55 protein-coding genes and 1 pseudogene (1 of these 56 only partly in view) are annotated in these 55707 nt (G+C 66.6%); 29 read left to right on the top strand and 27 right to left on the bottom strand.

Annotated elements, in window-relative coordinates:
- The 5 genes from AC1ROK_RS25300 to AC1ROK_RS25280 form a co-directional block, all read right to left on the bottom strand.
- Positions 1-914: the 5' portion of a terminase large subunit domain-containing protein gene (locus AC1ROK_RS25300; RefSeq protein WP_492852108.1), read on the bottom strand. 622 nt of this gene lie to the left of the window's left edge; the window shows 914 of its 1536 coding nt (coding positions 1-914); its start codon is at positions 912-914; the stop codon falls past the left edge of the window.
- Positions 892-1179 (bottom strand): hypothetical protein, encoded by a 288-nt coding sequence (locus AC1ROK_RS25295; protein WP_492852106.1) that lies wholly within the window; start codon positions 1177-1179, stop codon positions 892-894. The genes AC1ROK_RS25300 and AC1ROK_RS25295 overlap by 23 nt, the downstream gene beginning before the upstream one ends.
- 457 nt (positions 1180-1636) lie before the next feature.
- Positions 1637-2230: a hypothetical protein gene (locus tag AC1ROK_RS25290; protein ID WP_492852104.1), complete on the bottom strand. Its 594-nt coding sequence runs from the start codon at positions 2228-2230 to the stop codon at positions 1637-1639.
- Between the two features lie 505 nt (positions 2231-2735).
- Positions 2736-3461: a helix-turn-helix transcriptional regulator gene (locus tag AC1ROK_RS25285; RefSeq protein WP_492852102.1), complete on the bottom strand. Its 726-nt coding sequence runs from the start codon at positions 3459-3461 to the stop codon at positions 2736-2738.
- A gap of 210 nt (positions 3462-3671) precedes the next feature.
- The gene (locus tag AC1ROK_RS25280; protein ID WP_492852100.1) at positions 3672-5237 is read right to left on the bottom strand and encodes a methyl-accepting chemotaxis protein; all 1566 of its coding nucleotides are present in this window, start codon (positions 5235-5237) and stop codon (positions 3672-3674) included.
- A gap of 339 nt (positions 5238-5576) precedes the next feature.
- On the opposite strand from AC1ROK_RS25280, the gene AC1ROK_RS25275 reads away from it, so the two are divergent.
- The gene (locus tag AC1ROK_RS25275) at positions 5577-6248 is read left to right on the top strand and encodes a hypothetical protein (protein WP_492852098.1); all 672 of its coding nucleotides are present in this window, start codon (positions 5577-5579) and stop codon (positions 6246-6248) included.
- Positions 6249-6288: 40 nt separating this feature from the next.
- Here the strand turns inward: AC1ROK_RS25275 and AC1ROK_RS25270 are convergent, their stop codons facing one another.
- Together AC1ROK_RS25270 and AC1ROK_RS25265 are read right to left on the bottom strand one after the other, a co-directional pair.
- Positions 6289-6585 (bottom strand): hypothetical protein, encoded by a 297-nt coding sequence (locus AC1ROK_RS25270; protein ID WP_492852096.1) that lies wholly within the window; start codon positions 6583-6585, stop codon positions 6289-6291.
- 264 nt (positions 6586-6849) lie between these two features.
- On the bottom strand, positions 6850-10293 hold the full coding sequence (locus AC1ROK_RS25265) for an autotransporter domain-containing protein (protein ID WP_492852094.1): 3444 nt from the start codon (positions 10291-10293) through the stop codon (positions 6850-6852).
- A gap of 281 nt (positions 10294-10574) precedes the next feature.
- Here AC1ROK_RS25265 and AC1ROK_RS25260 point away from each other — a divergent pair, with 281 nt between their 5' ends.
- Both AC1ROK_RS25260 and AC1ROK_RS25255 read left to right on the top strand, forming a co-directional pair.
- Positions 10575-11219: a response regulator gene (locus AC1ROK_RS25260; protein ID WP_492852092.1), complete on the top strand. Its 645-nt coding sequence runs from the start codon at positions 10575-10577 to the stop codon at positions 11217-11219.
- Positions 11206-13131 carry a sensor histidine kinase gene (locus tag AC1ROK_RS25255; RefSeq protein WP_492852090.1) on the top strand — a complete coding sequence of 642 codons (1926 nt, stop codon included), beginning with the start codon at positions 11206-11208 and terminating at the stop codon, positions 13129-13131. The genes AC1ROK_RS25260 and AC1ROK_RS25255 overlap by 14 nt, the downstream gene beginning before the upstream one ends.
- 37 nt (positions 13132-13168) lie before the next feature.
- On the opposite strand, the gene AC1ROK_RS25250 is transcribed toward AC1ROK_RS25255, so the two are convergent.
- From AC1ROK_RS25250 to AC1ROK_RS25235, 4 genes are read right to left on the bottom strand one after another with little or no spacing between them, the layout of a single operon-like run.
- Positions 13169-13486 (bottom strand): hypothetical protein, encoded by a 318-nt coding sequence (locus tag AC1ROK_RS25250; protein WP_492852088.1) that lies wholly within the window; start codon positions 13484-13486, stop codon positions 13169-13171.
- 60 nt (positions 13487-13546) lie between these two features.
- Complete coding sequence (locus AC1ROK_RS25245; RefSeq protein WP_326867226.1) at positions 13547-13717, bottom strand: hypothetical protein; 171 nt, start codon at positions 13715-13717, stop codon at positions 13547-13549.
- A 48-nt stretch (positions 13718-13765) separates the two neighbouring features.
- The gene (locus AC1ROK_RS25240; protein ID WP_492852086.1) at positions 13766-14149 is read right to left on the bottom strand and encodes a response regulator; all 384 of its coding nucleotides are present in this window, start codon (positions 14147-14149) and stop codon (positions 13766-13768) included.
- 55 nt (positions 14150-14204) lie between these two features.
- Positions 14205-14441, bottom strand: coding sequence for a hypothetical protein (locus AC1ROK_RS25235; RefSeq protein ID WP_326867228.1), 237 nt, complete (start codon positions 14439-14441; stop codon positions 14205-14207).
- Positions 14442-14861: 420 nt separating this feature from the next.
- Here AC1ROK_RS25235 and AC1ROK_RS25230 point away from each other — a divergent pair, with 420 nt between their 5' ends.
- The 7 genes from AC1ROK_RS25230 (at position 14862) to AC1ROK_RS25200 (ending at position 20737) form a co-directional block, all read left to right on the top strand.
- Complete coding sequence (locus tag AC1ROK_RS25230; protein WP_492852084.1) at positions 14862-15197, top strand: hypothetical protein; 336 nt, start codon at positions 14862-14864, stop codon at positions 15195-15197.
- Between the two features lie 57 nt (positions 15198-15254).
- A complete protein-coding gene (locus AC1ROK_RS25225) occupies positions 15255-15395 on the top strand; it encodes a hypothetical protein (protein ID WP_326867230.1) in 141 nt (46 codons plus the stop codon).
- 53 nt (positions 15396-15448) lie between these two features.
- Positions 15449-16414 (top strand): class I mannose-6-phosphate isomerase, encoded by a 966-nt coding sequence (locus AC1ROK_RS25220; protein ID WP_492852081.1) that lies wholly within the window; start codon positions 15449-15451, stop codon positions 16412-16414.
- Entirely contained in the window at positions 16411-18783 is a 2373-nt protein-coding gene (locus AC1ROK_RS25215) for a glycosyltransferase family 4 protein (RefSeq protein ID WP_492852079.1), read from the top strand. The genes AC1ROK_RS25220 and AC1ROK_RS25215 overlap by 4 nt, the downstream gene beginning before the upstream one ends.
- Positions 18734-20035, top strand: a complete 1302-nt coding sequence (locus AC1ROK_RS25210) for a glycoside hydrolase family 130 protein (protein WP_492852077.1) — start codon at positions 18734-18736, stop codon at positions 20033-20035. Before AC1ROK_RS25215 ends, AC1ROK_RS25210 begins: the two co-directional genes overlap by 50 nt.
- Position 20036: 1 nt before the next feature.
- The gene (locus AC1ROK_RS25205; RefSeq protein WP_492852075.1) at positions 20037-20273 is read left to right on the top strand and encodes a hypothetical protein; all 237 of its coding nucleotides are present in this window, start codon (positions 20037-20039) and stop codon (positions 20271-20273) included.
- A gap of 116 nt (positions 20274-20389) precedes the next feature.
- Positions 20390-20737, top strand: coding sequence for a hypothetical protein (locus AC1ROK_RS25200; RefSeq protein ID WP_492852073.1), 348 nt, complete (start codon positions 20390-20392; stop codon positions 20735-20737).
- Between the two features lie 56 nt (positions 20738-20793).
- On the opposite strand, the gene AC1ROK_RS25195 is transcribed toward AC1ROK_RS25200, so the two are convergent.
- Positions 20794-21846 (bottom strand): LacI family DNA-binding transcriptional regulator, encoded by a 1053-nt coding sequence (locus tag AC1ROK_RS25195; protein ID WP_492852071.1) that lies wholly within the window; start codon positions 21844-21846, stop codon positions 20794-20796.
- A 140-nt stretch (positions 21847-21986) separates the two neighbouring features.
- Entirely contained in the window at positions 21987-23630 is a 1644-nt protein-coding gene (locus AC1ROK_RS25190; RefSeq protein ID WP_492852069.1) for a GMC oxidoreductase, read from the bottom strand.
- 510 nt (positions 23631-24140) lie between these two features.
- On the opposite strand from AC1ROK_RS25190, the gene AC1ROK_RS25185 reads away from it, so the two are divergent.
- From AC1ROK_RS25185 to AC1ROK_RS25165, 5 genes are all read left to right on the top strand, one after another.
- On the top strand, positions 24141-25412 hold the full coding sequence (locus tag AC1ROK_RS25185; protein ID WP_492852067.1) for a sugar ABC transporter substrate-binding protein: 1272 nt from the start codon (positions 24141-24143) through the stop codon (positions 25410-25412).
- Positions 25413-25623: 211 nt separating this feature from the next.
- Positions 25624-26511, top strand: a complete 888-nt coding sequence (locus AC1ROK_RS25180; RefSeq protein WP_492852366.1) for a carbohydrate ABC transporter permease — start codon at positions 25624-25626, stop codon at positions 26509-26511.
- Entirely contained in the window at positions 26508-27338 is an 831-nt protein-coding gene (locus AC1ROK_RS25175) for a carbohydrate ABC transporter permease (RefSeq protein WP_492852066.1), read from the top strand. Before AC1ROK_RS25180 ends, AC1ROK_RS25175 begins: the two co-directional genes overlap by 4 nt.
- A gap of 168 nt (positions 27339-27506) precedes the next feature.
- Entirely contained in the window at positions 27507-28430 is a 924-nt protein-coding gene (locus AC1ROK_RS25170) for a sugar phosphate isomerase/epimerase family protein (protein ID WP_492852064.1), read from the top strand.
- Positions 28427-29218 (top strand): TIM barrel protein, encoded by a 792-nt coding sequence (locus tag AC1ROK_RS25165; protein ID WP_492852062.1) that lies wholly within the window; start codon positions 28427-28429, stop codon positions 29216-29218. Before AC1ROK_RS25170 ends, AC1ROK_RS25165 begins: the two co-directional genes overlap by 4 nt.
- An 18-nt stretch (positions 29219-29236) precedes the next feature.
- On the opposite strand, the gene AC1ROK_RS25160 is transcribed toward AC1ROK_RS25165, so the two are convergent.
- Positions 29237-29827 carry a hypothetical protein gene (locus AC1ROK_RS25160; RefSeq protein WP_492852060.1) on the bottom strand — a complete coding sequence of 197 codons (591 nt, stop codon included), beginning with the start codon at positions 29825-29827 and terminating at the stop codon, positions 29237-29239.
- Between the two features lie 145 nt (positions 29828-29972).
- Here AC1ROK_RS25160 and AC1ROK_RS25155 point away from each other — a divergent pair, with 145 nt between their 5' ends.
- Positions 29973-30293, top strand: a complete 321-nt coding sequence (locus tag AC1ROK_RS25155) for a hypothetical protein (protein ID WP_492852058.1) — start codon at positions 29973-29975, stop codon at positions 30291-30293.
- Here AC1ROK_RS25155 and AC1ROK_RS25150 read toward each other — a convergent pair.
- Complete coding sequence (locus AC1ROK_RS25150) at positions 30290-30832, bottom strand: DEAD/DEAH box helicase family protein (protein WP_492852056.1); 543 nt, start codon at positions 30830-30832, stop codon at positions 30290-30292. The two genes, AC1ROK_RS25155 and AC1ROK_RS25150, sit on opposite strands and share 4 nt — an antisense overlap.
- A gap of 361 nt (positions 30833-31193) precedes the next feature.
- Between AC1ROK_RS25150 and AC1ROK_RS25145 the strand changes: the two genes are divergently transcribed.
- Entirely contained in the window at positions 31194-32180 is a 987-nt protein-coding gene (locus AC1ROK_RS25145; RefSeq protein ID WP_492852054.1) for a phosphoribosylaminoimidazolesuccinocarboxamide synthase, read from the top strand.
- A 174-nt stretch (positions 32181-32354) separates the two neighbouring features.
- Here the strand turns inward: AC1ROK_RS25145 and AC1ROK_RS25140 are convergent.
- Positions 32355-32513, bottom strand: a pseudogene (locus AC1ROK_RS25140) (response regulator); the annotation flags it as partial.
- A 33-nt stretch (positions 32514-32546) separates the two neighbouring features.
- Positions 32547-33116, bottom strand: coding sequence for an alpha-ketoglutarate-dependent dioxygenase AlkB (locus AC1ROK_RS25135; RefSeq protein WP_492852052.1), 570 nt, complete (start codon positions 33114-33116; stop codon positions 32547-32549).
- Between the two features lie 543 nt (positions 33117-33659).
- On the opposite strand from AC1ROK_RS25135, the gene AC1ROK_RS25130 reads away from it, so the two are divergent.
- Positions 33660-34100 (top strand): hypothetical protein, encoded by a 441-nt coding sequence (locus AC1ROK_RS25130; RefSeq protein ID WP_492852050.1) that lies wholly within the window; start codon positions 33660-33662, stop codon positions 34098-34100.
- 199 nt (positions 34101-34299) lie between these two features.
- Here the strand turns inward: AC1ROK_RS25130 and AC1ROK_RS25125 are convergent, their stop codons facing one another.
- From AC1ROK_RS25125 to AC1ROK_RS25115, 3 genes are all read right to left on the bottom strand, one after another.
- Positions 34300-34569 carry a DUF6894 family protein gene (locus AC1ROK_RS25125; protein ID WP_492852048.1) on the bottom strand — a complete coding sequence of 90 codons (270 nt, stop codon included), beginning with the start codon at positions 34567-34569 and terminating at the stop codon, positions 34300-34302.
- A gap of 290 nt (positions 34570-34859) precedes the next feature.
- Entirely contained in the window at positions 34860-35195 is a 336-nt protein-coding gene (locus AC1ROK_RS25120; protein ID WP_492852046.1) for a hypothetical protein, read from the bottom strand.
- Positions 35196-35283: 88 nt separating this feature from the next.
- Positions 35284-35634, bottom strand: coding sequence for a hypothetical protein (locus AC1ROK_RS25115; RefSeq protein WP_492852044.1), 351 nt, complete (start codon positions 35632-35634; stop codon positions 35284-35286).
- Between the two features lie 334 nt (positions 35635-35968).
- On the opposite strand from AC1ROK_RS25115, the gene AC1ROK_RS25110 reads away from it, so the two are divergent.
- A complete protein-coding gene (locus AC1ROK_RS25110) occupies positions 35969-36193 on the top strand; it encodes a hypothetical protein (protein ID WP_492852042.1) in 225 nt (74 codons plus the stop codon).
- Here the strand turns inward: AC1ROK_RS25110 and AC1ROK_RS25105 are convergent.
- The 3 genes from AC1ROK_RS25105 to AC1ROK_RS25095 form a co-directional block, all read right to left on the bottom strand.
- Positions 36190-36999: an SOS response-associated peptidase family protein gene (locus AC1ROK_RS25105; RefSeq protein ID WP_492852040.1), complete on the bottom strand. Its 810-nt coding sequence runs from the start codon at positions 36997-36999 to the stop codon at positions 36190-36192. The genes AC1ROK_RS25110 and AC1ROK_RS25105 overlap by 4 nt on opposite strands.
- 140 nt (positions 37000-37139) lie before the next feature.
- Positions 37140-38519: an MFS transporter gene (locus tag AC1ROK_RS25100; protein WP_492852038.1), complete on the bottom strand. Its 1380-nt coding sequence runs from the start codon at positions 38517-38519 to the stop codon at positions 37140-37142.
- A gap of 3 nt (positions 38520-38522) precedes the next feature.
- Positions 38523-38762 (bottom strand): DUF2798 domain-containing protein, encoded by a 240-nt coding sequence (locus AC1ROK_RS25095; protein WP_492852036.1) that lies wholly within the window; start codon positions 38760-38762, stop codon positions 38523-38525.
- Between the two features lie 113 nt (positions 38763-38875).
- Between AC1ROK_RS25095 and AC1ROK_RS25090 the strand changes: the two genes are divergently transcribed.
- Positions 38876-39787 (top strand): LysR family transcriptional regulator, encoded by a 912-nt coding sequence (locus tag AC1ROK_RS25090; RefSeq protein WP_492852034.1) that lies wholly within the window; start codon positions 38876-38878, stop codon positions 39785-39787.
- A gap of 254 nt (positions 39788-40041) precedes the next feature.
- The gene (locus AC1ROK_RS25085) at positions 40042-40773 is read left to right on the top strand and encodes a GntR family transcriptional regulator (protein ID WP_492852032.1); all 732 of its coding nucleotides are present in this window, start codon (positions 40042-40044) and stop codon (positions 40771-40773) included.
- 102 nt (positions 40774-40875) lie between these two features.
- Here AC1ROK_RS25085 and AC1ROK_RS25080 read toward each other — a convergent pair whose 3' ends face one another.
- Positions 40876-41814 carry a dihydrodipicolinate synthase family protein gene (locus AC1ROK_RS25080; RefSeq protein ID WP_492852030.1) on the bottom strand — a complete coding sequence of 313 codons (939 nt, stop codon included), beginning with the start codon at positions 41812-41814 and terminating at the stop codon, positions 40876-40878.
- Positions 41815-41965: 151 nt separating this feature from the next.
- On the opposite strand from AC1ROK_RS25080, the gene AC1ROK_RS25075 reads away from it, so the two are divergent.
- From AC1ROK_RS25075 to AC1ROK_RS25045, 7 genes are all read left to right on the top strand, one after another.
- On the top strand, positions 41966-43237 hold the full coding sequence (locus AC1ROK_RS25075; protein ID WP_492852028.1) for an ArgE/DapE family deacylase: 1272 nt from the start codon (positions 41966-41968) through the stop codon (positions 43235-43237).
- Between the two features lie 266 nt (positions 43238-43503).
- On the top strand, positions 43504-44049 hold the full coding sequence (locus AC1ROK_RS25070) for a hypothetical protein (protein WP_492852026.1): 546 nt from the start codon (positions 43504-43506) through the stop codon (positions 44047-44049).
- Between the two features lie 90 nt (positions 44050-44139).
- A complete protein-coding gene (locus AC1ROK_RS25065) occupies positions 44140-45132 on the top strand; it encodes a sugar ABC transporter substrate-binding protein (RefSeq protein WP_492852024.1) in 993 nt (330 codons plus the stop codon).
- Between the two features lie 73 nt (positions 45133-45205).
- Positions 45206-46741 (top strand): sugar ABC transporter ATP-binding protein, encoded by a 1536-nt coding sequence (locus tag AC1ROK_RS25060; protein WP_492852022.1) that lies wholly within the window; start codon positions 45206-45208, stop codon positions 46739-46741.
- Entirely contained in the window at positions 46741-47712 is a 972-nt protein-coding gene (locus AC1ROK_RS25055; RefSeq protein ID WP_492852020.1) for an ABC transporter permease, read from the top strand. The genes AC1ROK_RS25060 and AC1ROK_RS25055 overlap by 1 nt, the downstream gene beginning before the upstream one ends.
- Before the next feature lie 66 nt (positions 47713-47778).
- A complete protein-coding gene (locus tag AC1ROK_RS25050; RefSeq protein ID WP_492852018.1) occupies positions 47779-49848 on the top strand; it encodes a hydantoinase/oxoprolinase family protein in 2070 nt (689 codons plus the stop codon).
- A 6-nt stretch (positions 49849-49854) separates the two neighbouring features.
- On the top strand, positions 49855-51519 hold the full coding sequence (locus AC1ROK_RS25045; protein WP_492852016.1) for a hydantoinase B/oxoprolinase family protein: 1665 nt from the start codon (positions 49855-49857) through the stop codon (positions 51517-51519).
- Between the two features lie 402 nt (positions 51520-51921).
- Here AC1ROK_RS25045 and nusG read toward each other — a convergent pair whose 3' ends face one another.
- From nusG to AC1ROK_RS25030, 3 genes are all read right to left on the bottom strand, one after another.
- Positions 51922-52479, bottom strand: coding sequence for a transcription termination/antitermination protein NusG (gene nusG / locus AC1ROK_RS25040; protein WP_492852014.1), 558 nt, complete (start codon positions 52477-52479; stop codon positions 51922-51924).
- Positions 52480-52856: 377 nt separating this feature from the next.
- Positions 52857-53759, bottom strand: a complete 903-nt coding sequence (locus tag AC1ROK_RS25035) for an LvrA C-terminal domain-related protein (RefSeq protein ID WP_492852012.1) — start codon at positions 53757-53759, stop codon at positions 52857-52859.
- Positions 53756-54340, bottom strand: a complete 585-nt coding sequence (locus AC1ROK_RS25030) for a helix-turn-helix domain-containing protein (protein WP_492852010.1) — start codon at positions 54338-54340, stop codon at positions 53756-53758. Before AC1ROK_RS25030 ends, AC1ROK_RS25035 begins: the two co-directional genes overlap by 4 nt.
- Before the next feature lie 475 nt (positions 54341-54815).
- Here AC1ROK_RS25030 and AC1ROK_RS25025 point away from each other — a divergent pair, with 475 nt between their 5' ends.
- Positions 54816-55538: a S24 family peptidase gene (locus AC1ROK_RS25025; protein WP_492852008.1), complete on the top strand. Its 723-nt coding sequence runs from the start codon at positions 54816-54818 to the stop codon at positions 55536-55538.
- Positions 55539-55707: the final 169 nt, after the last annotated feature.

Below are 55707 nucleotides of genomic sequence, written 5' to 3'. Positions count from 1 at the left end.
TCGTCGCCGACAATCGCCCACCAGCCGAACGAGAACGGTCGGGCGCTGCCCCAGTCGCCGGAGCGGAATTTCGCCCAGTCCTCGGGGATGGCGAAGGGCTCGATGACATGCAGCCGCGTCTGCCAGCAATCGAAGAAGGCGCCATCGACAATGTCCCAGTCGCCATGCCGCATAGCGCGGATCAAGGCGGCGCTGCCCAGCCCCTCGAGCCGCGCCTCATAGGCCGGGTCTTCGGTGGTGAGCGTCGGGTTGTCCTCGAGCCGCGCCGGGATGAACTGGCGCAGCATGCCGCCTTCCGCTGCCTCGGTGCGGTGGATGGCGAGCGGCGCGGCGGCATCGATAAAGGTCACTTTGACGAACTGGTGCCCGACCCCGCCGGGGTTGGCGCCGCAGAGAATGCGCGGGAACCGCCCGCGATATTTCTCGGGCACCGCAATGCCGGTCATCCGCACGCGATTGCGCAGGAACCGATAGATCACCTCGGTGAAATGGGTCAGCTCGTCGATCAACAGCACGTGGATCTCGGCGCCCTGGTACTTGAAGCGGTCCTTTTCGTCCTTGCAGTGGCAGAGATAGATCTTCGAGCCGTTCCAGAAGCGGATCTCGTCCTCGACGATCACCACAAACCCGCATTCCACCCAGCCGGCGAGCAGCGCGCGAAAGCCCGATGGGCCTTCCATATGGTTCTTGCTCAGGTCCTCGCGGATGCGGCGAAACAGATAGACCTGCAGGCCCGCGATCTCGGCACACCAGCTGATCGCCGCCTGCCGCATCAGATGCGATTTGCCACCGCCCGCCGCCCCGCCATAAAGCACCTCGGTCGCCGCCGAGCCGAACGCCACCCACTGCTTGGGATGGAGCGCTATGCGCAACGCCTCGGGGCGCTTCGCGCTACTGGTCGCTCCCTTTGGCATTCTTGGGCATCCCCTCGAAGATAATGGTCGGCCGCATGCTGCCATCGGATGAACGATGGTCGACGGTGGCATGCTTGGAATGGAGGTACGGCGCCGCCTTGTTGGCCGCATCGACGCGCTCGCTGCGCGGAATTTCGGGGTTGCGCATGATGGCGAGCAGGAAATCGAGCGGGGTCTGGACAGGATCATCCGGCGCGTTGCGCGGCCAGGTTGTGTCCGTCTCAGAAGGCGGAATGGCGCTGGATTTGCTACCGGCGCGGGGCATGGCATTTCCTCAAAGTCTACGGGCGCGCCGCCCTACTGATAGAGACGGCCCCCTCCCGGCCTCCCCCATGAAGGGGGAGGTGAAGAAACGCGGCTCCATCTTCGATCGTGCCAAACCCACCAGCAGGGCACCTCCCCCTTTATGGGGGAGGCCGGGAGGGGGCCGTCTGCCAGTAGTTAACCGCCTAGAAGCGACCACCGGCCGGCGCGGCGGGCAGCGAAGCTGGTGAAAGGAGACGAGCAAACCACACGCGGTGAACGGGTAACGCCTATCGGCTCTCCCGTCACCGTGGACCCGGAGGCAACCCGCCGAAGCGTCCCCTCACAGTCAGCCCACATAGAGGCGGCGAAAGCTCGCTGCCTGATGCTGAAACTAGGGTGATTGCGTCGGGGGTGCAACCGCCCGGTTTGCGCTCACCACAGGCTGGGGTTCGGCTGTGGTGACAGTTGCCGGTGGTCTACTTTCCACGCCCCGCATACCACGCCCGAAACGCCGACACGTCCCGCACCCCATGATCCATCACCGCCTCATACACCAGCGCGCTCGGGAGCTTCGGCTCCGTCGTATCGGCAGCGAGCACGTGCTTGATGGTGAGGATCACCACCCGGTCGGCGTCGGTCAGCCGTGGCAGCAGGGTACGCAGATGCGTTAAGTCAGGCTGCCGTTCGGGCTGGTCGACCAGCCAGATGTCAAACGTCCAGTTGGCGCCGGTGGCGGTGCGGACGGTCAGCCCAAGATAGAGCCCATCGGGGTAGTTCTGCGGCTCGGCGTTCCAGCTTCCGGCGTCGTTGCGGAAGCGCACGCCGACCACGAGGTCGGTGCGCTGCATCAGCCGGGCGCCCAGTTGCGCGAAGGCGGCGAGCGTCGCGGCGTCGAGTTTCGGGCAGCTCACCGTGATGTCGATGTCGCGGCGGACCATCAGGCCCAGCGCCGAGCTGCCGACTCGGGTGGGTTGGCCGAGCTCGCCGAGCTGCTCGACGAGACCGAGGGCTGCTACCAGCGCATCAGCCTCGGCCTGCAACTGCTTCTGGGCAACCAGCAGATCATCCATCGCGATGTCCCTCCTAGCTCTCGAAACCGCTGCTGCTACAGCAACTCGGGCAGGAAGCCCAGCGCCGTCCCGCCGGATCCGGCCACCGGCGATCCAGGTCCGAAGTATTAGCGGAAGAGGGCGTCGATATGCTTGATGCACGACTATTGCGTTCCCCGATATGTTGGTTGTCAGCAGTTGTTTGGGGCTGCTCCGCTATGTTCCGTCGCCCAGTCTGATGATGCGGGGGTTCAACTCCCGGCTCTGCCGGCCTTGGTGCGGTTATGCTGAACTAAGCGTGCCGTTCTCAGAATGTTCCTGTCCGGAAAGTCGTATTACGTCAGGCCATTCCCGGTATGTTCCCGGTACCAATTGTGCCGGTAGCGGCGTTTAACTTTCGCGGCGCAGTTACACGTTCCCGCAGGCATAGGAGGGAACCTTGAGGCCGCCGCCTGCTCAAGCTGGCGCGCCGGATGCGCAAGCTGCGGCCCGATAGCTGGTAGGCGTCCTGCGGCGGGCCGCCGCCTCAGCGCCCGGTTCGCGCCAACAGCGCGATGGCCTGACCGCGGCCGGAGACGCCAAGTTTCCGCAGGATTTCGCTCATGTGGTAGCTGACGCTACGCGTCGATTGGCCGGTGATGATGGCGATGTCGGCGTTGGATTTGCCCTTGGCCGCCCAGGTCAGCACCTCGAGCTGCACCCCGGTGAGGTTGGCGGCCAGCAGCCGCTTGTCGCCGCCGCCGTCGGACAGGGTCGGCAGTTGCGCCCGCATCTGCGCCACCCGGGCGATGATCCCGGCGCAGTCGATCGCCAGTTCATCAAGCGGGTGCCCGGCGGTGACGATCGCCACGCTTTTCAGCCCCGGCGCGCCTGGCAGCGGCAGCACCGTGCCGAACACCGGCGGGGCGGTGAGCACGAGTTCGCTCCAGCGCCGGTCGACCGCGCCGCTCGTGCCCTCAGCCAGCTCGTGGGTGTTGAAACTGAAGTCGGTGTCGCCGCCCAGAATGCGGCGCACGATCGGGTCGTCGCCGGCGAGGTTCAGTTCCCGCAGGCGCTCGACATAGCCGGGCAGCAGCTTGAACGGCGTCGCCAGCATTTCGTCGGCGCTGCTGAAATCCAGCGCCAACAGGAAGCCGTCGATGCCGAAGGTGCCCAGCCCATCGGAGAGGGCGAGCATCAGCGCGCCGAAATCCGTCGCCGAATGGATCCGCGTGATCGTCGATTGAAGTTTGTTCGCAAGTACCCGCGGCATGTGTGCCCCGTCGCACTTCTGGAGCGCTTTCAGGAAAAAGCTGCAGGCTTTTCCGGTTCGAAAGCGCGACAAGATCGATGACCTGGAGCGCTGCTCCAGTCCGAAGCTACGATCACGCCCCGGCCGTCGCAAGGCGGGCCCGGCAATATGCCGGGGATCAATCCGCAACCGATCCCCTGCATTGACGATCGTCTTGCCGAGCCCCGCCGCTCAGCTGGCCCGTGCCAGGCGGGGCGGTCTGTGCTGCCTGAGGTCGCCGAAGCCGGTCGGCTCCTCGGCAACGACGAACACATCGACGATCCGGTCGAGTTGCTGCGCCTGGCCCTCGGTCTGCTCGATCGCCGCGTTGGTTTCTTCCACCAGCGCCGCATTGTGCTGCGTCATCTCGTCGATCTGCCGCACCGCGGTGGTCACCTCGCTGATGGTGCCCGATTGCTGCTGGGTGGCATGGGCGATGCCCTCGATCAGCGAGCTGTTCTCGCGGATGCCCGAGAGCATCAGCTCGAGCTTGGCGCCGGCTTCCGAGACCAGCTTCGAGCCGCCCGACACCTCGGTAGTCGATTGCTCGATCAGCAGCTTCACCTCGGCCGAGGCGTTGGCCGCCGATTGGGCGAGCCGCCGCACCTCCACCGCTACCACGGCAAACCCCTTGCCGGCATCGCCGGCCCGCGCTGCTTCGACCGAGGCGTTGAGCGCGAGAAGGTTGGTCTGGAAGGCGATGTCGTCGATCAGCCCGATGATGTTGGAGATCTTGGCCGAGGATGACGAAATGCGCTCCATCGCCTCGTTGGCCAGCGTCATCACCGAGCCGGCCTCCTCGGCGTTCTGCGCCACGGTGCGGGTCTTGGTGTTGGCCGCGTCGGCGCGCCGCGCGTTCTCGGCCACGGTCTCGGCCAACTGGTCCATCGCCGACGAGGTCTGCGCCACCACGGCCGCCTGCTTGCTGGTGCGCTCGGCGAGGTCGTTGGCGCCGGAGAGGATTTCGCCGGTCGCGGTCTTCAGCGCGCCCGAGGTGCCGCGCAACTGCGACACGATCTCGGTCAGGCGTTCGGCGACATTGTTGGTGTCGTCCTTCAATGGCTGCAGCGCCGTATCGAACTGGGCAGTGATGCGTTCGCGCAGGTCGCCGGCGCTCAGCTTCTTGAGCGCGCTGCCGGTGGCCGTCACGGCCTGCATCACCTTGTCGGCGTTTGATTGCGCCAGGTCGGCGGCCTCCTCGGTGACCTTCTCGAAATAGATGCTCACGGCATGGTCGATATCGACCAGCACTGCCTTGAGGATATCCGACAGCGCCGCCGCCAGCCGGTCGGCATCTTCCAGCACGCGGGCGGACTCGTTGCGCTTGAGGCCCATCAGGCCGGTCGGGTGGAGTTTCAGCGCATCCACCATGAAATCGTGCACCACGCCCTTCACCAGTTGCTCGACGATCACCCCATAACCGCCGATATACCAGCGCGGCTCGAGCCCGATCTTGGCGTGCCTGAGGCCGATGCGCTGCGTGGCGCGCACATAATCCTCGTCGAACCGGCCGGCCGCGATCTTCTTCCAGTGGTCGATCTGGCTGCCCTGGGCGCGCTTGACCTGGCTGTCGTCGGCAAAAAAGCGGCTGACCTCCGGCACGCAGGCGATCTTTTCGTAAAAGCCGCGCAGCGCCACCGGCAGGTGCTTGTCGACATAGGGCTGAACCTGGGCGATGCGCGCCAACGCGTCGGCATCAAGCCCAATGAAATCGAGTCGGGCTTGCAGCGTGGTGGATAGATCGGTCGATCCGGACAAAATGTACCTCCATGTCCTGGTGCCCGCCCCCCAGGCCGGCAACCGCGGCACGAAGAATCCCACGGCTTTCGCGTGCGTCGCCACTGTATTGGTAACCAGTTCTCAACCATCGCAAATCACCTTAAGGGTGCGCTCGAGTGCTTCGCGTCTGGGTGTGTTGCTGAAGCAATGTCCGGGTTATTCCAAATAATATTGCGCAAAAATACTGTGATGTGGGTGAGCGTTTCTACGTAGCCGCCCGCGGACACTCGCTTCTCGAGCACGTCGATGGGGGAGGAAGGCTTGACCTTCCTCCAGCAGCTCCTAGCTAGACAGAGGGGTCGATCTAGCGAGGCGAGCATGGCAACCGGCAGGACCACCAGAAAAGCCAGCGACACCACCGGCCTCAGGCAGTTGCTCAGCCTCGAGCAGCAGCGCGACTGGCGCGACGGCGGGGTCGCGCTCGAAGATGCCGACGAGCGCCCCGACTCGGTGGAGCTCAGGTTCAAGTATCTGCCGCGCTACCGGAAGTTGTTGGCGCGGCCGCAGGCGGCAGAGGTTTTCGGGCTTCTAGGGCTCTATAGCCGGCACTGCATCCCGATGCCGCGCCGCACCGAGCGCTACTGGTGGTCGGTGTCGTGCCTGCCATCGACCTCCGACAAGCCGCTGGTGCGCGTCAATGCGAGCTGGATGGAACTGTTCACCCTCTACGCCGATGGCGAGGGCGTGCGCGGTCGGTTCATCCTGCACCTCTCCGATTTCACCAGCGACGGCTCGGTGACGCCGGAGCAGCTCGACGAGAGCCTGGTGGAGCAGGGCGCCCTCGTGCCGGAAGATGTCGCCTGGTTCTTCCCCAATGGCGCCGACATGTTCGGCATCAAGGTGCGCGGCGCCGCCTCGCTGCACAAGATGCTCGCCAGCCCTCACATGCTCCGCGCCATCCGCCGTTTCAACCTCACCCACATGAACCGCGGCCGCAACGCCTACCAGGCCAGCCACAGCTACAGCGTGGCGGATCACATGGTGGGGTGAGGGTAGCTGACCGATCCGCCCGCCTTGGCGGCGCGACGTGCTACTCCGACCCCACCTTGGGACGACCAGGCGCCTTCATCCAGCGGCGCAACAGCCTCAGGATGAAGTAGGCAATGAGCGCGGCGGCGCCATAGACCAGCCAGGTGACCAGCGGTTCCTGCCTGTTCGCGCCGCTGCCCAGGGCGACGCCGATCGGCAGCAGCAGGACGCCGATACCGTCGGCAATGGCATAGTCGAGCCGCGTCGCCTTGTGGATCGCCCAACCAAGCAGGCCGCCGACGATCAGTGCACCAATCGTCGCGCCGACGACGAGGCCGCCCAGATATGCTGGATTCATGATTTCCCCCTCCCAATACAGTATTGGTAGCGCCGGATCGGGGCGCTGTCATGCCATGTGCGGGCAGTGACTTCGGCGCTCGGCTAGCCAAGCCGGCCCACCGTAATCCCACACGCACAGTGTCACCCCGACGCAGGCCGGGGGCCATCCTGAGCTGGTGCGATCCCGCGTCGAAGCCGAACGATCTGAAGATGAATCCCGGCCCGCACCGGCATGACAACCGATGCTCGGGGGCGGCTCCGTGCCCTGCGCCGACCGCGCCCCCTAGAAACTCCCACCAAGGGACGCGCTCGCCTGGTGCGATTGGCCGTTGGCCGAGTACCGCCCGTCATAGCTCGCCCCGACCGCCAGGCCATTGGACAGCTCGAACGCCAACCCACCGCCAACCCGCACCCAGCTGGCATCCTCAAGGGCGCCGCTGATGGTGAAGGGGGTGGTGCCGCCCGCGAAGCTGAAGGCCGCTGTCTGGTCGGCGCCGGCAAGACTCTGCTCATACAAAGCCCGCCCCTCGAGCGACAGCGTACCGCCTTCCAGCGCCACCTCCCGGCCTACCGATAGCCCGACTCCCGCCGCGGCAGAAAGGTTGCCGCTGGCTTCTGCAGTGAGGTTGAAGGCGCCGGCGCCGGTTTCGGTGAAGCCGGGATGGCTGAGCCAGCCGACGGCCAGCGTGCCGAGCGGCGCGATGCTGAGGCCATGGCCCAGCTCGAAAGCGTAGGAGGCCTCGAGCGCGAGGTTAGCCGATTGCGCCCAGTAATCGGCATGGGCGACCTGCGTGCTGTTGCCGACCGCAATCGTCCGGTCGGTGGCCACGTGGCCGGCGCCGACCGAGAGCGAACCGAGCAGCGTCGAAGCGCCGTCGCTCCAACCGCCATAGGCGGCGGCCGTCAGGCTGTCGGACTGGCTCTCGGAATTACGGGCGGTGACGATGCCCTGGCCGTGCTGATAGCCGAGCGCCACGCCGCCAAAGCCGGTGCCCCAGCCGAGGTCGACTTCGTTCTCGTAACCCAAAGCCAGCCCGCCGGTGCCCCAGCCGATCTCGGCGGCGTTGCCGTCGCCGCGCAACTGGCCGGTGCTGCCGAGCGCGCCGATCCACGGACGGGCCGTGCCCTTGGTCGTCGCGTCGTCGATGGCGCGGACGCCGATATTGCCGGGCTCCGCGGCGTAGCCCATCGGGCCAGCCGCTGCACCGGCGCCCGAAAGTCCCGCTGCGGTGCGGCGGTTGACGGTCTGGCCGAGCGCGGCAAAGCTCTGCTCCAGCACTTGCTGCATCGACGCATGCGCCTCGCCCGAGATGGCGTCGAGCGCGGCCGGCGCATCCGCCTCGCTCAACCCCTGGAACAGGTCGAACCCGGCATTGCCGGCGCCGAGCGCGAACAGCGCGTCGCCGACGGCGCACTGGTTGGCGGTGCTGGCTTCGAGGCAGAAGCTCACCGCCTCCATGCTGGAGGTGAGGCGGAAATACTGCCCGTCATGGGAGCCGGTGAAGTTGAGATAGGCAAAGTTGTCGATGATCTCGGGCGCTTCGGCGACCGAGAGGTTGCCCGGCGCCGTGGTGTCGATGATGGTGTAAACGAGGCCCGGCGTGTAGGTGCTGCCATCGTCGGTACCGTTGCCGGCCAGCACCTTGATCTGCGCCCCGGCGGCGATGGTCGCGGTGCCGGTGACATGGGTGATGTCGTTGTGGGTGCCTGCGGTATTGCCGCCATCGCTCAGTTCGACCTCGTAGATCGAACCCGCGTTGAGCGTGAGCCCGCCCGTAGTCACGGCTCCGATCGAATTGCCAGGCGCCAGCACGGCGCCATCGCCCACGCTGATCGCGCCATAGGTGCCGTTGCCGCCAAGCCGGGCGCCGCTCTGCGCTTCGACGCTCGAAAGGAGCGTGCCGAGCACGTTGAGCCCGCCGCCGCTGACGGTGGTCGTGCCGGTAAAGCTGTTGATACCGCTGAGCGTCAGCGTGCCTGTGCCGGTCTTGATCAGCTGGCCCTTCCCGGCGAGCACGCCGCTGAAGGTGGTCGAGGCATTGTTCCCGCCCAGCGTCAGCTGCGCGCTGCCGTTCGGCAGGTTGCCGTTCGGCGGGTTGCCGAGCTGCACGGTGCCGGCGCCGGCGAGGCTGCCGATGGTCTGGGTCTTGTTACTGTCGATCCTGAGCGTCGCGCCCGAGGCAACCTCATAGGCGCTGGCGGCCGAGAGCACGCCAATTTCGCGCGCCCGGAGCGTCCCGGCGCTGATCAGCGTCGGGCCCTCATAGGTGCTGGCGCCATAGAGGTTGAGCGTGCCGGTGCCCTTCTTGGTGAAACCGCCCTCGCCGACGAGGCCCGGGTCCATGTGAACACTGTAGGTGCCGGTGTCGATGGTACCGCCGCCATCCTCGAGGGTGATATCGCCGGTCTGAAACCCGGAGAACAGAAATGACTGGTTGGCGGTAAGCTTCAGCGTGCCGCCATCGAAGGCCACCGTGCCGGCGCCGTCGTAGCGCTGCACCTGCTTGGCGCTGAGCTGGCCGCCGCTCTCGAGCCTGAGGCTGGCGGTGGAGCCCACCGCCTCGGCCATCATCACATAGTCGGTCACCACCTGGCCGCCATCCGAGATGCTCAGCGTGCCCGACGCGCCCTCGCGCATGCCGAGATAGATCTGGCCCGCTTCGACGCGCCCACCATCGGTCACCAGCAGCGCGCCGCCGCCTTCGAGACCGATGGTCAGGCCATCGACGCCCATCATCCAGCTGGAGCCGGCGCCGGTGACTTTCGCGGTCGCAGTGCCCTCGATGCCGAGACCAGTGTCGATGTAGCCGGTGCTGCTTTCGACCGTGGCGCCGCCGCTGACCACGAAACCGTCCTCGCCCGGGCTGGTGACGACAACGCCGCCATAGGCCTTGAGCTTGGTATCCGCCCCGTCCACGGTGACGGTGCCACGGTTGACATAGAGCGAGTTGAAGATCTCGACATAGGCGCCGTCGTTGATCTCCACCGTACCGCTGCCTTCGCGGCCGACATGCATGTCGCCTTCGTCGATGTAGCTCGAGTCCGCGCCGGTGACGACGAGCTTGCCGTCGGAACCGGGCCAATAGCCCAACCAGGTGGTGTTGGTGTTGACCGAGCCGCCGTTCTGGACGGTGAGCGTGCCCTTGCCGCCATAGCCGATGAACATGCCCGCGCTCGGGATCCGGGTGCTCCAGTTCGAACCGGCGCCGTCAATGGTCACGATCCCCTCCGAGCCCGCGGAATCCCCGATCAGGCCCTGGTTGCTGGTCACCGTGCCGCCCTCGAGGATTTCGAGTTCGCCATTGCCGTCCATGCCCAGGCTGAGCGTGGTCATCGAGTCAAAGCTCGAACTCGGGCCCACCACCGACAGCTTGCCGGTGCCGCCATCCATGCCAATGTTGGTGTGGTAGGCTTGGAGCGAACCTTCGGTGATGCTCAGGGCGCCCTCGGCGCCTTCGCCGATCCTGAGGTTGCCGGCTGCCGCGGCGCCGCCGCCGGCGATTTCCGCAGCGGTCGCGCCGTTGACGACGACGTCGCGCGTGTTGTCCGGGTCGGCGCCGGTCCAGTTGCCGCTGGTGAACCAGTCCGACGAGACACCGCCGGTCCAGTTGGCGGTCTGCGCCAGCGCTGGGGCCATGCCGAGCGCGCTCAGCGCCGTCGCCGTCAACAGGGTGGCGACCAGCGGAGCGAGGCGCGACGCGCGGTTGCGTTCGGTGCGGCAGTGCATGGATATTCCCCCGTCCAAATGCCCACGCGCGCGGGCTCGAAGCCGGCGCGGGGCAGGGGGCACTATTGAGCGGATGCGGAAGCTCACATATCGCTAGAAATAGCGACAAGCACGTAGTGGACGCCGTGCTAGCTTCGGCCGCTAGATCGTTTCACGATCTAGCTTGTTGGTTTGCCGCGTCTTCGAGCAGGAAAAGTCGCACAGCTTTCCTGAAAACGCTCGAGGCCGGGGCAAGATGTCCGACCGGCCGGGGCAGGGGGATTTCTGTGGCGACAGGGTCGATGCCCCTCAAGGTGACGATCGTCGAAGATGATGCGTCGTTCCAGGCAAGCTTCGTTGCCGCGGTCGACGCGGCCGAGGATATGCTGCTGCATGGCGTGGCGCAGAACGTCGCCCAGGCGATGCGGCTGCTCGAGGGCCCGCCGGCCGATATCCTGGTGGTCGATCTGGGGTTGCCCGATGGTTCGGGCATCGAGGTGATCCGCGCCGCCCACAGCGCCTGGCCGGAATGCGGCATCATGGTATCGACCACCTTCGCCGACGATCGGCACGTCATCCCCTCGATCGAGGCGGGCGCTGCCGGCTATCTGCTGAAGGACAGTTCCGAGAGCCGGATGACCGACGATATCCGCACGCTCCATTCCGGCGGCAGCCCGATCAGCCCGCGCATCGCCCGCAAGATCCTGCAGCGGATGATGGTCGAGCCGCCCCGGCCCGCGACCGAGCCGGCACAGCCTCTATTATCGCCGCGAGAGCAGCAGGCGCTCGAGCTGATCACCAGGGGGTTCAGCTACGACGAGATCGCCGAGCTGATGGGGGTGACGCGCAACACGGTGATGACGTTCGTCCGCCGGATCTACCAGAAGCTCGAAGTGAGCTCGAAGGCCGAGGCGATCTTCGAGGCGCGCAGCCATGGCCTTCTTTAAGCTCATCGCGCGCTACCTTGCCGCGCTGGGCATCATCATTGCCGCGGCGGTGCTGCTGCACCTCGTCGCCCAGCCCGGCGGCATCCACCTCGATAAGGCCGAACTCGCGCTCGAAAGCACGGTCGGCTATCGGCCGCCACCGGCGACGCTCGACCCCGGGGCGATGCCCGGCCCCTGGATGCCGGTGGCGCTACCCAATGCCGCCATGCCGAAGCTGGCGCTGTCGCAGCAGGGCAATGGCGGCGAGCCCGACACCCAGATCACCTGGTATCGCACCACGCTGCCCCAGGCGGTGTCGCCCGCCGACAAGGGCTATCTCTATATTCCGCGCTGGAAATCCGACGGCACTATCGGCGTCTATGTCAACGGCGCCTTGCAGTACCAATCGCATGCGAACCTGCAATGGAACGGCTCGAACCGGCCGCTGCGCATCGCCTTCGATGTCACCGAGGGGGCGCCGCCGATCAGCTCGATCGTCATTCGCCTGCAGCACCTCAGGGGGATCGGCGGGGCGCTTTCGAGCCTCTGGGTCGGCAATTTCGAGGAGGTCGGGCCGGCCTACATGGTGCGCAACCTGTTCCAGGCCGAGCTCTCCTACCTCACCAGCGCGGCGTTCCTCGCCAGCGGGGTGTTCTCGCTCCTGGTCTGGTTCCGGCGGCGGCAGGAGCGGCTGTACCTGTTATTCTTCCTGATGTCGGCGGCGACCTTCATTCGCGGCCTCCACAACCATCTGGGGCTCGAGCGCCTGCCGCTCAGCGATCAATGGTTCGGCTGGCTGACGGTCAACTCGACGATGTGGATGGTGGCGATCTCGCACCTGTTCCTCATCACCTTGCTGCAGGTCCGCGCCTCGTGGATCACCGCCGTTGTCGCCGGCGCCACGCTGGTGCTCGGGCTCGCGACGCTGCCGCTGTTCGAGGCAGCGCTCGACCCGACCCTCACCGCGCCCTTTGCCTATGCGGCGGCCTTCGTCGTCTCTAACCTCGTGGGCATTGCCTCGATCCGCGCGGCCTGGCGCGCGCAGTCGATGGAAGGGCTGGTGCTCGCGGTGTGGGTGCTGCTCACCGCCTATCTCGGCATCAACGACCTGATGCTGCAGAACAACCTCATCAGCATCGAGGGCTATTTCATCCTGCCGTTCGTGCAGATCGCCCTGGTCTTTGCTTTCTTCCACATCGTCTTGGCGCATTATCTGGGGGCGATGGATGCGGTCGAAAGCTCCAATACGGTGCTCGCCGAGCGGCTGACGGCGCGTGAGGCGGCGCTGCTTGCCAGCCACGAGCGGCTGCGCGAGATCGAGCAGCGCGAACTGCTGCTGCATGAACGTCAGCGGCTGACCGAGGATATGCATGATGGGCTGGGCTCATCGCTGATCGGCGCGCTGCGCATGGTGGAGCGGGGCCGGCTCGACGAAACCGAGCTCAAGCAGCTGCTGCAGGGCTGCATCGACGATCTGAAGCTCACCATCGACTCGATGGAGCCGGTCGAAACCGACCTGCTGCTGCTGCTCGGCACGTTGCGGTTCCGGCTTGAGCCGCGGCTCGAGAGCTCCGGCATCAAGCTCCACTGGAATGTGCGCGACGTGCCGCCGGTGTTCTGGCTCGATCACCGCTACGCGCTGCACATTCTGAGGGTGATGCAGGAGGCGTTCACCAACATCATCAAGCACGCCGAAGCCACCGAAGCGACGGTCAGCACCGGCGTCGCCGCCGGCAATATCGTCATTTCCGTCTCCGACAACGGCAAGGGTTTCGATACCGCCGCCCAGCGCGCCGGCCGCGGCCTCGCCAACCAGACCCGCCGCGCCAGCGCCATGCGCGCCAGGCTCACGGTGGAGTCGGGGCCAGGGGGAACGAAACTGACATTGCTGCTGCCGATCCGGCAGTTGGCGGAGGACGTGCCTGCCCAGTAACCGACTGCCGGCCTCAGCGGAAAGCCGCGGCCAGCTCTCACGCTTCGGGGCTGTCACCCACGCCGGCCTCGCCCGCGCGTTCCCGCAGGGCGTATTCGGCTTCATAAGCTGCGGTGTGGCGACGCTGCAGGCGGAGCCGGAACGCGACGCCGATACAGAAGGCGCCGAGGCCTGCGAGGACCAGCGGGACCGGTTGGGCGAGCATGTCGACCTGGTAGAAGCCGCCATAAAGCGCCAGCGCCAGGGCCAGCAGCGAGACGGCGATCAGCCCATAGGTGAGGGTGGAGCCATCGGGCTTGGGTGCGTATCTGGTGGCAGCGGCCCGGGCATTGGCTTTGCGCAGTTTATCCGGCACGGGCACTCCTCATCGGATGGGAAGCCAGCCGATGCCGGCAGGTTTCGATCGCGCCAACACTCAGGGCTGCTTGTAGCGGAGCACGCGCGCCATCTCGGCGGCGGTGTCCCGCAGCCCATTGGCCTGATCGAGGATTTCGCGCGCCTGCTTCAGCGTCAGGCCGAATGAGTTGGCGAGAAACCCCGCGGTGTATTGCTGCTGCGGTTTGGTGTCGTTCATATCGTCGGTCAAAGTGACCTCCTTGGGTTGCGGGAAATGGTTGGAGGGGGAGGACGGCGGCTATTCGCCGATGGCCCGGCGGATCAGGCGCGGCGGCCCGAACACGCTCTGAACCACGCCGAGCATGTCCTCGGGTGCGAATGGCTTGCCCAGTACCGGCACGTCTTCGAATTCCACCGGCAGGTCGTCGTCGGCGGTGCAGAAGACGAAGGGGATCAGGCGGACGCGCAGCGAGTGGGCGACCTGCAGCGCGGTATTGGTCCCGATGCAATAGTCGAGCACCGCCGCATCGAAGGCGAGGTCGTCGATCAGATGCAGGGCGCCGGGGACCGCCTCGGCGAGGTGGACGATGTAGCCGGCCTCGGTGAGGCAGGTCTCGATCAGCGCCCCGGTTTGCGGGTCGTCCTCGAGGACGAGAATGCGCTTGGTCTGCTCGTCGCTCATCGTTCATCCTCCTCGGGACCCAGTTATCTAGAGACGCTCTGTCGAAGACGCCTGGTCAGTCTCCCAGCAGCCCCGGCGGCAGGGTGCCGGTGCGAAACAGCAGCTGCGGTTCGTCGTAGGTGTCGGTTTCCTGGTCGATGTTGGCCGAGTAGGCCCAGACGCCGGCGCGGGTCGGTCCCATGCGCTCGGCGGCGGCGATAGCAGCCTCGGGGGTTCGCGCCGGCTGCGGCGGATCGGCATCGAGTTTGCGCCCTTTGGCCCTGAAACCCTGGACGAAATACATAGTGGTCATGGCGAAACCTCCTCGAGAAACGCTGAAAATTGCGGCGGGTACGGTGCGGCGCGCGTGAGGGCCGAGGGCACCTGCTGCTGCATCGCGATGCGCGACAAACGTTGCAAACGAGGGGGGATCAGACAGCCGGCGAGCCGGACGATCGGAGCCAACGATGGCTGTAACGTTGCTCCTATATGGCCGCCGATGGCGCTCAAAACAAGACACCTCCGCGAAAATAAAGAAAGTCCAGTACTTGAGATTGTGGCTGATGAATCCCTGTCGTGACAAGTATTTGCTGATATTTGAGTGCCTTGCGGAATAGGTTGGACATGGCGTCGACAAGGGCGCATGAATGAGGAGCTTTCCGCTGCCCAAGCTGATTTATCGACTGATGCTCCATGATTTCATGTGAGCGTCGGGCAGACTAAGGATTTTCAAGTGCTTCTGGAGATTTATGCCACGGGAAACCGCGGCGGAGCACGGGCGTCCGGTCCATCGCTGATCGTTGAGGCCGATCATGTCGCGGCGCTGCCGCGGCATCCGACAGGCAAATCCTGGCGCTATCTCGCCACCATTTCCGACGACGACGCGTTGCTCGCGTCCCGGCACGACATCATCGCGGCGGCGCTCGCCGACCGCGGCTTCTTCGCCAGCCGGTGGGCCCTCGGCGTCAACGCGTCGCGAGCCCCGTTGCCGCGACCGGCAGGGCGGCTCGGCAGCGGCCTTGCGAGTCTGTGGCAGCGGGCCGAGCTGGCATTCCGGCAGCCCGCCTGAGCTTCACCTTCCCTCTCCGATCCACCTAATCGCACTCCGGTGCAGAAGGAGCCCGCTATGGCAAAGGGCCAGAAACACGGCAATCGCGAAGCCAAAAAGCCCAAGCAGCTGAAGCTTGTCCCCAAGGCCACGCCGGGAGGCGGGCTGCTCGACAGGGCGGCCCCCGCAGCCTCGCCTGGCACCCGGAAGGCGACCTAGGGGACTCCGTTCAGAACCCCACACGACGACGCAACCGAACTCAGGAGACGACCATGACCATGGAACTCGCATCCGTCAGGGTGGTCCGCAAACCCTGGGGCAAGACCGATCTGCGCCCGTGGAGCGAATTCGGCCACGATGGTACCGCGGTCGGCGAATTGTGGTTCCAGCGTGCCGACAAGCAGGCGCCCGAGCCCAAGCTGCTGCTGAAGCTCCTGTTCACCGACGAACCATTGTCGGTGCAGGTGCACCCGGACAACAGCTTTGCCCGCTCCATCGGCCTGCCGCACGGCAAGACCGAGGCCTGGTACGTGCTGTCGGCTGACAAGGACGCCAAGGTGGCGCTCGGCCTCAAGCGCGAACTGACGCGGCCGCAACTACGCGCCGCCATCGAGGATGGCTCGATCGTCGAATTGCTGCACTGGCAGGATGTGGCGGTGGGCGAGGGGCTGCTGGTGCCCGCGGGCACCATCCACGCCATCGGCGGCGGGCTGGTGCTGGCCGAAATCCAGCAGCGCAGCGACGCCACCTTCCGCATGTTCGACCACGGGCGCCAACGCGAGCTGCATCTCGATGGCGCGGTGGGGGCGGCGGTTGCCGGTCCCGCCATTGCGCAGCCGGCTCCGATGCGGCTGTCGGAGGCGCGCGACGTGGTGGCGCAAAGCGCCTATTTCGTCCTCGAAACCATCGAGCTGATGCCCAACTCGCATTGGGAGATCGATGCGAGCAACGAAACCTGGGTACTGATCCTCGAAGGCGAGGCAGCCTTCGATCTCACCCAGGTGGCGGCGGGCGAAGCGATGTTCCTCGAAGGACATCGTGCAACCGTCCGTACCGGGGAACGCGGCGCCCGGGGTCTGATGGGCTACGCGGCCAACGCGCCGCTGCCGAACCTCCTGGTCGGTCGCAACGGCATCCCCATCGAGGTGATGGCGGAGCGCTTTCCCGAACTGGGGCTGGGGCGCCAGATGAAGACGCCGGCAGCAGCGCCGGCGCGACCATGGGGGATCCGCTCATGAGGCCGATCCACCGCGTCGCCTTCATCGGCAATTCGCTGCCGCGCCGCTGCGGCATCGCCACCTTCACCACCGACCTGCAGGGGGCGCTGGCCGGCCGTGCTCCAGCGATCGAGACTTCGATCATCGCCATGACCGATGCCGGGCTCCACTACGATTACCCGGCGGACGTCGGCTTCGAGGTGCGCCAGGAGGAGTTTGCCGACTATGCCGGGGCCGCCGATTTCATCAATGCCGGCGGTTTCGACGTGGTGTCGCTGCAGCACGAGTTCGGCATTTTCGGTGGCGAGGCAGGGGGCTACATCCTCACCCTGCTCGAGCGGCTGACGGTACCGGTGGTGACGACGCTGCACACCGTGCTCGCCGAGCCGACCGCGGCGCAGCGCCATGTCATCGAGCAGATCCTCGCGCTCTCCGCCCGGGTTGTGGTGATGGCCGACAAGGGGCGCGAGCTGCTGCTCGGCAGCTATGGCGCGGTGGAAACCCAGATCGAGGTGATCCCGCACGGCATCCCCGATGTCGCCTTCGTCGAACCCGACGCTGCCAAGGCGCGGCTCGGCTTTGCCGACAAGACGGTGATCCTGACGTTTGGCCTGCTCTCCCCCAACAAGGGGATCGAGGTGATGATCGACGCCATGCCGGCGGTGCTCGCGGCGCGGCCCGACGCCGTCTACGTGGTGCTGGGCGCCACCCATCCGACCTTGGTGCGCGAACAGGGCGAGGCCTATCGCGAGAGCCTCGCCGCCCGGGCCGCGAGGCTCGGCATCGCCGAGCACGTGGTGTTCCTCAACCAGTTCGTCGACCGGCCGTCTTTGCTCGACCATATCTCGATGTGCGACGTCTACGTCACGCCCTACCTCAACGAGGCGCAGATGACCTCGGGGACGCTGGCCTATAGTTTCGGGCTCGGCCGGGCCGTGGTGTCGACGCCCTACTGGCATGCGCTGGAGCTGCTGGGCAAGGGCCGCGGGAGCCTCGTGCCGTTCGGCGATGCCGGCGCTATCGGCGCCGAGATCAGTGCGCTCCTCAACGACGAACCCCGGCGGCAGGCGATGCGGCGGCGCGCCTATGCGACCAGCCGCTCGATGACCTGGGAGCGGGTGGCGGATCGCTATCTGACGTGCTTCGAGGGCCTGAGCGCGCCGCATTCCCGCCGCCAGTCGGCGCGGCTGCACCTCGTCGCCCCGGCCGACGATGCGCCTCGCCTGCCGTCGCTGGAGCTCGGACACCTCAGGGTGATGACCGACGATACCGGGCTCTACCAGCACGCCATCCATTCGGTGCCCGACCGGACGCACGGCTATTGCGTCGACGACAATGCCCGCGGCCTGTTGCTGGCGAGCGCGCTCAACCTCAACCAGCCGCCCCGCCTGCCCGAGGCCATGACGGCGACCTACGCCGCCTTCGTGCAGCATGCCTTCAACCGCGACACGGGGCGCTTCCGCAACTTCATGTCTTTCGATCGGCGCTGGCTCGAAGAGCAGGGCTCGGAGGATAGCCATGGCCGGACGCTGTGGGCACTCGGCGTCACCGCGCGGGACGATATCAGCGCCTCGCGCCGCAGCTGGGCGGCCGAGCTGTTCACCGCTGCCCTGCCGGTGGTCGAGGGCTTTGCCTCGCCACGGGCCTGGGCTTTCACCTTGCTCGGCCTTGACGGCTACTGCCGGGTGCGGCCTGACGACGATTTTGCCGCGCAGCTGCGGCTGCGCCTCGCCTCCCGGCTGGTCGAGCTGCTGCGACAGGTCGAAACACCGGGCTGGGTGTGGTTCGAGGAAGGGCTCGCCTACGACAATGCCCGCCTTTCGGAAGCGCTGATCCTCACCGGGCGCGCCACCGGACTCACCGGCTATGTCGAGGCAGGGTTGCGCACGCTCAGTTGGCTGATGCAGCAGCAGACCAGCCGCGAGGGCCTGTTCAGGCCGGTGGGCACCGCAGGTTTTGGCGATATCCGGCTGCCGCCAAGGCCCTTCGACCAGCAGCCGGTGGAAGCGGCGGCAACCATCGCGGCGTGCTTTGCGGCCTGGTCGCTTACCGGCAGTACCATCTGGCAGACGGCGGCGGCGCGGGCCTTTTCCTGGTTCCTCGGGCGGAACGACCTGGGCCTGGCGCTGATCGATGCCGAAACCGGGGCTTGTCGCGATGGCCTCCACCCCGACCGGGTCAACGAGAACCGCGGCGGCGAGTCCGTCGTTTCCTACCTGCTCAGCCTTTCCGACATGCAGCGTTTCGAGCGTGCCGGCACCACTCAACCCCACACGCAGGCGCTGTCAGGCGCCCCACGCGATACGCAGAGGTTTTCCCATCAGCAGTTCCGAGGCCGCCTTGTCGCCAGCGACGTTCCTAAACCGGCAGGCCCTTTACCTGCGCCCTGATCCGGCTCGCGTGATCGTCCGGCCATTCCGGCCGGCCACCGAGCCCAAGGATCTGAAACCGACCGACAAGACGCGGGCCAACCATATCGTGGACCGTGTGCTGGGGCTCGATGTCGAAACCACGGAGCGGCAGCTCGCCACCGTGCTCGAGAATTTCTCGGGGCGGCACCGCAACCTCCTCGCCACCTTCGAGGCGCGGGCCGACGAGATGGAGGAGGCGCTGGTCGCACATCAGCCGTTCAGCGTGGCGCAGCGGCGCCTCGTCGGCTCCTTCTTCGTGCATGAATATTCCTTCGAGGCCTCGGCGCTGTTCAACCCGAGCATCGTCGTGCATCCCGACCAGTCACTGGCGCCACCCGGCGGCCTGCGTTTCGTCCTGAGCCTGCGCGCCGTGGGCGAAGGGCATGTCTCCTCGCTGACCTTTCGCGCCGGCAGCATCGCACGCGATGGCAGCGTCAGCATCGATCCGACCACGCGGCTCGCGGCCATGCCGCGCGCCACCGGGCTCGTGCCCTGGCCGGGCGACGGGCCGGTCGAGCTGGCGTTCAAACCGGATGAGGATATCAGCGAGCGAGTGATCTTTCCGGTCACCGGCTGGCAATCGAACGGCATCGAGGATGCCCGCTTCGTGCGTTTCGAGGATGGCGACAGCCACACCTATTACGCCACCTACACTGCCTATGACGGCCGGGCCATCCGCTCGGAACTGCTTCAGACCGACGATTTCGTCACCTTCCGCATGCGCCCGCTGGGCGGCAGCGCCGCCCGCAACAAGGGCATGGCGCTGTTCCCGCGCAAGCTCGATGGCCGCTACGCCATGATCGGCCGGCAGGACAACGAGAACCTCTACCTGATCTATTCCGACGACCTGAACACCTGGGATGGCGGCCAGCCCATCCTTCGGCCCGAATGGCCCTGGGAGTTCGTGCAGATCGGCAATTGCGGCTCGCCCATCGAGCTCGACGAGGGCTGGCTGCTGTTCACCCACGGCGTCGGCCCGGTCCGCCGCTATGCGATCGGCGCGGCGCTGCTCGACAAACGTGACCCCTCGAAAGTCATCGCCCGCTCGCGCGAGCCGCTGGTGCACCCTGATCCTCAGCAGCGCGAAGGGTACGTGCCCAACGTGGTCTACACTTGCGGGGCCATCCGCCACGGGCCAAGGATCATCCTGCCCTATGCGGTGTCGGACACCTTCTCCAACTTTGCCACGATCGGCATCGACGCATTGCTGGGGGCAATGGAGCCGCAATGACATGAGCTCGACCGAACACATCACCTTCCGCCACCCGTTCATGCTGCCCAGCCTCGAGCGCCCGCACCCGCCCGGCACTTTCGACCTCATCACCGAGCGCGAGGCGCTGGATGTGTCGTGGCCGGCCTTCCGGCTGACCCTGACACTGATGCTGACCGAGGCGGGAGGCGTCGAAGCCGTGCCGGTCACCCGGGACGAACTCGAGGCTGCGCTGCGCCGCGACAGCGAGCAGCAGTAGCCGGCACATATTCGCCATATTGCATGCATTCGCCCGGACGGGGCCATGCACCCGTGCTAGTCTCGTCCACTTGCGCGCATCCCGCGCGCTCGTCTGACATAGATCGGACACTTCAAATGCAGATCCCGACTTGGTTGAAACCCGGCCTGATGGGCGCGGGTGCAGGCGCCATCGCCCTTGCCATCGTGGGCTTCAGCTGGGGAGGCTGGGTCACCGGCGGCGGCGCCCAGGACATGGCGAAGAAAGCCTCCAATGCCGCCGTCGCCTCTGCCCTGATGCCCTATTGCGTCGATCGCGCGGGCGCGGCCGATGCCGCAACGGTGCTGACTGAACTCAAGGGCGCCACCACCTATGCGCGCAAGGGCATCGTCGAGAAAGCCGGCTGGGCCACCCCACTCGGCGCGGACAAGCCCAACACCGACCTGGCGCAGGCCTGCCAGCTGAAACTCGCCGAAGCGTTCTAGGCTGCGTAGCCCTGCCGGACCTTGGGTCTGGCGGGGCGATGCCTCGCGCCGGCGCTTCAGAGGGCGCGGACACTATCGCGCAGCACGATGGTGCACGGCACCTCGAAGCGGTGCTGGTTGGATTTGTGTTCGCCCAAGACGATGTTGGTGATGAGGTTGGCGGCGCGGCGGCCGAGTTCGGCGGTGTCCTGCTGCACGGTCGAGAGCGACGGGGTCATGAACGGGTCGACGGCGGCGCCGTCGAAGCCGATCACCGAGACGTCGCCGGGCACGCTGAGACCGGCATCGAGCACCGTCTTGATGAAGCCGATGGCGGTATCGTCGTTGGCGCAGATCACCGCGGTGGGGCGGTCGGCGGCATCGAGCCCGAGGAACTCGTGGCCGGCGGCGATGCCGCCCGAAAAGTTGAAATCGCCCTGGCTCAGCGTCAGTGCGGTTTCGGGCAGGCCGCTGGCCCTGAGCGCGTCGCGCACGCCGCGCAGCCGCTCGATCTCGTGGTAGTTGTCGAGCCGCCCGCGCACATAGAGGAAGCGCCGGTGGCCGAGCCCCACCAGTTGCGTTGCGGCATTGCCGATGGCCTCGTGGTCGTTGCTGACGACGCTGGGGATGTTCTTGCCGCTCAAATCGAAATGCAGCGAGACCATCGGCAGGCCGAGGTCGCCGAGGCTGCGCCCGGCCACTTCGGGGATATTGGTCGCCATCAGCAACACGCCCGACACCGTGCCGCCCAGCGCCACGGTGAGGATGTGCTCGTCGGTATCGGCCTCGCGCGAGACGTTGGCGATGAGCAGCGAAAAGCCGCGCTCGCTGAGCCCGCTGCCGGTGGCCCGCAGCACTTCGGTGACGGTCTGCGAAGCGCCGGTATAGAGCTCCTCGGGGAGGACGATCATGATGGTTTTGGCGGTGCCGATGCGGAGGTTCCGCGCCGTCTGGTTGCCGCCGGTATAGCCGAGCTTTTTCGCGGCGGCCTCGACCTTGAGCCGGGTCGGCTCGGCAATGCGGCCCGGCATGGTCAGGGCGCGGCTCACCGTCGATGTCGCGACGCCGGCTTCCCGCGCGACATCGGCAATCGAAGGTCCCGCCGTCCGAATCTCCGTCCGCTTCGCCATCGCTTGAGCCGGTTCTCCATGGGCGGGATTGTGACGTAGCAGCAGAGGCTTGTGAGCGTCTAGGGGCGGGGCGTCACCGGCCGTGCCGTGATCCTCCCCCGCCACGCGGGGGAGGATGAAGGAGAGTCCTGCGGCTCCCCCTAACCCCGCAACTCCCCCGCCAGCGCCCGGCACGCCCTCACCGTCATCGCCATGATGGTCAGCGTTGTGCCCGAGACGCCGCCGCCGGGGAAGGCGCTGGCGTCGGTGACCAGCAGGTTGGGCACGTCCCAGCTACGGTTGTAGCGGTCGAGCACCGACTCCGCCTTCGTCTCGCCCATGCGCGCGCCGCCGGCTTCGTGGATGGCGGCGCCCATCACCATGGTCTGTTTGAACAGGGCGCGGAAGGCGAGCCGGCTCAGCGGGTCGGCATCGGGGTAGGCGCCGCGGCCCATTTCCCTGAGGCCCAAAGGCGAGCCGATGTATTCGAGCTCGCCACCGGCGCCCTCGACGGTTTCGACCAGCGCGGCGAGTTCGCGTTCGAGCGTTTGCTTGTCCTCGGGGCCGATCTTGCAGCGGATATGGGCGATCGGCATGCCCCAGGCATCCTTGCGGCGCGGGTTGAGGGTGACGCGGTTATCCGGGTCGGGCGCCATCACGCCATAGCCGAAAAAGCTGAGCCGTGCCGGGCGGTCGGGCGCGGTGCGGCTGCGGCCGATCGAGCCCTGGTAGGCGAAATCAGTGCTGGCCGTGCCGTCCGCGCCGACGAAGCGGGGCAGGTAGATGCCGCCCGAGGGGCCGTAGAACGGATCTGATGGAGCCGTGTCGGCGGTCGACCAACCCTTGGCGGCGGGGAAGGTGCCGGCGGCGACTGCGGGCAGCTGGTCGACGAAATAGCGCCCGAGCGTTCCGGAGCTGTTGGCGAGCCCAAGGGGGTGCCGGTCGGAGGCGGAGTTGAGCAGCAGCCTGATGCTCTCGATCGGCGAGGCGCAGAGCACCACGGCGCGGGCGTTGAGCACCTGGACCTTGCCGGTGCGGGTATCGATGGCCTCGACGCCGGTGGCGCGGCTGCCGGTCGCGTCGGTCAGCACTTTGCGGGCGATGGTATTGTAGCGGATATCAAGCCGGCCCGAGGCGATGGCTTCGCGCAACGGGCGCAGCACGCGGGTCGGCTCGGGGCCGATATAGCGCCAGGTCACCACCTTGCGCTCGGGCCACTGCGCTTCGACGGCGGCCTTGAATTGCTGCTCCGGGCCCGTCAGCCCGGCGCGATGCGCATAGAGGCTGTCGGGCAGGGTGGGGACGTTGTCGGGCTGGCCATAGAGTTCGAGCGAGCGCTCGACTTCCGCGTAGAACGGGGCGAGTTCGGCATAATCGATCGGCCAGTCGACGCCCTTGCCGGTGCGGCTCCGGACTTTGAAATCATCATCGGTCCAGCGCAGCAGCACCCGCCCGAAAGTGTGCGTCCGCCCGCCGGCCTGGCGGGCCCGGATCCAGACAAAGGGCGCGTCCTTGGGGGTGGAGTAGGGGTGCTTGATGTCGTTGACGAACAGATGCCGCATCCGGCCATCGAAGAACGCGGCGCGCGCCTGCACGCCCTGGCCGCTCAGCGTCGCCTTGGCCCGCTGCCACAGGTTGATATCGGTCTGGCGCGGGCGGTTGGCGGCATCGAAATCGGCCGGCCCGATCTCGGGGCCCGCTTCGAGCTGCAACACCTTCAGCCCCTGCGCCGTGAGTTCCTGCGCCGCGAAGATCCCGGAAGCGCCGGAACCGACAATCAGCGCGTCGTAGCTGGCATCAGCCATGGTGAGAATTGCTCCGTTCTTAAGGGTTCGCCGGAGTGAGACCGGCGGTGGTGTGAGTGCCTTCTCCCCTTGTGGGAGAAGGTGGCCGAAGGCCGGATGAGGGGTATCTCTCCGCGTACTGTGTCGCTCGTCGCTTGCGCTCCGATCGCGCTACACTTCGTTGCGCGGACCCCTCATCCGGCGCTGCGCGCCACCTTCTCCCACAAGGGGAGAAGGCAAGAGGTGTGTGTGGCGGGCTGTTGCGATTATCGAGCCCGCCGTCGGGCGCAGAACGCTGAGAGTCCCCCCGACAACTAATCAATCAGCGCCAAGGGCTTAGCGCCCGGTCCGCTGTCGCTCTCAACTGCCCATCTCATGTGCACAAATCCCGCTTGCGTAGAAAATCAGCATATGCAACCAATAGCGTCATGGCAATCGATTGCCAAGCCTAACCGGTGTCTCGAGGGAAGACGTCTAGACGGCGCCCAGGGACGCGACACGACTACTCATCACCAGCTCGGGGAAACAGGTATGAAGTCCACCAATCGTGTAGCCCGGAGGGCCGTCCTTATCGGCGCCTCCGCCTTGGCCGTGTCGCTCGGCCTCGCCGCCACTGCCCATGCCCAGACGATCGACGATGCTCCGGCCAGCGGGGTGCTGCAGCTGTGGATCGGCGGCGCCGAGGGCGAGAAGCTGCCGAGCTTCCTCGCCGATTTCGAGAAGGCCAACCCCGAGCTGAAGGTGGAGATCACGCAGATCCCTTCCGACCAGTTTGATGCGAAGCTGTTGACCGCGATTGCTGCCGGCACGGTGCCCGACCTGGTGCGGCTCTATTCGCAGAGCCAGGCCAGCCTGATGGCGACCGGGGCCTTTGCGCCGGTGCCTGAAGGGCTGGTCAAGGCCGAGGATTTCTTCCCCGGCGCCTATGCCACCAGCGTCAAGGGCGGCGTCGCCTACGGCGTGCCGATGGATGCCTATGCCACCATGTTCCAGTACCGCAAGGATCTGGCCGACAAGGCCGGGCTCGCGGCGCCCAAGACCTGGGATGAAATGAAGGCCTTCGCCAAGGCGATGCAGGGGCAGGGCGCCACCTGGGGGCTCGGCATGGATATCGGCTACGACATCTACAACGCCCAGGGCCTCAACGAATATGTGCACCAGAACGGCGGCGGCTTCCTCAGCGCCGACGGCACGCAATGGACCATCAATTCGGACGCCAATGTCGCGGCGCTCGACTATTGGGGCTCGTTCTTCTCCGAGGGGCTCGCTTCGCCCGACGGCCCGAAATTCCTCGATACTGTGCCGTGGTTCACTTCCAACGAGATCGCCGGCAAGGATATCGGCCCCTGGTTCGAGCAGTGGCTGGTCGATGCCAATGGGCGCGAGTGGGTGACTGCCAACCTCGCCACGGCAATCATGCCGGCCGGCCCGGCCGGCAGCGTCTCGGCGCTTGGCTCGGGCAGCCTTGCGGTGCTGAAGGACGGCAAGAACCCGACCGCCGCCTGGAAGCTGGTGCGCTACATGACCAAGCCCGAAACCCAGGTCGCCTGGTACAAGTATTTCGGCAGCCTCCCCGCCGTGAAGGCGGCCTGGGATGATCCGGCAATTGCCGCCAACGGCTTGCTCAATGCCCAGCGCGAGGCGCTGCAGACCGCCGTCGACGTGCCGCAGGTTTCCACCTGGAACCAGGTCGGCACCTATCTCGGCCAGCAGATGGAACTGGTGGCCCGCGGCCAGGCGACAGCGAAGCAGGTGCTCGATGACGTGCAGGCGTTTGCGGACTCGGCTGGGGTTGGGAACTGAGGCTGGGGGCCATAGGGGGTGGGGCGGCTCAGAGCGGAAAGAGCACCCCCCAACCTGTCCCTCCCCCGCAAGGGGGGAGGAGACCAAAACACTGGCGTTGGTGATGGCGTCTCCCTCCCCCTTGCGGGGAGGGGACAGGGGAGGGGGGACTCTTCCCGCACCGGCCCAGGATGTGGCGGAAACATCGTCTCGGAGAATTCTGTTGGCCAATGTGGGCACAAGGCGGGGATCGTCGTGGCAGGCTGCCACGGCCTGGCTGTTCGTCGCGCCGTTTCTCGTGATCTTCCTGGTCTTCACCGCCATCCCGGCGCTGGTGGCGCTGGTCTATAGTTTCACCGATATGGGCGTTGCCGATATCCGGCACCCGCTCGAGGTGGATTTCACCTTCCTCGATACCTTCGCCCGCGTCCTGACCAATGCCGGGTTCCTCAAATCGCTGTGGACCACCGGCATCTTCATCGTCATCGGCGTGCCCTTGACGATGGCGATCGGCCTCGTTCTGGCGCTGGCGCTGAACAGCGGCATCAGGCGGCTCCGCGCCGTCTATCGCTCGGCCTTCTACCTGCCTGTCATCACCAACATCGTCGCCGCCGCGGTGATCTGGCAATACGCCTTCACCCTGAAGGGGCCGGTCAACACCTTCCTCGGCTCGCTTGGGTTGCTCGGCCCCAACTGGCTGGGCGACCCCAACATGGCGATCGGCACGGTGATCCTGCTCACCACCTGGCGCAATGTCGGCACCTGCATGGTGCTGTTTCTCGCGGGGCTGCAGGCCATTCCCGAGGATGTCTACGAAGCGGCGGCGATCGACGGCGCCTCGACCTGGCGGCGTTTCCTCTCGATGACGCTACCGCTGCTGAAACCGGCGACCGTGCTGGTCAGCGTCTTGATGACGGTCTCCTACATGAACATTTTCGACGAGCCGTACCTCCTCACCAAGGGCGGGCCGCTCAGCGCGACCAAGTCGGTGGCGCTCTGGGTCTACGAGCAGTTCGGGCACGGCAATATCGCTGCGGCGATGGCCGGCTCCTACGTGATGCTGGCGATCGTGGTGCTGCTCGGCATTCTGCAGCTCAGGCTGCTGAGGGCCTGGCGATGAGCGGCAAGCATCCGTTGCGCACCGCGCTGCTCTATGCCGCGCTGACCCTCGTGGCAGCCATCGTGCTCTTGCCCTTCGTCTGGGTGCTGTTCGGCGCCTTCAAGACGCAGGGCGAGATCATGGCGGCGCCGGGCGCCTGGCTGCCGCAGGATTTCTCTAACCTCGCCAATTTCGCCGAGCTGTTCGAGCGCCGGCAGTTCGGCACCTATATGGGCAATTCGCTCATCGTTTCGGCGTTCACCGTCGCCTCGAACGTGCTGTTCAGTTCGCTCGCCGGCTATGCGCTGGCAAAACTGCCGTTCAAGGGCAGCAAGCTGGTGTTCGGCTCAATCCTCGCAGCGATGATGATCCCCTATATCGCGCTGTTCGTGCCGCAGTTCTTCATCATCGTGCAGTTCGGGCTGGTCAACACGCTGGCCGGCATCGTGCTGCCGATCGCGGTGATGCCGATCGCGGTGTTCATCATGCGCCAGTTCGCCGACTCGGTGCCCGACGAGCTGCTCGAAGCCGCCCGGCTCGATGGCGCCGGCGAGTTCCGCATCTTTTTCGGCATCTTCCTGCCGCTGGTCGGGCCGGCGATCGCGACGGTCGCCATCATCACCTTCCTCAATTCGTGGAACTATTTCCTCTGGCCGCTGATCGTGGCGCAGGACCAGGGCACCTACACCCTGCCGGTCGGGCTCGCGGTCGCCAGCCAGGCAGCGCGCTCGATCGACTATGGCCTGCTGCTCGCCGGCGCCATCGTGGTGCTGCTGCCGGTGCTGATCCTGTTCCTGTTCCTGCAGAAATACTTCGTGCGCGGCGTTGCCGTCACCGGGCTCAAATAGTCGCGGCGGGCTCTTGCCCGTCCGCCCGCGGCGGGCTCTTGCCCGTCCGCCCGCGGCGGGCTCTTGCCCGGCCGCCGCGCCTACCCCTACGCGGCGAGCTCTTGCTCGTCCGCACTACCCCCGCGGCGGGCGTTGCCCGTCCGCACTTCACATAGCGGAGACAAGTCCATGGCCAGCCGGCTCGCGACCGACATCATCACCTTCTACCACCCCCGGTTCTGGGGCCTCGAGAGCGAGGCGGAACTGGGGAGCTGGGCGGCGGCCAATCTCGACAAGTTCTGGGGCACGGTGCTCAACGCGCTCGCCGAAGCCGGCGTCAGCGGGCTCGAGCTGACCTTCGCGCCCGGCAGCATCGACAATGTGCTCAAAGCTTTCGGCAGCGCCAAGGCGTTCCGGGCCGAGCTCGAGAGCCGCGGCCTCGCGGTGGTCAGCGCCTTCATGGCCGATGCGCCGGCGTGGAGCAGCAGTGCCGATCTCGGCGCCATTGTCGCCGATGCGGAGCGGCGGGCGGCGTTCATCGCCGAGGCGGGCGGCGAGATCCTCGTCACCGGGCTGCCGATGCGAAAGACCCGCGGCGTGCGGCCGCCGATGTTCATCGATCAGGCGTTCATGGCTGAGATGGCGGACATCGCCCATGCGGTGGGCGAGGCGATCGAGGGGGCCGGCATCAAGCTGGCGCTCCATACCGAATCCAACAGCGCGCTGTGGTACGAGCGCGATATCGCGCTGTTCATGGCCTATACCGACCCGCGCTATGTCTGGCTCTGCCCGGACAGCTGCCACATCACCTTGGGCGGTGGTGATCCGGTGCGGGTAGCGCGCCAGCAGGACCAGCGCATCATCCTCGCGCACTGGAAGGATGCGGTGGGCAAGATCGAGACGGACCTGGTGATCGACCATTCGATCTACAGCCAGCAGCAGCGCTACATGGCCGATTTCGGCGCCGGCATCGTCGATTGGAATGCCTGGTCGGAGGCGATGCTCAACACTCCGGGCGCCGACATCGTGCTGCTCGAACTCGATGCGGCGAGCGAACCGGTCGCGGCGCTGAAGGCGGGCCGGGCAGTGGTCGATGCGGTGCGAGGCAAGTGATCGACTTTTCCATCTCGATCGAACTGGCCTTCGCCGAAGGCGATCGCTCGTTCCCGGACCGGGTGCGGGCGGCAGCGGCGGCCGGCTTTCCGGCGGTGGAAATCTGGGACTGGCGGGACAAGCCGCTCGACGCGCTCGGCCGCGCGCTGCGCGACACCGGCACCAAGCTCGAAACGCTCTGCGTCGAGGATTGGCGCAACAAGTGCCAATTGGCCGATCCGGCCGAGCACGCCGAGTTCGTGCGGCGGGTGTCCGAGACCGCGGCGGTGGCGGTCAAGCTCGGCTGTCCGAAGCTCGTGGTGCTGGCCGGCGACATCAGTGCCGGCGTTGCCCTGGAGACCCAGCTCGCGGCCGCCGGCGACGCGCTGGCCCGGGCCTCCGATGCGATTGCCGGCCTGCCGGTCGAGCTGCTGGTGGAAGTGGTGAACCGGCAGTTCGAGGGGCCGAACGCGCTGCTGCAGGATAGCGAAAGCGCGCTCGAGCTGCTGCGCCGGCTGGGCCGGCCCAATGTGCGGTTCCTCTACGACCGCTATCACGCCATCCTCAACGGCGAGCCGCTCGGCTGGGCGCTCGAAGGCAACATGCAACTGGTTGGCCACATCCAGGTGGCGGACATCCCCGGGCGGCACGAGTTCGGGGCAGGGGGCCACGACTGGGCGGCCGAACTCAGTTGGCTGCTGCGGGCGGGTTATGCGGGATTTGTCGGGATCGAGGCGATGCCGGTCGGGGCGAGCGACGGATTGTACGCGGGGGCGCAGGCGGTGTTGCAGAGGGCGGTGGGCGCGTGAACTGACGGCGGGCTGCGGCTAAGGAGTCGTGAACGAGGTGGCCAGAACCGCGGCTGCCGCCTTGACTTCATCGGGGGTGAACTCGGCTCCTACGAAGTGGAAATTGCCCTGCAGCACGCAGCCCGCAACGATGGTGGTCAGCATTCCGGAGTAGCCGCCCCTCGAGGTGCCGCCGCGGGCGGCAGCAGAAGTCGGGCCCATCGTCCAGAACGCATCGGGCGTGACTTCCATCACCTGACCCAAGTCGAATTTCTGCACGTCTGCCGCTATGCCCAGATCTACCGCCTGTTCGTTGGCCTCGGCAGCCAGGTCACGGTCCCCCAGCGCCTGCCGCGTCATCTCCGCCATCTGCGACAGCTCGTCCTTGCCCAGCTTTCCCTGGAACGGCTCAATGGCAACCCCCGAACCAAGGACCAGGACGATGCCCTTGGTTGGATGCCGGAAGCTCAGCGACGTCCTGAATCCTCCGTCGATCGCGGGGCTGGAGGCGACCGGCGCCAGCGCGGACCAGATCGCGGTGCGGTCGAGTGCAATTGCCGTCGGACAACCCTCGAGCTGGAGCAGGTCTCGCGCCTGCGCATTCGAGCACGGCGCGCAAATGCTCGCCACTACAAGTGCAACCAGGGAACCACGCAGAGCATACCTCCATGCACCGACAAGAATCGCTGACTCGCGCTTGGCACCATAATGTGTTCAGTATTGGGAATTGAGCCAGCCCCGCTGGGCCTTGCAGCGACCGCGCACAGGTGACCCGATGACCCACACCGACGGGCTAACCGACGCAGAGCGGGAGCGGCTGGCCCGGGGGATGGAGCCGGTGCCGCACGAGCGAGCCGATCGCGAGGCAATCATCAGGCACTTTGTCGACGAGTACGCGATGGCTTTTCCCCAAAGGCGCGAGCAACTGCTGGTCTGGGTCGATCACATGATGGCCACAACGCTCAAGGATGCGCGTCCCGGCGACGAGCTCTGGATCTGTCGGAGCCGCTACATCGGTCCGCTGGCCGGCCATGAGGGGGTTGGCGTGGTTCGCGATGGGAACGTCGTGAAATATGAGGCTATCATTCACTACTAGTCGTTTGAGCCGCCACCCGCCCGGCATTCGGCGAGGATCGCCTCGACGACGTCGGCAAGCGGCGCGGTGGAGTCGATGCGGATCGCGTTGCCCGGGTCGTTCTCGCCCGTTGCATGGAGCCGCGTATTGAACTCCCGCTCGACCGACTTGCCGCCGAAAACATCGGCTGGCCGCGACGCGAGCCGCCGATTCAGAGTGGCGGCGTCGGCTTCGAGCACGAAAACCTTGTCGAACAGCGCGATGAATTGCCACCGATTGCGCGAGCCGCCGCAGAAGAAGCTGATGGGGTGGCTCCGGTCGGCGACCAGCGCCTTGACCCGGTCGACCGGCCAGATCCAGTGCCGGTAGCCCCACGTCACCTTGTCGCTCTCGCTGTCCAGGACTGGCCGGTCGAGCGGTGCGCCCGTTTCGGGATCGCCGTAATAGGCGAATTGCCGGTCACCATGGATGACGTGGTGGCCGCGGCGCTGCAGCTCCTCGGCCACCGTGGTCTTGCCGGCGCCGGAAAGGCCTTCGATCAGGTAGTTTCGAGCGCCCATGCGGCCTTCCCTGTTTGTTTGGGTCTTTATCCTTCGCCGCGTCGAGCGACGCAACGCGGAGCGCATCCAGCGCGACCGGCGCGGCGTGGCTCCCGGCGGCAGGCCGGGCGAAGCGTCAGCCCCGGATTGCGCGTCGGTTCGGCATCGAAGCGCGCAGTTCGGGGATCCCGAGCCGCGAGAAGATGGTTGCGGCGGCGGAGCTGGGCTGCAATGGGATGACCATCAACTGGCCCGACTGGCAGTCACCTTGACGTGTCGCTTGCGGCGCCGGGCTGAGCGGATCGGCGCGCTGCAGCGGCGCAAGCCGGCGTGACAACCGGCTGTCGCTGGTTGATCTTATTGATTTGGCAGGGAAACCATCATGTCCACCATCGACGATACGAGGTTGGCGGCCAGCAGCCACCAGGTGCTGAGAGAGGCGATCGACCCGCGCCTGCCCGGCCTCTACCGCGGCAAGGTGCGCGACAACTACGACCTGCCGGACGGGCGGCGCATCCTCGTCACCTCCGACCGCCTGTCGGCTTTCGACCGGGTGCTGTGCGCCGTCCCGTTCAAGGGCCAGGTGCTGAACGGCATCGCCCGCTGGGCCTTCGAGCAGACTGCCGACATCTGCCCCAACCACGTGCTGGACACCCCCGACCCCAACATCGTCGTCGGCCGCCGCCTCGAAATCCTGCCGGTCGAGATCGTGGTGCGCGGCTACCTCGCGGGCACCACCAACACGTCGATCCTGACCATGTACCGGGCCGGTCGCCGGCAGATGTATGGGCGGGTTTTCCCCGATGGGCTCGCCGACAACCAGGCGCTCGAGACGCCGATCATCACGCCCACCAGCAAAGCCGCCGACGGCGCTCACGACGAGCCGCTGACGGAAGACGAAATCCTGGCGCGCGGTCTCGTCACCGAGGCCCGCTGGCGGCAGGTGAGCGAGGCCGCCCTTGCGCTATTCGCCCGGGGGCAGGCGCTGGCCGCCGAGCGTGACCTGATCCTCGCCGACACCAAGTATGAGTTCGGGCTCGATGCCGAGGGGACCCTGCGCCTTGCGGACGAGATCCACACCCCCGATTCCAGCCGCTACTGGCGGGCGGATACCTATGCGGAGCGCCTCGCCGCCGGGGAGCGCCCGCAGAGCTTCGACAAGGATGTGATCCGCGAGTGGGTCGCCGCCCGATACGACCCCTACGCGGACAAAGTCCCGGAAATTCCCCCCGACCTGATCTGGAAGACCGCGCTGACCTATGTCGAGGCCTACGAGCGCATCACCGGGCGCGCCTTCGAGCCGCCGCCGCCCACGCCGCCGGTGCAGGAGCGCGTGCTGGCGGCCCTCGCGAGCTTTCACGCGCCTTGAGCTGCATCGGGCGCAGTTGATCAGCCTGCTGCGGCGTGGCGGTCGGAACGCTGTGGATCAATCGGCGGCGGATTGGGAGCGCTTCTCGTTTCGCTGGGTCTTGCGTGTTCCCCATCGAACCACCTGCACGCCGCCGGGCCGCGGCCGCAGGAGCTCCTGCGCGGCTGGACGAGGTCAGCCGTCGCTCAACAAATCGGTCAGCGCCGATACGATCGAGCTATCCTCATAGGGCTTGCTGAAGAATCGTGATCCCTTGGGGAGCTGGCTCTCGGCCAGGATCTTCATTCCCGAGGCAACCACCAGCCTGATCGGGGGCCACCGATCGCGGATGAAGTCTCGGCATCGGTCCGCGACCTTGATCGTCCTTCATCGCTTGACGGACCTGAAGGTCACCGAATAGCGCAGACCTGCAACTGGCGGGATGGAGTGCTCCCAATGGGTGCGTGCCTCGCCGGAGATGAGATAAGCCGACCCTGACTCGAGCTTGAGGTTTCTGCGCTCCCAGGCTGCGCCGGTCCGTCGGCGGAAACGCATGATGCAAGATGCTCCAAGCGAGACGCCCACAACCTCATCGAACACCGCCTTGTCCCTATGCCAGCCAATTGTCGCGCCGGGCTGATACTCGGTGACCAGGACCTGCTCCAGTGCGTCGGGACTGAGCGCAGCGAACTCCGCTGCCTTGTTGCGCAGCGGCAAGAGGAACTCCGGTACGTAGCCGATCCGCTCGAGGCGCTGGCTGGAGAAGTCGTACTTCCACCCGAATGACACCACGCGCCGCTTCCCGGTAAATCCGTGGAACTCAAACTCCTTGAACGGCAGGGGAGCGATCAACTCCGCCAGGGAAGCTGCCTCGGCTTCCGGTATCAGCCCAGCCTGATACTTCAATCCCGGCAGCAGGCCGACAGGTTCCTCGGGAAACAGATTGGGATGGTCCATGGCAAGCAAATGTGGGCGACAGGACTAGGTTCCGGCGTCCGGTTGCGAAGGCACGGCAGATACCGTCAGCCGACGCGCGCCATTGCCGCGGGGACAGTAGATCGGGACGTGGAACGTCGTTCTCGTAGTCAGGTCCGCCCGCTGGCTTGCGGCGCAGACGTGGAGGCGGCGGGTGAGTGTTTCGGCAACCTCAACGCTGCGGCCAGTCCATCTTCCTTACGGCCGTACGGGCCGGCCACCAGACCGTGGCTGTCATAGACGCCGAAGCCACCATCGGGACGACTGTGGATCTCCCAGCCATCCACCCAATCAACGTGCGACATAGGAACCTCCGTGGCTGGCTCGACCGGAAAATCAGGTCGAGCCCATTGGCGTTCACTGAAGCGCTTACGGGCAGCGTCCGCATTTAACTATGACACCTTCAGTTCGGCCGACAGCGACCCGCCGGGCAGCAAACCTTCGTCGCCGGCCGCGACTTAAGTTCGGAACCGGATTTTGCGAAGCAAGTTGATGGAGCCGAGGGCAAAAAAGGAGAAGAACACGATGAAGACCATTGCCACTCTCATGATCGCCGCAGCCTTGGCTGCCACCCCGTTTGTCGCCGTCGCACAGGATGCGAATGCGACGACAACGACGACCACCTCGTCGGACGCCACGGCAGGCGGGAATATGAACTATGGGTCGCTCATTTCCAGCCTTAACGCCGGGAAGATGGCCGATCTGGGCACCTTCACCGCAACGTCGAAGGTGAGCTGCGTGAAGGTGTCGACCCTGAAGGGTGACGCTTCTGCCGACGCAACCGCACTGGATAACGCCCTGAGCAAGAATTCCGCTCAGGTGGCCGGCCTGAAGACGTCGATCGAAGGCAATGCCGATCTCAAGACCAAGCTGGAGACCAGCAACTGCCCGATCGACAAGATTGTCGCCGTCACCACGGAAACGGACGGCTCGTTCACAGTCTACGTCGACGACCGGACCCCGTAACGCAGCGGCGCTCCGCAACCAGCTTGCTGATCAGCGTTTGCCATCGATCGGCTGCAACTGGCCCGGCTTCCCTGGTGGAAGCCGGGCCTTTGTTTCGTACATGAAAGGCGCCAACGCTATCGGCAGGCATCGGCCATTGCGCGGCTGAGGTGGGGAACCCCGAGGGGAAACTTGGCATGCACCTCGCCTGGGGTCTCCCTCAATGCCGGGTTTCCATCAGCGTGGTGTCGGTGAGCGCCGGACCGGATGAAGTGTCAAAGGCCAGCCTTACTGAAAAGGCATGTTCCTCCTTCAGCCGAACTCGGATGACGAGTTCCTGAGCAGAGCCATTCGACGGCAACAGCTCCCGGGCCAACTCCGTGAGCGCAAGAACAGCCTGGTGCCGGGCGCTCCGGTCCCTTGCGCAGTCGACGCCGATGTCGTCGCGAGCCCAATGGTTGCCATCGAAAATGTCGAAAAAGTACCGCATGTTAGCCTCCCGGCTACTTAGAAGACGTGGTGCGCGGCGCTTGGTTGCAATTCGCCCTGAGCCAGCGCGCCCGCAACTTCCTCGACGAGCGATGGAGTATTGGAATCTGAGCCGATGCGATCGGGCCGGCAGACAGCAAACGATGCGGCCTGTGGGAGGAGCATCATGCTCAGGGGACGGTACCGGTCTGGATGGATGGTTGTGGGTTGGCTGGTGATTATCCTGCTGACTGGTGCGAGCATCTAGGTGGGTGGCGCTTTGGCCTACCAGACTTCGTAATCGCTTCCGATTCAGTCGTGGCGCCAACGGCACAGCACCTGAAGCAGCCTCAGGAAGGCTGCTCGAAGATCGTCAATCCGGCTATGCGGTGGCTCACCGGCAACAGCCGCTTCGAACTCCTCGTAGGCTTGCTCCACCTCCTCATACAGCAGAGCCAGCTTGTTGAACTGCTCGGCGCGCTCTTCTGGCGAGGTGATCCGCGACAGGGCAGTTGCACTGGCTTTTGCCGCTCGTTGGTTCCATCCTTCGAAGCGGGCGGCGTAGGGCCTGATGAGCGACAGCGCCCGCCTGCTTCTCACCACATCGAGAGGCGAACTACGCTTCAAGCCGGCCGTGAAGTCGATCATCGTTCCTTTGCCCTGTAACAGCGGCGAGAACGTCGAACGGCGAGCTTGGTTTCACGGCCGCGAAAGCGGGCTTCAGATCGTTCGAATCCTATTGACTGGTGTTGGCGCCCTGTTCGACGAAACCGCCGGCTACGCATTGTGCGAGCGTGATCGAGGACAGGTCGAGTTCGCCGGTGGCGCCGGCGTCGGCCTTGAGCTTCTGCTCTGTCGTCTGGTCCATGCTGGTCTCGGGCTCCTGCGTGCCGGTCGCCCCCTGCTGAAGCTGCAGCTCAGCACAAAGCTTCTCGACCGCCGCCAGCTGATCGTCGGGAACCGCCTTGCCGTCGATCGTCCGATCCTGGGCGAATGCTCCCGACGAAACCCCCATGAAAAACAATGCCGCAGCCAGACTGGTGACCTTGGCCCGGTGCTGGGCGCGGACTCGGCTCGTGGTTGCCATGATTGTATCTCCTCGTGGCTGGAGCTAGGGCAACGCCGTCCGCACAGCTTGGTTCATCAACCAATCAGTTGCGAATGGCTCGTTCGGGGAACCGCCGGGCTCGAGCGGCATTCACCAGGTGACGCGATGCGCGTCAACCGGACGCGGCGGCAAGGGAAACAGTGCGATTTTTCCGGTTTCTCGCATTGGCCAACGAAACGGCACACGAGTCCATATCCCGCCCGCATCGCATCACCCGCCCCGCCTGCGGACCTCCGGCAGGCGGGGCTTTCTTCTTGCATGCGCTCCAGACCGGGGCATAGCGTCCGGGACTCCGTTCACCTGGAGTTTCCCTATGTCCGACAAGCCCTACGGCGCCCCCGGCGGCGCCCACAGCCTCAGCCTCGTCACCACCAGCGTTGCAGAAGCGACCCAGCACGCTCTGGAGATTCGAGCTCGTGACCGCGCCATCGAAGGCTCCAATGCCTGGCGAGAGCAGCAGCGAGTACAAGCCGCCATTGAGAAGGCGAGGAAGGCCAAGGAGCGCAAGCGGGCGCGCAACCCTTATGACTTCGGCTAGAACAGCGATTGCTGAGGATCGCCGGCCGGCGGGGGCTTCGCCGCCTCCGGGGGGTCTTCCTTGTTCCCGACCGAAACCACCTGCAGCACGCCGTCAGGCAACGGCCGCTGGAGCTTCTGCGCCTCGTCCCATGGCGCCGTCATCCAGATCTCGATCTCCTCGGGTGTCCGCAGGATCACCGGCATGGCGTCGGGATTGGCGACGGCGACGATGTTGTTGGGATCGGTGGTGAGGAAGGCGAACAGGTCGGTGGTCACCATCCCCTCGGACGTCTTGCGCACGCTGGTCCACTGCGGCGCGAAGATGCCGGCAAAGAACGCGAGCGGGCGGCTGTCATCGAAGGCAAACCAGGTATTGCCCAGCTTCTTGCCGTCCGGGCCGATCTCGCTGCTCACCTCGGCAAAGCTGGTGAACGGCACGATGCAGCGAAACTCCGGGGCCAGCCAGCGCTTCCAGTGCTGGCTTCTGGTGTTCCGTACATTGTGGGTGCCGCGGTCGGGCTCCATTCGCACCAACTCGGCGAATTCCTCCGCGCTGAGGTCGCGTCCCTGCTTCTTGGCAATCTTGTCGGCTCGCGCCTGGGCCGCCTGGTAGAGCGCCTGCGACGAGGTCGGCATGCCCCAGCGGACCTTGATCAGTTCCTGAAAACCCGGCTGGTTGCGGATGATCGGCGCCAGCATGTCAGGGTAGACGCCGGTCTGCGGCGCCAGGTTGCCGATGTTCATCGCAACCTCAAGTCGGAATATGGCCTGCACCATCTGTCGGATGGCTTCGACATTGGTGGTGATGGAATAGGCGTGACACATGGCAGGACGCTACGCGGCGCGGCCGACTGGTGGCAAGCGGTGAGCCGTCGGATGTCATCGGCCGAGTGTGCCCAGGCCAGCGTGCCAGCATGCTGCCTGGCGCTCGCCCTCAGCCGCGCCGCGCGGGCCTCCGGCGATGGTCAGCGGATCTGCCTCCAGCTCAAGAGCAGCGCTGTGCCGGCCAGAAGCGCGGCGACGGCAAAGGTCAGCTGCAGTCCGGCCTGCGGTCCGGAGATCTGCCCGATCGGCAGCGTGCCGTTCGATCCAAGGGCGAAAACGGCGCCCATGGCGGAAGCGCCGGTGACGAGACCAAGGTTCCTCGCAAGGCCCAGCAGCGCCGAGGTCACCCCCTTCCGATCCTCGGTTGCATTCGCCATCACCGCTGTGCTGTTCGCCGCCTGAAACAGGGCGTAGCCGGCGGTGATGGTGGAAAGCCCGCCGACATAGCCGCCAACCCCAAACAAGGCCGGCAGGATCACCATCGCGGCTGCGCCGGCCACGATGCCGAGCAGCCCGACGATCATCACCCTGGCGCTGCCCAGCCGGTCGACGAGGCGCCCGGCCGGCAGGCCCGCGAGGGCGGCGACGCCCGGCCCGGTCGACATGACGAGACCTGTTTCCACCGGGCTGAGGCCGAGCGCGCTGGTGAGGTAGAATGGCCCCACCACCAGCGTCGCCATCATGATGGTCGATACGAGGGCCAGCGAGACAAGCGCGGAGCCGAGGCTGCGGTCCTGCAGCAGCTCGATCTGCACCAGTGGCGAGGCGGTGCGGCGCTCGACCACCACAAATGCCGCAATGCCCAACACGGCCAGCACGGCGAGCGCGGCATTCAAGGGCCCGGGATGGGCGCCGCCGAGCGTCGTCGAAAGGGCATAGGCGCCGAGCGCCGCCGCCAGCAGCAACAGCCCCGGCACGTCGAATGACGGCGCCTTGCGCTCGACTGCCGCATCGGCAGGCAGCGCCAGCACTCCGATCAGGAGCGTCAGTGCGCCGGCCCCGGCCAGCACGGCAAAGACCGCGGGCCAGCCGGTGATCGACAGGAGGGCGCCGCCCAGCGACGGGCCGAGGGCCGTCCCGGTCGCCGAGACGGCGCCGAGCAGCCCCATGGCGCTGCCGGCGCGCTGCCTGGGCACTACGTCGCCGACCGAGGCGAGGGTGAGGGCCATCATGATCGCAGCGCCCAGCCCCTGCACGGCGCGCGCCACTACCAGCACCCAGAAGCTGAAGGCGAGGGCGGCGGCAGCCGAGGCGATGGCGAACAGCCCGATGCCGACGAGCAGCAGCCGCCGGCGACCAACGAGATCGCCGAGGCGGCCGACGCCGACGATCAGCGTGGTGACGGCGAGAAGGTACGACAGGACAACCCACTGCACTTCGCCCAACGAGACCGCGAAGGCGCGCTCGAGCGAGGGCAGTGCGACGTTGGCGATGCTGGTCCCCAGCGAGGGGAGCAGCATCACCAAGGCGAGGGCGAGGAGCCGCCAGGGATAGCGGCCGTGATCGGCGGACGTCGCCATGGCTCAGCGAGCGCCCGGCGCGGGGGCCTTTACCAGCAGCCCGACGAGGCGGCGGGCCATCGGCGCCACGACCAGCACCACGGGAAAGGCGATCAGCCAGGAGGGCAGCCAGGCGCTGACCCAGAGGCTGAAGAAGCCGTCGACAAGGCCCGCAGCGCGGAAGGTGGCAATGCCCGAGACGACGAAGGACATCAGGGCCGAGAGAACGAAGCCGAACAAGACCGGCGCGAAACGGGGGGACATCGGGAACTCCTTTCGAGTGTTCCCAATGACCTAGCGCCGCCGCATGCATTGCAGAAGACGCACGGTTCGCACTATATTCGTGCATGCGGCGCCATGTGTGGGGGAGGGGGCTCGTGCCCGATTTCAATCTTCTCGTCACCCTCGACGTGCTGCTTTCGGAAGGCAGCGTGGCGGGAGCGGCGCGACGGCTGCAGCTCAGCCCGTCGGCCATGAGCCGGGCGCTGTCGCGGCTGCGTGAAGTGACAGGCGATCCCTTGCTGGTGCGCGCCGGCCGGGGCCTCGTCGCGACGCCTCGGGCCCTAGAGCTGCGCACCCAGGTGGGCGCCCTGGTAGACGGCGCGAACGCCGTATTGCGGCCGGCCGAGAAGCTCGACCTCAAGAAACTGGAACGCCGGTTTACCTTGCGCACCAGCGAAGGGTTCGTCGAAACATTCGGACCCGCTCTGCTGCGGCGCATCGAGGCCGAGGCGCCGAAAGCCATCCTGCAATTCGTCGCCAAGCCCGACAAGGAGAGCGCTCCGCTGCGGGAGGGCGAAGTCGACATCGAGACCGGCGTCATCGACCTCACAACCGCGCCCGAGATGCGCGCCCTGCCGCTTTTCGAGGACAGATGGGTGGGCGTGGTCCGCGACGGCCACCCGCTCGCCACAGGCAAGGTGACGGCCGATCGCTATGTAAAGGCCGAGCATGTTCATGTGCTCAGGCGCGGGCTGCACAGTACCGACATCGATGATGCCGTCAGCGCCGCGGGCCTTGTGCGACCGATCGCCATCATCGTGCACGGGTTCGCCGCCGCACTTCACCTCGCACGCCAGACCGAGCTCGTCGCCACGGTTCCGGAGCGACACACGGCAGGGCTGCGCCAGGGCATGCATGCCTTTGCCCTGCCGCTCGAACTGCCGGCTTTCACGCTGTCGATGCTGTGGCACCCGCGGATGGATGGCGACCTGGCGCACCGATGGCTGCGCGGCCTCATCCGGAGCGTCTGCTCGGAAAAGCGGCCGCTCGCCGATGACCCTCGCTAGAGAGGGCTTCACGCAGCCGTGTCGCCTGGCGGCCCCAATGCAGCATAGATACCGGCAGCATGGCGCATCAGGTACGCAAAATGAATCATGCAACGCCAAGTGCAAGCCGTGAAAGAGGCTGCCTGCTGCCGGGGTGCATATTGTTGGAGTTGCGGCCGCCCAAGTAACCAGAGCGTCTGGCAATCTGTCGACACTTTATATATGAAGCCAGTCCCCGCGGCGAGCTGTGCGTCTGGCGGATTCGAGGTTCTGGAATGGCGAAGAAGCCGCAGCCGACTGCAGGGGTGACCACGGAGATCCGCAAGCGCGGGCACGGGGTGCAGAAGGTCTATGAGAAGCTGCGGCAGTCGATCCTCGATCTCAGCCTGCCGCCCGGCAGTCCGCTCGATGAAATGCGGCTCTCCGAGGAGTTCGACCTGTCGCGCACGCCGATCCGCGAGGCCATGGTGCGGCTGGCGGCGGAGGGGCTGCTGACCACGCTGCCGAACCGCAACACCATCGTGGCGCCGATCGATTTCATCAACCTGCCGGTATATTTCGAGGCGCTGACGCTGATGTACCGCGTCACCACGCGGGCGGCGGCGGTGCATCGTCGCGGCGAGCATCTGGTGCGCATCCGGGCGTTCGAGGCGGCCTATGCCGATGCCGTGCGGCGCCACGATGCCCTGGGGATGATCGCGATCAACCGCGATTTCCACGTGGCGGTGGCCGAGGCGGGGGGCAATCTCTATTTCACCCAGCTGTTCGCCCGGCTGCTCGACGAGGGGCGGCGGGTGATGCGCGTCTTCTACTACTCGTTCGACGACGACCTGCCGCGCCAATATGTCGATGAGCACGCCGACATGGTGGCCGCCATCGAGGCCGGCGACGCCGATCGCGCCGACGCGCTGGCGGCGACGCATGCCGCCCAGATCGTGCGGCAGATCCAGGCCTATATGGCGCGCGACACCACGAGCCGCATCGATCTCACGCTGCAGGAGCGGTAGGTCCGCTGCTGAGAACGTGCAGTCGGCAGCCCTCCCCCGTAAACGGGAGAGGGAGCCCGACTGCGCGTTCTGCGCCCCTTAAAAGGAGAGGTCGCCCCCCGCTTATGCCGCCTCAGCCCAGGCGCCGTACCAGGTGCGGAAGCGCTGCAGCGATTGCTCGGCGAAGCGCCGCTGCGCCGGGCTCAGGGCATCGGTCTCGTTGAAGTGGAGCTCGTATTCCTTCTCGCCGTTGAGCACGAGCAGGTACTTGAAGAACAGCACCAGGTCCGGGCCGGCATCCCAGGTGGAGAGCGTGATCAGCGCTTCCTCGAGTTCCCTGGCGCGGCGGCGGGCCACCGGGTCGCCTTGCTGGCCTTTGACGCAGAGCTCGACCAGGTGCAGCACTTCGCGCGGCAGGCAGTTGCCGATGCCGGTGATGGCGCCGGCGGCGCCGCACTGGATGAAGCCGTGATAGACCGCGGTATCGACGCCCACCATCAGCGTCAGGTCGGGATCGGCCGAGGTGATGTGCTCGGCGGCGTAGGAGAGGTCGTTCTCGCCGCCGAACTCCTTGAAGCCCACGAGGTTCGAATGCTCGGCGCGCAGCGCGAAGAACAGGTCGGCGCGCGTGGCGAAGCCGTAATAGGGGCTGTTGTAGATTACCGCCGGCAGGTTCGGCGCGGCCGAGAGCAGGGCCTTGAAGTGCGCCTGCTGCGCCGCGGCTGACGAACCGCGGGAGAGCACGCGCGGGATCAGCATCAGGCCGGCGGCGCCGACCTTCTGGGCATGAGCCGCATGGGCCGCGGCCGCCTTGGTGTTGACCGCGCCGGTGCCGACGATCACCGGGATGCCGGCCTCGACCAGGCGCTCGACGCCTTCCATGCGCTGGGCATCGGTGAGCAGCGGCCAATCGCCCATCGAACCGCAATAGACAACCCCCGACATGCCGAGCCCGATCAGTTCCTTGGCCTTGCGCACCAGCGCATCGAAATCCGGCGTCCGGTCGGCGCGGCAGGGGGTCATCAGGGCGGGAATGCACCCGGTAAACGGGCTCTTTTGCATAGGGTCAGCTCCAGCAGCTAAGGGCGATCAGGCGGCTCGGCAAAGCGTATTGCGCTTCGTTACCATCTCCCTATAGGGTTCAGCCGACAGTTTGTCGACAGGAGAAATCCAGTCCGGCACGGGGGTGCCGACTGGAGGGGCAGGGAGTGGCATGACGATCGATCCGATGGCGCTGCGCGAGGCCGTGGCCGAGGGGTTTGGCCGGCAGACCGAGTGGCTGGCGCGGCTCGCTTCGTTCGACAGCACGCGCGGCAACGAGGCTGAATGCCAGCACTGGCTGGCCGGTGAATTCGCGGCGCGCGGCTGGCAGGTCGACAGCTATACGATCGATGAAGTCGATATTGCCGGGCTGCCGGGCTTCTCGCCGATCGTCGATGCCGATTACACGAGGGCCGTCCAGGTGGTGGCGACCCATGCGGTCGACGAGCCGGTCGGCAAGAGCCTGATCCTCATGGGCCATATCGACGTGGTGCCGGTCGGGGCCGCCGAGCTCTGGGCGCAGGACCCGTTCAAGCCCGAGGTTCGCGACGGCTGGATGCATGGTCGCGGCACGGCCGACATGAAGGCGGGCGTTTCGGCTATGGTGTTCGCGCTCGATGCGCTGCGCCGGCTGGGGCACGTGCCGGGGTCGCGGGTGCATATCGAAACGGTGAGCGAGGAGGAGTGCACCGGCAACGGCGCGCTCTCGACGCTGGCGCGGGGCTATCGCGCGGATGCGGCGTTCATCCCCGAAAGCATGGGGCATCAGATCATCCGGGCCGAACTGGGCTCGGTCTGGTTCCGGCTGCGCATCCTGGGCCGGCCGGGCCATGTATACGCAGGTGCATCCACCGGTTCGCACGCCATCCTCGCGGCGATGGCCTATATCGAGGCGCTCAAGGGGCTGACCGCCGAGATCAATGCCGAGGCGGTGACGCATCCCTATTTCGGCGCCGTTGCCGACCCGGTGAAGTTCAACCCCGGCAATATCCGGGGCGGGGACTGGCTGGGTTCGGTCCCCTCATGGTGCGAGCTCGAGTGCCGGCTGTCGGTGCTGCCCGGGCACAGCCTGCCGCAGGTGCGCGAGCGCGTCACCGAGGCGGTGCGGCGCTGCGCCGCCGAGCTCGATGCGGCCATGCCGGCGCTGAGCTGGATCGGGTTCCAGGCCGATGGTCATGTCTTTGCCCCAGGTAGCGCCGCGGAGGCGCTGCTGGCCGATATCCATGCCGCGGTGCTCGGCTATCCGCTCGAGCCGCTCGCCATGACGGCGACCAGCGATACCCGGTTCTACGACCTCTATTACGGCATTCCGGCACTCTGCTACGGCGGCCATGGGCGCGGCATGCATGCGCCGTCAGAGGCGGTCGAGCTCGCCAGCTTGCAGACGACCACCGAGGTGATTGCCCGTTTCGTAGCCAATTGGTGCGGCCTCAAGGCGGCATGACGGGCAATGTTTGAGCAGGATCGGGCTCAGAATCCATCTTGTCGACAAACTAAATATTCGCTCATACTGACATGAAAGCGTCACAAGCAGGATTTCAATGCGCCTTACCGAGCAGAACCAGATGCCCAATCGACGGCTCGACGCCGCACCGCGCGACTTGGCGGTGATCGGCCGATGAGTGCTGGGCTGAGCTTCACCAATGCCCGCCTGGTCGAACTCGAGCGCAAGGCGCTGAGCGCACCGACAACGGTCTCGAGGAGGCTCAAGTGACCCCCGATCTCGAGCACGCGCATCGGCTGGCGCGCGGCGAAGCTGCCGCCGTCGCAGTGTTTGCCTATTGCCGCGCGGGCCTCCATGCGGCGGTGGGTTCGCTCCTCACCACGGCCTCGGTCTATGATCTCAGCGAAATGCGCTCGCGGCGGGTGTGGACGGATGACGCGGCCGCCTATCCGACCGGCAATTTCAAGCGGCTCGATCGCAACCTCTATTTCGAGTCGGTGATCGAGCGCTGTGAGCCCTATGCCTCGACCAGCATCGAGGGCATCCAGAAGGTGTTCTTCGACTGGCAGAAGATCCAGGCGCTGGGCTTTGAATCCAACATGAACCTGCCGGCGGTTGCCGACGGCCAGGTGATCGGCACGCTCAACCTGCTGCATCGCAAAGGGCACTTCACGGCCGACAAGGTCGAAGCCGCGCTTGCCTGGCAGCCGGTCGCGACACTCGCCTTCCTCTTGCTCGACCGGATGCGGTCGGAAGGTGCCAACTTCCATGGCGTGAGCGGCGGCGGCGGCGCTCCGGCCATGGAGGGATGAGGCTCTCGCTGCCCGCTCCGGCGGTCGGCGCAACAGGTGGTCCGAGCCTACGGACCCAGCACAAGACACGGGACCCACAGGAGAAACACGATGAAGCACAAGATTTTCGCAGCGGCGCTGATGGCCTCGGCCCTCATCCCCGCCACCGCCATGGCCCAGGAGCCGATCCGGCTGGCGTTCCTCGCCGCATCGAGCCAGAACGGCTACAATGATGCGACTTGGCAGGGCGTCAAGGCCGCCGCCGAAAAGGCCGGCGGGGTCGAGGTCGAAATCTTCGACGGCGAGTTCAACGCCGCCACCCAGTACAAGCAGGTGGAAGACATCATTGCCGGCGGCCGCTTCGACGGCATCATCATCGCCCCCAACGACACGGTCGGTATCGCTACCGCGCTCGAGGAAGCGACCAAGGAAGGCCTGCTGGTCGCCTCGACGCTGTTCCCGGTCGGCCCGGAGCTGACGGTGATGACCCCGCAGGTCGCCGGCCTCACCACCACGGTTGCTTCCAACCCGGTCGACGGCGCCTCCGCGCAGGCCGAGGAAGTGGTGAAGTTCTGTGCCGACAAGGATCCCTGCAATGTGGTGATCATGATCGGCCAGCTGCAGTTCCCGTTCGACAACCTGCGCTACAAGAGCTTCGAGACCGTGCTGGCCCAGCACGCCAACATCAAGGTCGTCGCCACCGGCGAGGGCAATTACAGCCCGGATGCGTCGCTGACCGCGTTCCAGGACATCATCCAGGCGAACCCCAAGATCGACGTGGTGCTGTCGAACGCCGACCAGCACCTGCTGGGTGTCGAGATTGCGCTCGCCGATGCCGGCATCCCGATCGAGCCGATCTACCTGATCGGTGGCGGCCTCAACCAGATCACCGTCGACAAGATCAAGGCGGGCGTGTTCGACGCGACGCTCTCGGGCTATCCGTTCTCGGAAGGGTTCTACGCCGCCGATGCGCTGATCCGAGCCAAGAAGGGCGAGACGGTCGAGAACTGGATCGATCCCGCCACCAAGGCCAGCAACCCGATGATCGTCGACAAGCAATGGCTCGACGCCCACCCGGATTTCAAGGCCGAGTGGGAAGGCTGATCGCCACGGCAACATCCGTGCCGGGGACGCCAGCGTCCCCGGCCACCTGCATCGAGCAGTCCGGGAGACGCCCATGACCACGCCAGCCATCGCCGTAAGGGTGCGGGGAGTTGCCAAGAGCTTTGGCGGGACGCGCATTCTCGATAACATCGACGTCGAGATCGCCGCCGGCACCGTGCATGCGCTGGTCGGCGAGAACGGCGCCGGCAAATCGAGCCTGGGCAAGATCATCGGCGGCTACTACACGCCGGACGAGGGCGAGCTCGAAATTCTCGGCACCCGGGTGGCGCGCTTCTCGCCGCGCGACGCACTGGCGCTCGGCGTCGCCATGATCCACCAGGAGCTGCAGCTGGCGCCTGAACTGAACGTGGTGCAGAACGTCTTTCTGGGCCGCGAAAGCCAGCGCGCCGGCATCCTGGTGGGGGGCGACCTCGCCCGCTTCGAGGCGCTCGAGAAGGCCTGCGATTTCGGCATCGACCCGCTCGCCAAGGTGGCGACGCTGCGCATCGCGGAACGCCAGAAGGTCGAGATCATGCGCGCCATCGCCCGCGACGCGCAGGTCATCATCATGGATGAGCCCACCTCGTCGCTGACCGAGGACGAAGCCGATCGCCTGCACGAGGTGATCCGGCGGCTCAAGGCGCAGGGCAAGACCGTCATCTATGTCAGCCACTTCCTCGACCATATCCTCGCCAATTGCGACAACGTCACCATCATGCGCGACGGCAGGGTGGTGCGCACTTCGCCGATGGCGGGCGAGACCAAGCAGACGCTGGTCGATGCCATGCTGGGGCAGGCCGCCGAAATCCTCTGGCCGGCGCTGCCCGCCGCCCCGGCCGAGACGCAGCCGCCGGTCGCCGAACTGCGCGGCGTCAGCACCGGCACCGGGCTTTCCGATATTTCCCTCGTCATCCGCCCGGGCGAGATCGTCGGCCTCGTCGGCCTCGTCGGCTCGGGCCGCACCGAGGTGGCGCGCGCCATGTTCGGCGCCGACCGGATCAGCAGCGGGCAATACCTGATCGAGGGGAGTCCGGTGCGCGCCCGCTTTTCCGTCTACGACGCCATCGCCGCCGGCGTGGCGCTGGTGCCCGAGGACCGGCGCAAGCAGGGCCTGGTGCTGACCCAGCCGACCCGCTTCAATATCAGCCTCGGCACGCTCGGCCGCATCAGCCGCTTCGGCATCCTCAGGCGCGGGGCAGAGATCAAGCAGACGCGCGACATGATCGGCCATTTCGGCATCGTGCCGGGGGCGATCGACGGCCGGGTGGCGCGCTATTCGGGCGGCAACCAGCAGAAGGTGCTGCTGTCCAAATGGGCGGTCGCACGGCCCAAGCTGCTGATCCTCGACGAGCCCTCGCGCGGCGTCGATATCGGAGCCCGCCGCCGCATCCACGATTTCATCGTCGACATGGCGGCCGAGGGCGTCGGCGTGCTGCTCATCTCATCGGAGCTCGAGGAAGTCATCAACCTCTCCCACCGCTGCTACCTGCTGAGCGACGGCCGGATCTTCGCCGAGGAGCCTGCCGCCGCCCTGACGGTGGAATCGGCGCTGACCCGCGTCTTTCTCGAACAGAACAGCCAACGCAATCGCCAGGAGGCTGCCAGCTGATGGCCGACACCACACTCACCAAAACACCCCCCGCCGCGCGGCGCTTCGATATCGGCGACTTCGTGCGCCAGTACGGCGTGCTCATCATCATCGCGGTGATGCTGCTCGCCCTCACCGCGCTGTCGCCGTCGTTCCTGACGCCGCGCAACCTGTTCAACATCCTCAACCAGTCGACGCCGCTGTTCATCATCGCCTGCGCGTTGACCCTGGTGATCATCGGCGGCGGGTTCGATCTCTCCACCGGGGCGATCTTCGGCGTCGCCTCGGTGGGCGCGGCCTGGCTCGCCATCAATGTCGACCCGCTGGTCGCCATCATCGCGGCGCCGCTGATCGGGCTCCTGCTGGGCTCGATCAACGGCATCATCATCACCGCCTTCAACGTGCACTCGTTCCTCGTCACGCTGGCGACCAGCCTCGTTTATCGCGGCATGGCCATCCTCATCACCAACGGCAAGCTGATCCCGGTGCGGGTCGAGGAATTCGCCTGGCTCGGCCGCGCCAAGCTCGACCTGGTCAATGTCGCCGTGCTGGTGATGCTGGGTTTCATGGCGCTGATGATGTTCATCCTCAACCGCACGACGCTGGGCCGCGCCATCTTCGCGGTGGGCGGCAACGAGGAAGCGGCGCTGCTGTCGGGCATCCGCACCAACCTGGTCAAGATCATCACCTTCGCGCTGTCGGGCGGCGCCGCCGGCCTTGCCGGGGTCATCACCGTGTCGCGGCTTTCGATGGGCGAGCCGCAGGCCGGCACCGGCTACGAGTTCGAGGCGATCGCCGCGGTGATCCTGGGCGGCACCTCGATCATGGGCGGCGCCGGCGCCATCTGGCGCTCGATGGCCGGCGTGCTGCTGATGGCGCTGATCGGCAACGGCTTCAACATCCTCAACGTGAACCCGTTCTTCAAGGACCTGACCACCGGCGTGATCATCGTGCTCGCCGTCGCGCTCGCCGCGACCGGCAACAAGCGATGAGCGTGCGCCACCCCCAGCATACGGCGCCGTCGGCACCCGGCCGCGGCGCTCAAACGAGAGACTGATATGTCCGACAAGATTACGCGCGTGGCCACCGATGTGGGCGGCACGTTCACCGACCTCGTCTATTTCGAAACCGATACCCGCACCGGGGCGCAGAGCGTGCGCACCGACAAATCGGACACCACCCCGCCCGAGTTCGAAAAGGGCGTGCTCGACGTGCTGGCCAAGGCCGGGGTCGAGCTCGAGAGCCTCGATTTCCTCGCCCACGGCACCACCGTGGTGATCAACGCGCTGACCGAGCGCAAGGGCGCCAAGGTGGGCCTGATCACCACCAGGGGGTTCCGCGACGTATTGGAGATCGGCCGCGGCAACCGCCCGGATTTCTTCAACCTCAAGTACAAGAAGCCCGAACCGTTCGTCGCCAGGTACCTGCGCCGCGAGCTCGCCGGCCGCATCGATTTCCACGGCAGCGAGCAGGTGCCGCTCGACCTGGGCGGGCTCGCCCAGATCGTCGCCGATTTCCGGGCCGATGGCGTCACCGCCGTCGCCATCTGTTTCATCCACGCCTATGCCAACCCGGCGCATGAAGAGGCGGCGCTCGCCGAGCTGCGCCGGCTATGGCCGGACGTGGTGGCGGTTGCCTCGCACCAGATCACCCGCGAGTGGCGCGAGTACGAGCGCACCTCGACCACCATCCTGTCGGCCTATGTGCAGCCGGCGGCGCAGCGCTATCTCGAGCGGCTCGAAACGGGGCTGCGCGACAAGGGCTATGCCGGCGGGCTCTATGTCATGCAATCGAACTGCGGCGTCGATGCCGTGGACTCGATCAAGCAGACGCCGATCACCATGGTCGAATCCGGCCCGGCCTCCGGCTTCTGGGGCGCCGCCGAGCTCGGCCGCATCATCGGCGAGCCGGATGTGCTGGCGCTGGATATCGGCGGCACCACCGCCAAATGCTCGCTGATCAAGGGCGGCCAGGTCACCATCAAGACCGATTACTGGATCGAGCGCGACCGCAAGTCCGCCGGCTACCCGATCATGGTGCCGGTGGTCGACCTGGTCGAGATCGGTAATGGCGGCGGGTCGATCGCCTGGGTCGATGAGTTCGACAAGCTGCATGTCGGCCCGCGCTCGGCCGGCGCCGTGCCGGGCCCGGCCGCCTATGGCCGCGGTGGTACCAACGCCACCACCACCGACGCCAACCTGGCGCTCGGCCGCATCAACAAGGATTATTTCGTCGGCGGCAATGTCGTTGCCGACATGGATGCGCTGAACGGCGCGCTCGCCGAGCTCGGCGGCAAGCTCGGGATGAGCAATATCGAAGTGGCGCGCGGCATCGTGCGTATCGCCAATTCGAACATGGTCAACGCCTTGAAGCTGGTGTCGGTGAACCGCGGCTACGATCCGCGCGATTTCACCATGGTGGTGTTCGGCGGCGGCGGCCCGATGCATGGGGCCGAACTGGGCAAGGAACTGGGCGTCAAGAAGGTCGTGGTGCCGCGCGGCGCCTCGGTGTTCTCGGCCTGGGGCATGCTGATGAGCGACCTCAGGCGCGATTATTTCGTCACCCAGCTGATGGATGCCGACGATCACCAAAGCCTGTCGCGGCTGCTGGCCACGACCCGAGACCGCGCCATCGCCGATTTCGTGCGCGGGAACGTCCCCGCCGACAAGGTGAGCATCAGCGGCTTCGTCCGGGTGCGCTACCAGAACCAGGAGTTCGCCGTCGAAGTGCCGCTGCCGGCGGGCGAGCTGAGCCCAGCCTCGATGGCCGAGCTGATCGCCAACTTCCACGATGCCTACGAGCGCGAATACACCTATCGGCTCGATGCCGGCGTCGAGATCATCGGGCTGCACCTGGTGGCCGCGTCGGAAGTCGGCAAGCTCGAAATCACCAGGCTCGCGCGGACCGGCGCCAGCCTCGAGCAGGCGATCAAGGGTCGCCGCGAGGTCGATTACGCCACCGAGGGCATCCACGAGGCCACCATCTATGACGGCATGAAGCTCGAGCCCGGCATGAGCTTTGCCGGCCCGGCGGTGATCGAGGACCCGGGCACCACGGTGGTGATCCAGCCGGGCAACCACGTCAGCGTCGACGACTACGGCAACATCCACATCGCGATCGAGGGCTGAAGCAAGATGAGCAAATACGACCCCGTCACCTTCGACATCATCCAGAACGCCCTCGAAGCGATCGCCGACGAAATGTTCGTGGCGCAGCGCAAGGCCTCGATGTCGGCCATCATCTACGAGGTGCTCGACCTTTCCTCGTCGATCCTCGACCCGGTCGGCGACATCGCCGCAGCCGGCGCGGGCATCCCGGCCTTCATCGGGGTGCTCGACAAGGCGGTCAAAGGCATCCTCAAGAAGTTCCCGCTCGAGAGCGTCCGGCCGGGCGATCTCTATGCCTCGAACGACCCCTATTACGGCGGCGTGACGCATCTCAACGACATGGTGCTCGCCTCCCCGGTGTTCTCGGGCGACCGGATCGTCGCCTGGGTCGCCAATATCGCGCACTGGAACGATGTGGGCGGCAACGTGCCGGGCTCGATGTCGGCCGATGCCACCGAGATCTTCCAGGAAGGCGTGCGCATCCCGGCGATCAAGCTGTTCGACCAGGGCGTCGCCAACCAGGCGGTGTTCGACATCCTCTACGTCAACACAAGGCTGCCCGATTTTCTCAAGGGCGACCTGTGGGCCGGCATTGCGGGGCTGCGCATCGGCGAGCGCCGGGTGCACGAGCTGCTCGCCAAATACGGCGCCGACACCTATCTCGCCGCCGTCGCCGATTATATGGACCTGGGCGAGCGCCGGGCGCTGGCGGCGCTCAGGCAGATGCCGGCCGGCACCTACGATTACTCCGAAACCCAGGACGACGGCGCGGTGCACAATATCCGCCTCGTCATCACGCCGGAAAAGTTCAGCGTGGACCTGCGCGGTAACCCCAAGCAGTCAGGCTCCAAGAACTCGTCGCGCGAGGGCTCGGAAATCGCCCTGCAGCTGGCCTTCAAGGATTTCACCGATCCGGACGGCCCGGGCAATGGCGGCTGCTTCCGCCCGCTCGAGGTGATCACCGAGCCCGGCACGATCTTCCACGTCGTCGAACCGGGGGCGCTCGGCTATTACTCCGAAGTCGAGATCCGCCTGTTCGACATGACGCTCAGGGCGCTGGCGCACCATTTCGGCGGCATCGTGCCGGCCGGCAACTTCGCCTCGATCTGCGGCACGGTGATGGGCGGCAAGCACCCCGATACCGGCCGCCACTACACCATCGTCGAGCCGCAGGTCGGCGGCTGGGGCGGCTGGGAAGGCAATGACGGCAATTCGGGGCAGTTCTCGGGCTTTCACGGCGAAACCTTCAACTGCCCCGCCGAGATCGCCGAAGCCCGCTACGGCATGTTCGTCGACCAGGTGGCGCTCAATGCCGAGCCCGGCGGCGAAGGCCAGTGGCGCGGCGGCAAGGGCATCGAGGTGCATTACCGGGTGCGCGGCGACAACAACTTCCTGTCGCTCGGCTATACCCGCTCCACCGTGCCGCCCTGGGGCGCCGCCGGCGGCCTCGACGGGTCGCTCAACTATGTCGAACTGCGCCGTACCGACGGGCGCAGCGAGCGCTACTCGTTCGCCACCAATGTGGTGGTCAATACCGGCGACGTGATCCGCATCGTCACCGCCAATGGCGGCGGCTATGGCGAGCCCAGGGCTCGCAGCAGCGACGCCATCGCCCGCGACATCCGCGACGGCTACCTCACCCGCGAACGCGCGCTGGAGGTTTATGGGACGGAGGGCAAGCTCGGGGGCTGAGGGCGCACCGAAGCCGCAGTCAGAACTCCCTCTCCCGCGTGCGGGGGAGGGGGGACCAGCCGACAGGCTGGGGGAGGGGGGAGGCCCACGCACGAATTGCGCTGTCAGATGGCGGGTGCAGCTCGCGCGATTGCCGCCAGCACCGCGGCAGGCCGTGTCCCGACCTCTTCCGGCAACGCCCGGAGGGGCCGTTCGGGCTGCGTCATCGTACGACGCAGGTCTTTCGCCCGCCGGCGAATGAAGTCCCGTGACCGCGAGGGGGTGGCTCCGCACGTGGGACTCCCCATCTCCACCGCGCAACGCGTGGTCCCCCCTTGCGGCAGGGCCGTCACATATGGCGTTACGAACCGGCCTCTCAGTGGTCCTCCACCATGCAGTACCCCGTGCACCGTCTTCGGGCCCTTACGCCGCCACCTCCTCGATCTGCTCGGCTCGCAGCTCCACCGGGGTCGGCCGGCCGAACAGGTCGAGCAGCACCTTCAGCCGATCGAGCGAATCCACCGCTTCCACCGTGCCGGCGAAGCTGGTGAAGGGGCCGGCGGCGACGCGCACCGGCTTGCCGGTGAGGCGCTTCTGCATCGCCTTCAGCGTGTTCTTCGTTGTCTCGCCGCGCAGCCGCCGGGCGGCGTCGGTGTCATCGAACAACTGGCGGGCCTCGGCGTCGCGCAGGGCCAGCACGTCCCGGGCCGGCACCGGTTGCGGCGGATGCGGCCGGCCTGGCAGCAGCTCGAGCACCTGCGGGCAGGCGAGCACTTTCGAAGTGTCCTCGAGCCGCGCCATCCGGACGAACAGGTAGCGCGGGAAGTGGCAGAGCGTGGTGATCTTGCGCACGCGCAGCCGCCGGTTGAAGCGCTCGATGCGGTATTGCGGCAGGTAGGCTTCGAAGCCCGCCCGCTCGAGCTGGCGCAGCGCCTCGCGCTCGCCCTTGGCCCGTGTCCTCAGCGCGTACCAGTCTGCCATGCTCGGTCTCCTTCAGCTGTCTGTCGAGGGCGCGCAACGCTGCCCGGATCTCCGCCATCGCGGCGGTGGCGCCGAGGCCGCGGTCCGAATATTCGGCTGCCACCTCGCGGATGCGTTCGATGAAGGTCTTGCGCCCGCTGCCGCGCACCTCGCCAGGTGGTTCGGCGCCGGTTTGCGACCAGGTCATGGCGCGCCTCCCGCCCGCGCGGCGCGGCACCCGTTGGGCCCGCACCAGCAACGCAGCCGGCCGAATTCGCCGGTGCGGATCGCCTGGCTGAGGCTGCCTTTGCCGTACGTCGCGTGGGGGCTGCCGCAAGTGTCGCAGCGGCGCTCGAACGCGGAAAACCCGGGGGCGGTTTCGATCGGGCGGATCGGCATCAGTGCACCGCCTGGTTGCCGGCGACCAGCGCCCGGGCCTTGGCGACCACCTCGGGCTCGAACGACCAGGGGCTCGCCGGCGCCGGCCTGCCGCGCACCGTCTCGCAGGCGGCCCAGAGCGCCGCATCGAGAATGCGGTCGAGCCGCACCATCTGGATGGCCGGCCGATCCGCATCGGCCAGCCCTGCCACCTCACGCCAGGCGCCATCGCCCAGCCACTTGGCAAGATGCGGGGCGTAGCGCCGGCCGGCCTCGCTGCTGCGCCCGCGCGCCGCACAATCCTCGGCGAACCAGGCTTTGTAGCGGCGCGCCGCCGCCAGCGCCGGCTCGCGTTCGGCCGGGGCGAGGGCGGTGAACGCCGCTTCGGCCTTGGCCCTCGAACTGGTGGGGTTGCGCGGGAAGGTCGACCAGAGCGTCGCGAACATCTCGCGCGTCGCGGTTTCGGGCACTGGCGGGGGAGGGTTGGAGTCCTCCTTCTCTCCCCCTTCCTCCTCCATCTGCGCGAACAATTCGGCAGTGGTGGCGGCAGGGTGGGGAACGGGTTCCGCATTGGCAGGGCTGAGCCCGACATAGGCCTCCCATTCGGGCCGCAGCAGCCCCGACGAGTTCGGCTTTTTCGGCCGCTGGAAGGCGCGGAAATTGCGGATCAGCCCGATCGGCCGGCCGCCCACCGTCTCGCGGCGCACGAACCCGCCGGCGCTGAGCTCGTCGAACAGCCCAGGCATTTCGACCGCATCGACCGGGAAGATCCGCGCCCTCAGGGTCAGCGGTTTCCACTCGAACACGCCATCGTCGAATGCCTCGGTCCAGAGGCCAATCAGCAGCAGCCGGGCCGGAGCCGAGAGCGCCATGAAGGCCTCGTCGGTCCAAAGACCCGGGTGGATGGAGCGGATGCGGCTCATTTGGCGCCCGCCTTTTGAGCGGGGCGGGCCGGCGCAGCGGCAGCTTCGGCCAGCGCCTTGGCCTCGAGCTCGGCCGCATAGCGGCGGATGTTGTAGAGCACGGTGGTGTGGTCGCGGCCGCCCAGGTGCCGGGCGATCTCGGGCAGGCTGATCTGCCTTCCGTTGACCAGCACTTCGTGGCGGATGCGCCAGCTCGCCTCGCGCCGCGCCGCGGTGACCGGCGCCCGCCGCGACGAACCTGACAGTTCGGCCCGGCTGACCCGATGCTTGGCCACGACCTCGTCGATGATCTCGCGCGCCGTGATCGGGCGAGCTAGGGCGGGGCCAAGCTCCATAGTTTCGTAGGGCGCCGGCTCGCGATAATCCGGCCAAGCCTCCGTCGCCGGCGGCAGCAGCGACTTCGGCCGCGGGCGTGCCGAGTGGAACGGCCGCACCGTGAGGTTCGAAGCGGGCAGGGGGTGCTGGGCGGCGCGGCGGATGCGCGCCTCGCGGGCCCGCCGCTCCTCGGCGAGGCGCTGCTGGCTGGGGCTGGCATCGGCCGCCCGCACCGGGGCGAGGCGAAGCTGGCGATAGAGCATCATGAGCTCGGCTCCATGGGCAAAGGGGTGGCGTTCACCGGCGCGGGGTGCGCCGGCGGTGGGGTGGTCATGTCGCCCGCAGCCAGGCCGCGAGCAGGGGCGTGAAGTTCAGCGCCGGCGCATCAGCGACGAGGCAGGCCCCGTGCCGGCGTCGGCATTGAGAAGTGGCGGGTGGGACGGATTGCCGGGTTCATGCCGGCGTTGCCGCCCGCCCGAGCTCCGGTTTGACGTCATCGGCGCGAGGTTTTCCTCGTCGCCTCGGCAAATCGCCGTCTCGACGCATCCGCCCCTGCGACTGCGCCCGCCCGCTGGAGGGCTCGGGAGTTGCTCGGGCTTGAACTGGCGAGCAGTGTTGCCGCGACTCGAAACCGAAGATGTCGTTGCTGCTGCTCATGGGACGATACACTGAGCATTAATGCACAACATGTCAAGCATGAATGCACGATGCATTTGTGCACAAGAGTGCTACGTTGTGCACATGGCAGAACCCAACCAGCTCGCGGTCGAGTATGTGCGCCACGTGCTCGGCGTTACCGGCCTGTCGCCGACGGCCCTGGCGCTCAGGGCCGGCATTTCATCGACCACGCTGACCCGGCCGCTGAACTCGGCCGAGTACAAGTTTGCGCTGACCAACACCACGCTCGGCAAGATCGAGGCGGCAACCGGCATCGCCTATCTGAGCTTTGCCGCGGCCCATAGCGCCGGCCAGGCCCCGCTCTCCGGGTCCGAAGCGCCGACCGGACCGCGCACCCAGGGGCAGCCGGTGCGCGTCGTGCCGGGCGAGCAGGTGGTGCTATCCGGCCGTCGCAACCTGTTGCCGGTGTTTTCCGGCGCCATGGGCGGCGATGGCAAGCTGATCGTCAGTTCCGATTTCGTCGACCACATGGCCATGCCCGCGGCGCTCGAGGGGGTGCAGGGCGCCTATGGGCTGATCGTCGATGGCAGTTCGATGAACCCCGAATTCTGGGAAGGCGACATCGCCTGGATCAACCCGCACCTCAAACCGGCGCGCGGCCGCAACCACGTCTTCTTCCACACCCCGCCGGGGGGCGAGGATGCCGAAGCGATCATCAAACGGCTCAACGGCTGGAACGATCGCGAGTGGCAACTCGAGCAGTGGAACCCGGCTAAGCAGTTCACCGAATCCCGCCGCATCTGGCCGATCTGCCACCGCGTCGTGGGCAAATACGAAGCGCCGTAGGGGGGCTAGCCGGTCGTCAGGTCGGGATCCAGCCACAGGCTCGATGCTCACCTCCCCCTTGACGGGGGAGGCAAGCGGAGCTTGGGAGCGCCAGCGAGCTAGCTGTCGTTTCCAAGCAGGTTGTTCAGTCTTTGGGCTGGTGGTACGTGGCCGATTGCTGAGTGGGGTC

The organism is Devosia sp. GW821-FHT12F11, assembly GCF_058806655.1.
The sequence above is the reverse complement of the archived record's forward strand: the minus strand, read 5'-3'. Positions and strand labels throughout refer to the sequence as shown.

Coding starts and splice junctions, on each gene's coding strand:
- AC1ROK_RS25295 (WP_492852106.1), bottom strand. CDS start 1,179: ATGCCCCGCGCCGGTAGCAAATCCAGCGCCATTCCGCCTTCTGAGACG.
- AC1ROK_RS25290 (WP_492852104.1), bottom strand. CDS start 2,230: ATGGATGATCTGCTGGTTGCCCAGAAGCAGTTGCAGGCCGAGGCTGAT.
- AC1ROK_RS25285 (WP_492852102.1), bottom strand. CDS start 3,461: ATGCCGCGGGTACTTGCGAACAAACTTCAATCGACGATCACGCGGATC.
- AC1ROK_RS25275 (WP_492852098.1), top strand. CDS start 5,577: ATGGCAACCGGCAGGACCACCAGAAAAGCCAGCGACACCACCGGCCTC.
- AC1ROK_RS25270 (WP_492852096.1), bottom strand. CDS start 6,585: ATGAATCCAGCATATCTGGGCGGCCTCGTCGTCGGCGCGACGATTGGT.
- AC1ROK_RS25265 (WP_492852094.1), bottom strand. CDS start 10,293: ATGCACTGCCGCACCGAACGCAACCGCGCGTCGCGCCTCGCTCCGCTG.
- AC1ROK_RS25260 (WP_492852092.1), top strand. CDS start 10,575: ATGCCCCTCAAGGTGACGATCGTCGAAGATGATGCGTCGTTCCAGGCA.
- AC1ROK_RS25255 (WP_492852090.1), top strand. CDS start 11,206: ATGGCCTTCTTTAAGCTCATCGCGCGCTACCTTGCCGCGCTGGGCATC.
- AC1ROK_RS25240 (WP_492852086.1), bottom strand. CDS start 14,149: ATGAGCGACGAGCAGACCAAGCGCATTCTCGTCCTCGAGGACGACCCG.
- AC1ROK_RS25235 (WP_326867228.1), bottom strand. CDS start 14,441: ATGACCACTATGTATTTCGTCCAGGGTTTCAGGGCCAAAGGGCGCAAA.
- AC1ROK_RS25225 (WP_326867230.1), top strand. CDS start 15,255: ATGGCAAAGGGCCAGAAACACGGCAATCGCGAAGCCAAAAAGCCCAAG.
- AC1ROK_RS25220 (WP_492852081.1), top strand. CDS start 15,449: ATGACCATGGAACTCGCATCCGTCAGGGTGGTCCGCAAACCCTGGGGC.
- AC1ROK_RS25215 (WP_492852079.1), top strand. CDS start 16,411: ATGAGGCCGATCCACCGCGTCGCCTTCATCGGCAATTCGCTGCCGCGC.
- AC1ROK_RS25205 (WP_492852075.1), top strand. CDS start 20,037: ATGAGCTCGACCGAACACATCACCTTCCGCCACCCGTTCATGCTGCCC.
- AC1ROK_RS25200 (WP_492852073.1), top strand. CDS start 20,390: ATGCAGATCCCGACTTGGTTGAAACCCGGCCTGATGGGCGCGGGTGCA.
- AC1ROK_RS25195 (WP_492852071.1), bottom strand. CDS start 21,846: ATGGCGAAGCGGACGGAGATTCGGACGGCGGGACCTTCGATTGCCGAT.
- AC1ROK_RS25190 (WP_492852069.1), bottom strand. CDS start 23,630: ATGGCTGATGCCAGCTACGACGCGCTGATTGTCGGTTCCGGCGCTTCC.
- AC1ROK_RS25185 (WP_492852067.1), top strand. CDS start 24,141: ATGAAGTCCACCAATCGTGTAGCCCGGAGGGCCGTCCTTATCGGCGCC.
- AC1ROK_RS25175 (WP_492852066.1), top strand. CDS start 26,508: ATGAGCGGCAAGCATCCGTTGCGCACCGCGCTGCTCTATGCCGCGCTG.
- AC1ROK_RS25170 (WP_492852064.1), top strand. CDS start 27,507: ATGGCCAGCCGGCTCGCGACCGACATCATCACCTTCTACCACCCCCGG.
- AC1ROK_RS25155 (WP_492852058.1), top strand. CDS start 29,973: ATGACCCACACCGACGGGCTAACCGACGCAGAGCGGGAGCGGCTGGCC.
- AC1ROK_RS25150 (WP_492852056.1), bottom strand. CDS start 30,832: ATGGGCGCTCGAAACTACCTGATCGAAGGCCTTTCCGGCGCCGGCAAG.
- AC1ROK_RS25145 (WP_492852054.1), top strand. CDS start 31,194: ATGTCCACCATCGACGATACGAGGTTGGCGGCCAGCAGCCACCAGGTG.
- AC1ROK_RS25135 (WP_492852052.1), bottom strand. CDS start 33,116: ATGGACCATCCCAATCTGTTTCCCGAGGAACCTGTCGGCCTGCTGCCG.
- AC1ROK_RS25130 (WP_492852050.1), top strand. CDS start 33,660: ATGAAGACCATTGCCACTCTCATGATCGCCGCAGCCTTGGCTGCCACC.
- AC1ROK_RS25125 (WP_492852048.1), bottom strand. CDS start 34,569: ATGCGGTACTTTTTCGACATTTTCGATGGCAACCATTGGGCTCGCGAC.
- AC1ROK_RS25120 (WP_492852046.1), bottom strand. CDS start 35,195: ATGATCGACTTCACGGCCGGCTTGAAGCGTAGTTCGCCTCTCGATGTG.
- AC1ROK_RS25115 (WP_492852044.1), bottom strand. CDS start 35,634: ATGGCAACCACGAGCCGAGTCCGCGCCCAGCACCGGGCCAAGGTCACC.
- AC1ROK_RS25110 (WP_492852042.1), top strand. CDS start 35,969: ATGTCCGACAAGCCCTACGGCGCCCCCGGCGGCGCCCACAGCCTCAGC.
- AC1ROK_RS25105 (WP_492852040.1), bottom strand. CDS start 36,999: ATGTGTCACGCCTATTCCATCACCACCAATGTCGAAGCCATCCGACAG.
- AC1ROK_RS25100 (WP_492852038.1), bottom strand. CDS start 38,519: ATGGCGACGTCCGCCGATCACGGCCGCTATCCCTGGCGGCTCCTCGCC.
- AC1ROK_RS25095 (WP_492852036.1), bottom strand. CDS start 38,762: ATGTCCCCCCGTTTCGCGCCGGTCTTGTTCGGCTTCGTTCTCTCGGCC.
- AC1ROK_RS25085 (WP_492852032.1), top strand. CDS start 40,042: ATGGCGAAGAAGCCGCAGCCGACTGCAGGGGTGACCACGGAGATCCGC.
- AC1ROK_RS25080 (WP_492852030.1), bottom strand. CDS start 41,814: ATGCAAAAGAGCCCGTTTACCGGGTGCATTCCCGCCCTGATGACCCCC.
- AC1ROK_RS25075 (WP_492852028.1), top strand. CDS start 41,966: ATGACGATCGATCCGATGGCGCTGCGCGAGGCCGTGGCCGAGGGGTTT.
- AC1ROK_RS25065 (WP_492852024.1), top strand. CDS start 44,140: ATGAAGCACAAGATTTTCGCAGCGGCGCTGATGGCCTCGGCCCTCATC.
- AC1ROK_RS25060 (WP_492852022.1), top strand. CDS start 45,206: ATGACCACGCCAGCCATCGCCGTAAGGGTGCGGGGAGTTGCCAAGAGC.
- AC1ROK_RS25055 (WP_492852020.1), top strand. CDS start 46,741: ATGGCCGACACCACACTCACCAAAACACCCCCCGCCGCGCGGCGCTTC.
- AC1ROK_RS25050 (WP_492852018.1), top strand. CDS start 47,779: ATGTCCGACAAGATTACGCGCGTGGCCACCGATGTGGGCGGCACGTTC.
- AC1ROK_RS25045 (WP_492852016.1), top strand. CDS start 49,855: ATGAGCAAATACGACCCCGTCACCTTCGACATCATCCAGAACGCCCTC.
- nusG (WP_492852014.1), bottom strand. CDS start 52,479: ATGGCAGACTGGTACGCGCTGAGGACACGGGCCAAGGGCGAGCGCGAG.
- AC1ROK_RS25035 (WP_492852012.1), bottom strand. CDS start 53,759: ATGAGCCGCATCCGCTCCATCCACCCGGGTCTTTGGACCGACGAGGCC.
- AC1ROK_RS25030 (WP_492852010.1), bottom strand. CDS start 54,340: ATGATGCTCTATCGCCAGCTTCGCCTCGCCCCGGTGCGGGCGGCCGAT.
- AC1ROK_RS25025 (WP_492852008.1), top strand. CDS start 54,816: ATGGCAGAACCCAACCAGCTCGCGGTCGAGTATGTGCGCCACGTGCTC.